The 57,671-nt window shown below is 50.8% G+C and carries 48 protein-coding genes, 7 tRNA genes and 1 other RNA gene (1 of these 56 running past the window's edge); 23 read left to right on the forward strand and 33 right to left on the reverse strand.

Going from position 1 to position 57,671, the window contains the following annotated elements; genetic code table 11:
- A partial coding sequence (locus DDT52_RS18885; RefSeq protein WP_136157734.1) for a retention module-containing protein occupies positions 1-1,858 on the reverse strand: 1,858 nt, incomplete at its 3' end.
- A 397-nt stretch (positions 1,859-2,255) separates the two neighbouring features.
- Here DDT52_RS18885 and DDT52_RS18890 point away from each other — a divergent pair.
- From DDT52_RS18890 to DDT52_RS18900, 3 genes are all read left to right on the forward strand, one after another.
- Positions 2,256-3,578: a TolC family outer membrane protein gene (locus DDT52_RS18890; protein WP_247595597.1), complete on the forward strand. Its 1,323-nt coding sequence runs from the start codon at positions 2,256-2,258 to the stop codon at positions 3,576-3,578.
- A gap of 237 nt (positions 3,579-3,815) precedes the next feature.
- A complete protein-coding gene (locus DDT52_RS18895; protein ID WP_136157736.1) occupies positions 3,816-6,005 on the forward strand; it encodes a type I secretion system permease/ATPase in 2,190 nt (729 codons plus the stop codon).
- Positions 5,992-7,356, forward strand: a complete 1,365-nt coding sequence (locus tag DDT52_RS18900; RefSeq protein ID WP_136157737.1) for an HlyD family type I secretion periplasmic adaptor subunit — start codon at positions 5,992-5,994, stop codon at positions 7,354-7,356. Before DDT52_RS18895 ends, DDT52_RS18900 begins: the two co-directional genes overlap by 14 nt.
- A gap of 63 nt (positions 7,357-7,419) precedes the next feature.
- On the opposite strand, the gene DDT52_RS18905 is transcribed toward DDT52_RS18900, so the two are convergent.
- On the reverse strand, positions 7,420-8,934 hold the full coding sequence (locus tag DDT52_RS18905) for a sensor domain-containing protein (protein ID WP_136157738.1): 1,515 nt from the start codon (positions 8,932-8,934) through the stop codon (positions 7,420-7,422).
- A gap of 783 nt (positions 8,935-9,717) precedes the next feature.
- Entirely contained in the window at positions 9,718-10,509 is a 792-nt protein-coding gene (gene pdeH / locus DDT52_RS18915) for a cyclic-guanylate-specific phosphodiesterase (protein WP_136157739.1), read from the reverse strand.
- 513 nt (positions 10,510-11,022) lie between these two features.
- On the opposite strand from pdeH, the gene DDT52_RS18920 reads away from it, so the two are divergent.
- The gene (locus tag DDT52_RS18920) at positions 11,023-11,283 is read left to right on the forward strand and encodes a YfhL family 4Fe-4S dicluster ferredoxin (RefSeq protein ID WP_136157740.1); all 261 of its coding nucleotides are present in this window, start codon (positions 11,023-11,025) and stop codon (positions 11,281-11,283) included.
- A gap of 3 nt (positions 11,284-11,286) precedes the next feature.
- Here DDT52_RS18920 and acpS read toward each other — a convergent pair whose 3' ends face one another.
- The 11 genes from acpS to rpoE all read right to left on the reverse strand — a co-directional run bounded on the left by acpS (position 11,287) and on the right by rpoE (position 20,774).
- Positions 11,287-11,667, reverse strand: coding sequence for a holo-ACP synthase (acpS, locus tag DDT52_RS18925; protein ID WP_136157741.1), 381 nt, complete (start codon positions 11,665-11,667; stop codon positions 11,287-11,289).
- The gene (pdxJ, locus tag DDT52_RS18930; RefSeq protein WP_136157742.1) at positions 11,667-12,398 is read right to left on the reverse strand and encodes a pyridoxine 5'-phosphate synthase; all 732 of its coding nucleotides are present in this window, start codon (positions 12,396-12,398) and stop codon (positions 11,667-11,669) included. The genes acpS and pdxJ overlap by 1 nt, the downstream gene beginning before the upstream one ends.
- Before the next feature lie 80 nt (positions 12,399-12,478).
- Entirely contained in the window at positions 12,479-13,216 is a 738-nt protein-coding gene (recO, locus tag DDT52_RS18935; protein WP_136157743.1) for a DNA repair protein RecO, read from the reverse strand.
- 11 nt (positions 13,217-13,227) lie between these two features.
- Positions 13,228-14,133: a GTPase Era gene (era, locus tag DDT52_RS18940; protein ID WP_136157744.1), complete on the reverse strand. Its 906-nt coding sequence runs from the start codon at positions 14,131-14,133 to the stop codon at positions 13,228-13,230.
- Complete coding sequence (rnc, locus tag DDT52_RS18945; RefSeq protein WP_009111837.1) at positions 14,130-14,810, reverse strand: ribonuclease III; 681 nt, start codon at positions 14,808-14,810, stop codon at positions 14,130-14,132. The genes era and rnc overlap by 4 nt, the downstream gene beginning before the upstream one ends.
- A gap of 208 nt (positions 14,811-15,018) precedes the next feature.
- Entirely contained in the window at positions 15,019-15,969 is a 951-nt protein-coding gene (gene lepB, locus DDT52_RS18950) for a signal peptidase I (protein ID WP_136157745.1), read from the reverse strand.
- Between the two features lie 16 nt (positions 15,970-15,985).
- Positions 15,986-17,785, reverse strand: a complete 1,800-nt coding sequence (lepA, locus tag DDT52_RS18955; RefSeq protein ID WP_136157746.1) for a translation elongation factor 4 — start codon at positions 17,783-17,785, stop codon at positions 15,986-15,988.
- A gap of 279 nt (positions 17,786-18,064) precedes the next feature.
- Entirely contained in the window at positions 18,065-18,538 is a 474-nt protein-coding gene (rseC, locus tag DDT52_RS18960) for a SoxR-reducing system protein RseC (protein ID WP_136157747.1), read from the reverse strand.
- Positions 18,538-19,491: a sigma-E factor regulatory protein RseB gene (gene rseB, locus DDT52_RS18965; protein WP_136157748.1), complete on the reverse strand. Its 954-nt coding sequence runs from the start codon at positions 19,489-19,491 to the stop codon at positions 18,538-18,540. Before rseB ends, rseC begins: the two co-directional genes overlap by 1 nt.
- A complete protein-coding gene (gene rseA, locus DDT52_RS18970; RefSeq protein WP_136157749.1) occupies positions 19,491-20,141 on the reverse strand; it encodes an anti-sigma-E factor RseA in 651 nt (216 codons plus the stop codon). Before rseA ends, rseB begins: the two co-directional genes overlap by 1 nt.
- Before the next feature lie 57 nt (positions 20,142-20,198).
- The gene (rpoE, locus tag DDT52_RS18975) at positions 20,199-20,774 is read right to left on the reverse strand and encodes an RNA polymerase sigma factor RpoE (protein ID WP_109055806.1); all 576 of its coding nucleotides are present in this window, start codon (positions 20,772-20,774) and stop codon (positions 20,199-20,201) included.
- A gap of 363 nt (positions 20,775-21,137) precedes the next feature.
- Here rpoE and nadB point away from each other — a divergent pair, with 363 nt between their 5' ends.
- A complete protein-coding gene (nadB, locus tag DDT52_RS18980; protein WP_136157750.1) occupies positions 21,138-22,739 on the forward strand; it encodes an L-aspartate oxidase in 1,602 nt (533 codons plus the stop codon).
- A 140-nt stretch (positions 22,740-22,879) separates the two neighbouring features.
- Here nadB and trmN read toward each other — a convergent pair whose 3' ends face one another.
- Complete coding sequence (trmN, locus tag DDT52_RS18985) at positions 22,880-23,620, reverse strand: tRNA(1)(Val) (adenine(37)-N(6))-methyltransferase TrmN (RefSeq protein ID WP_136157751.1); 741 nt, start codon at positions 23,618-23,620, stop codon at positions 22,880-22,882.
- Between the two features lie 133 nt (positions 23,621-23,753).
- Between trmN and srmB the strand changes: the two genes are divergently transcribed.
- Positions 23,754-25,085 (forward strand): ATP-dependent RNA helicase SrmB, encoded by a 1,332-nt coding sequence (gene srmB, locus DDT52_RS18990; RefSeq protein WP_136157752.1) that lies wholly within the window; start codon positions 23,754-23,756, stop codon positions 25,083-25,085.
- 98 nt (positions 25,086-25,183) lie between these two features.
- Here the strand turns inward: srmB and grcA are convergent, their stop codons facing one another.
- A complete protein-coding gene (gene grcA / locus DDT52_RS18995; RefSeq protein WP_136157753.1) occupies positions 25,184-25,567 on the reverse strand; it encodes an autonomous glycyl radical cofactor GrcA in 384 nt (127 codons plus the stop codon).
- Positions 25,568-25,925: 358 nt separating this feature from the next.
- Between grcA and ung the strand changes: the two genes are divergently transcribed.
- Positions 25,926-26,612, forward strand: coding sequence for a uracil-DNA glycosylase (gene ung / locus DDT52_RS19000; RefSeq protein WP_136157754.1), 687 nt, complete (start codon positions 25,926-25,928; stop codon positions 26,610-26,612).
- 133 nt (positions 26,613-26,745) lie between these two features.
- Here ung and DDT52_RS19005 read toward each other — a convergent pair.
- Positions 26,746-26,821, reverse strand: a tRNA-Ala gene (locus tag DDT52_RS19005).
- A gap of 59 nt (positions 26,822-26,880) precedes the next feature.
- Positions 26,881-26,956: transfer RNA gene (locus DDT52_RS19010), tRNA-Ala, on the reverse strand.
- Positions 26,957-27,250: 294 nt separating this feature from the next.
- Between DDT52_RS19010 and DDT52_RS19015 the strand changes: the two genes are divergently transcribed.
- Positions 27,251-28,114, forward strand: coding sequence for an alpha/beta hydrolase (locus DDT52_RS19015; protein WP_247595598.1), 864 nt, complete (start codon positions 27,251-27,253; stop codon positions 28,112-28,114).
- Between the two features lie 146 nt (positions 28,115-28,260).
- Here the strand turns inward: DDT52_RS19015 and gltX are convergent, their stop codons facing one another.
- On the reverse strand, positions 28,261-29,676 hold the full coding sequence (gltX, locus tag DDT52_RS19020; RefSeq protein WP_136157756.1) for a glutamate--tRNA ligase: 1,416 nt from the start codon (positions 29,674-29,676) through the stop codon (positions 28,261-28,263).
- A gap of 291 nt (positions 29,677-29,967) precedes the next feature.
- Here gltX and DDT52_RS19025 point away from each other — a divergent pair.
- The 8 genes from DDT52_RS19025 (at position 29,968) to DDT52_RS21405 (ending at position 32,599) form a co-directional block, all read left to right on the forward strand.
- Positions 29,968-30,043 (forward strand) — tRNA-Val (locus DDT52_RS19025).
- Positions 30,044-30,088: 45 nt separating this feature from the next.
- Positions 30,089-30,164: transfer RNA gene (locus tag DDT52_RS19030), tRNA-Val, on the forward strand.
- Positions 30,165-30,206: 42 nt separating this feature from the next.
- Positions 30,207-30,281: transfer RNA gene (locus DDT52_RS19035), tRNA-OTHER, on the forward strand.
- Between the two features lie 42 nt (positions 30,282-30,323).
- A tRNA-OTHER gene (locus DDT52_RS19040) sits at positions 30,324-30,398 on the forward strand.
- Positions 30,399-30,405: 7 nt separating this feature from the next.
- A tRNA-Lys gene (locus DDT52_RS19045) sits at positions 30,406-30,481 on the forward strand.
- 110 nt (positions 30,482-30,591) lie between these two features.
- Positions 30,592-30,730, forward strand: a non-coding RNA gene (locus DDT52_RS19050) — RtT sRNA.
- A 768-nt stretch (positions 30,731-31,498) separates the two neighbouring features.
- Entirely contained in the window at positions 31,499-32,299 is an 801-nt protein-coding gene (locus DDT52_RS19055) for a hypothetical protein (RefSeq protein WP_136157757.1), read from the forward strand.
- A 36-nt stretch (positions 32,300-32,335) separates the two neighbouring features.
- The gene (locus DDT52_RS21405) at positions 32,336-32,599 is read left to right on the forward strand and encodes an ATP-binding cassette domain-containing protein (RefSeq protein ID WP_136157758.1); all 264 of its coding nucleotides are present in this window, start codon (positions 32,336-32,338) and stop codon (positions 32,597-32,599) included.
- Between the two features lie 228 nt (positions 32,600-32,827).
- Here the strand turns inward: DDT52_RS21405 and DDT52_RS19065 are convergent, their stop codons facing one another.
- From DDT52_RS19065 to dgt, 7 genes are all read right to left on the reverse strand, one after another.
- Positions 32,828-33,820: a sulfate/molybdate ABC transporter ATP-binding protein gene (locus DDT52_RS19065; RefSeq protein WP_136157759.1), complete on the reverse strand. Its 993-nt coding sequence runs from the start codon at positions 33,818-33,820 to the stop codon at positions 32,828-32,830.
- Positions 33,810-34,691: a sulfate ABC transporter permease subunit CysW gene (gene cysW, locus DDT52_RS19070; RefSeq protein WP_136157760.1), complete on the reverse strand. Its 882-nt coding sequence runs from the start codon at positions 34,689-34,691 to the stop codon at positions 33,810-33,812. The genes DDT52_RS19065 and cysW overlap by 11 nt, the downstream gene beginning before the upstream one ends.
- A 12-nt stretch (positions 34,692-34,703) precedes the next feature.
- Positions 34,704-35,516, reverse strand: coding sequence for a sulfate ABC transporter permease subunit CysT (gene cysT / locus DDT52_RS19075; RefSeq protein WP_109055816.1), 813 nt, complete (start codon positions 35,514-35,516; stop codon positions 34,704-34,706).
- A 166-nt stretch (positions 35,517-35,682) separates the two neighbouring features.
- The gene (locus tag DDT52_RS19080) at positions 35,683-36,693 is read right to left on the reverse strand and encodes a sulfate ABC transporter substrate-binding protein (protein ID WP_136157761.1); all 1,011 of its coding nucleotides are present in this window, start codon (positions 36,691-36,693) and stop codon (positions 35,683-35,685) included.
- 332 nt (positions 36,694-37,025) lie between these two features.
- Positions 37,026-38,183, reverse strand: coding sequence for a CdaR family transcriptional regulator (locus DDT52_RS19085; protein ID WP_136157762.1), 1,158 nt, complete (start codon positions 38,181-38,183; stop codon positions 37,026-37,028).
- 174 nt (positions 38,184-38,357) lie between these two features.
- Positions 38,358-39,791 carry a serine endoprotease DegP gene (gene degP, locus DDT52_RS19090; RefSeq protein ID WP_136157763.1) on the reverse strand — a complete coding sequence of 478 codons (1,434 nt, stop codon included), beginning with the start codon at positions 39,789-39,791 and terminating at the stop codon, positions 38,358-38,360.
- A gap of 225 nt (positions 39,792-40,016) precedes the next feature.
- Positions 40,017-41,525 (reverse strand): dGTPase, encoded by a 1,509-nt coding sequence (dgt, locus tag DDT52_RS19095; protein ID WP_136157764.1) that lies wholly within the window; start codon positions 41,523-41,525, stop codon positions 40,017-40,019.
- Positions 41,526-41,645: 120 nt separating this feature from the next.
- Between dgt and mtnN the strand changes: the two genes are divergently transcribed.
- From mtnN to DDT52_RS19110, 3 genes are all read left to right on the forward strand, one after another.
- A complete protein-coding gene (mtnN, locus tag DDT52_RS19100; protein ID WP_136157765.1) occupies positions 41,646-42,344 on the forward strand; it encodes a 5'-methylthioadenosine/S-adenosylhomocysteine nucleosidase in 699 nt (232 codons plus the stop codon).
- A 17-nt stretch (positions 42,345-42,361) separates the two neighbouring features.
- Positions 42,362-43,189, forward strand: a complete 828-nt coding sequence (gene btuF, locus DDT52_RS19105) for a vitamin B12 ABC transporter substrate-binding protein BtuF (RefSeq protein WP_136157766.1) — start codon at positions 42,362-42,364, stop codon at positions 43,187-43,189.
- Between the two features lie 138 nt (positions 43,190-43,327).
- The gene (locus tag DDT52_RS19110; protein WP_136157767.1) at positions 43,328-43,600 is read left to right on the forward strand and encodes a hypothetical protein; all 273 of its coding nucleotides are present in this window, start codon (positions 43,328-43,330) and stop codon (positions 43,598-43,600) included.
- Positions 43,601-43,770: 170 nt separating this feature from the next.
- Here the strand turns inward: DDT52_RS19110 and erpA are convergent, their stop codons facing one another.
- Complete coding sequence (gene erpA, locus DDT52_RS19115; RefSeq protein ID WP_109055822.1) at positions 43,771-44,115, reverse strand: iron-sulfur cluster insertion protein ErpA; 345 nt, start codon at positions 44,113-44,115, stop codon at positions 43,771-43,773.
- Between the two features lie 215 nt (positions 44,116-44,330).
- On the opposite strand from erpA, the gene hemL reads away from it, so the two are divergent.
- From hemL to DDT52_RS19130, 3 genes are all read left to right on the forward strand, one after another.
- Positions 44,331-45,611 (forward strand): glutamate-1-semialdehyde 2,1-aminomutase, encoded by a 1,281-nt coding sequence (hemL, locus tag DDT52_RS19120; RefSeq protein WP_136157768.1) that lies wholly within the window; start codon positions 44,331-44,333, stop codon positions 45,609-45,611.
- 151 nt (positions 45,612-45,762) lie between these two features.
- Positions 45,763-46,059 carry a type II toxin-antitoxin system MqsR family toxin gene (locus tag DDT52_RS19125; protein ID WP_136157769.1) on the forward strand — a complete coding sequence of 99 codons (297 nt, stop codon included), beginning with the start codon at positions 45,763-45,765 and terminating at the stop codon, positions 46,057-46,059.
- A 1-nt stretch (position 46,060) separates the two neighbouring features.
- Entirely contained in the window at positions 46,061-46,459 is a 399-nt protein-coding gene (locus DDT52_RS19130) for a type II TA system antitoxin MqsA family protein (protein ID WP_136157770.1), read from the forward strand.
- A 97-nt stretch (positions 46,460-46,556) separates the two neighbouring features.
- Here the strand turns inward: DDT52_RS19130 and DDT52_RS19135 are convergent, their stop codons facing one another.
- The gene (locus DDT52_RS19135) at positions 46,557-48,014 is read right to left on the reverse strand and encodes an aminotransferase-like domain-containing protein (protein ID WP_136157771.1); all 1,458 of its coding nucleotides are present in this window, start codon (positions 48,012-48,014) and stop codon (positions 46,557-46,559) included.
- 139 nt (positions 48,015-48,153) lie between these two features.
- Between DDT52_RS19135 and DDT52_RS19140 the strand changes: the two genes are divergently transcribed.
- Positions 48,154-48,744: a LysE family translocator gene (locus DDT52_RS19140; protein ID WP_136157772.1), complete on the forward strand. Its 591-nt coding sequence runs from the start codon at positions 48,154-48,156 to the stop codon at positions 48,742-48,744.
- 1 nt (position 48,745) lies between these two features.
- Here the strand turns inward: DDT52_RS19140 and fhuB are convergent, their stop codons facing one another.
- The 5 genes from fhuB to hrpB form a co-directional block, all read right to left on the reverse strand.
- Positions 48,746-50,713, reverse strand: a complete 1,968-nt coding sequence (fhuB, locus tag DDT52_RS19145) for a Fe(3+)-hydroxamate ABC transporter permease FhuB (protein ID WP_425591567.1) — start codon at positions 50,711-50,713, stop codon at positions 48,746-48,748.
- Between the two features lie 139 nt (positions 50,714-50,852).
- On the reverse strand, positions 50,853-51,773 hold the full coding sequence (fhuD, locus tag DDT52_RS19150) for a Fe(3+)-hydroxamate ABC transporter substrate-binding protein FhuD (RefSeq protein ID WP_136157773.1): 921 nt from the start codon (positions 51,771-51,773) through the stop codon (positions 50,853-50,855).
- A 2-nt stretch (positions 51,774-51,775) separates the two neighbouring features.
- A complete protein-coding gene (gene fhuC, locus DDT52_RS19155) occupies positions 51,776-52,573 on the reverse strand; it encodes a Fe3+-hydroxamate ABC transporter ATP-binding protein FhuC (protein WP_136157774.1) in 798 nt (265 codons plus the stop codon).
- Between the two features lie 186 nt (positions 52,574-52,759).
- Entirely contained in the window at positions 52,760-55,234 is a 2,475-nt protein-coding gene (gene mrcB / locus DDT52_RS19160) for a bifunctional glycosyl transferase/transpeptidase (protein ID WP_136157775.1), read from the reverse strand.
- Between the two features lie 102 nt (positions 55,235-55,336).
- Positions 55,337-57,671, reverse strand: partial view of an ATP-dependent helicase HrpB gene (hrpB, locus tag DDT52_RS19165; RefSeq protein ID WP_136157776.1) — the 3' portion only. Its footprint extends 110 nt past the window's final position; 2,335 of the gene's 2,445 nt are visible here — the last part of the coding sequence; its start codon lies off the right edge, out of view — the gene reads right to left on this strand; the stop codon is at positions 55,337-55,339.

Here is a 57,671-nt window from a genome sequence, read left to right on the forward strand (position 1 = left end):
TCACCGCATCATTGGCTTTGACGTCGCCGTCCACCTGACCGGTCACGCTGATGGTCTGACCCGCTTCATCGGCGTTGATGATATCGTCACCGGCGATGGTATCGATGCTAATCGACGCCGCCGGCGCGCTGGTATCCACCGTATATGACCGGGTGGCGTCGGCGGAGGTCTCATTGCCCGCGTCATCGCGGGTGGTGACCGTGGCGCTGATATCGCTGTTTGCCGCCAGCACGCTGCCCGGCACATTCACGCTCCAGGTTTTACCGTCGGTATTGACGGTGGTCTGGTAGGTTTCCGAACCTACCGTCACCGTGACCGCATCACCGGCCTTCACGTCATCACCGACCTGACCGGTCACGCTGATGGTCTGTCCCGCCTCATCCGCATTGACGATATCGTCGCCGGCAATGGTATCGATGGTGATTGACGCTGTCGGGGCATCGGTATCCACCGTATATGACCGCGTGGTATCCGCGCTGGTCTCATTGCCCGCGTCATCACGAGTCGTCACCGTAGCGCTGATATCGGTATTTGCCGCCAGCACGCTGCCCGGCACACTGACGCTCCAACTCTTGCCATCGGCATTCACCGTGGTCTGGTAAATCTCGTTACCCACCGTTACCGTGACCGCATCGCCGGCCTTCACGTCATCGTTCACCTGACCGGTCACGCTGATGGTCTGTCCGGCTTCATCGGCATTGACGATATCGTCGCTGGCGATGATATCGATGCTAATCGACGCCGCCGGCGCGCTGGTATCGACAATATAGGAACGCGAAGTATCTGCTGTGGTCTCATTCCCGGCGTCATCGCGGGTGGTGACCGTGGCGCTGATATCGGTATTCGCCGCCAGCACGCTGCCGGGGACATTGACGCTCCAGGTCTTGCCATCCGCATTGACGGTGGTCTGGTAGATCTCACTGCCCACCTTGACGCTAACCGCATCGCCGGCCTTCACGTCGTCACCCACCTGACCGGTCACGCTGATGGTCTGACCCGCCTCATCGGCATTAACGATATCGTCGCCGGCAATGGTATCGATAGTGATTGAAGCTGTCGGCGGTAATGTATCGACAACGATTGAATCACTTCCGCCAATACCGGAGAGGCCGGTATCATCGGTATAGCTGCCATCCGGTACGGTGACTCTCACCTCTCCTTCAAAATTAGAAGAAGGCGTCAGCACCGCTGTCCAGCGGGTGGGATCGTCAGGATCCTGACTCAAACTCGATAATGTACCGTTTTCAACAGTAATATCGCTTGCATCAAAACCGACAGGTGATTTTGTAAATGTAAAGGTGACTGTACCGTCATCATTAATGACAACGGTCAAAGAAGGAGGTGTGCTATCGACAGTATCGCTACCTGCTGCCGTCAACGTTGTTACTGTACTGCCGCTTTCTTCACGCGTTGCAGTTGTATTAGCGGCTAATCCAGCCGTGTCATAACCAATCGTGGGATCAACAATTTCAGCAGTCAGATCGAGCACCACAGGCGTGTGCCCGCCGCCGCCATCACCGGCTTCGCCAGCGCTATCATTACCCGCTGCCGTAGCTTCAAGCACTTGTGTCGGATCCGCGCCCTGTTCAATGGCGGCCTGCAAAGCGGCAACATCATCCGCGGCGTCCTCCGTCTTCTGCGAAGTTGCACCAGCAACTTCGCTCCAACGGCTGTCACGACCTAAATCCAGAGAGCGCCCATCAGGTAATGTTATAGAGACTGCACCATTGTCACCGGTAACAATTTCTTCACCGCTATAGATACGATCGCCCACAGCCAATAATCGCTGGCTCCCATCTAAAGCGATAACAAAGACCTGTCCAATGACATATTTGATGATACCGATTACGCTATTCATGATAGCTTCTCCATGATATCTATAGTTATTTTATGGTGCAGATAAAAATGATTATATTTCGACATCATCCTAATGAATTAGGTTTGCTGTGTGTCGTCCTGATTTAAATTTGGGGTTAACGTACTAATTTAGTGTTTTCTTATGTGCCAGGCACTTGACTCAATGACTGATATAATAAAAAATTCGGAATATTCTTTCCACAACTTTAATTATTAAGTACGATAAATATCTCTCCAACAATAAAAAGACATCTTCTCAAAAGATAACGCATTGATTTTTAATAAATAAAAACAAAGACAGCACTAATGACCCACACATCCCATTTAATAGGAATAATCACAAAAAAAACATTTGTGAGGAAGATAGTATGATATTGCGTAAATACAATGTTACTTTAATGCTTATTGTAGCCTCTTCCAATGCGGCTTATGCCGACACTATTCAGGAAGCGATTAAACACACGCTCAATACCCATCCGGAAGTCAGCGCCTCAGTGAACAGCCGTTTTTCTGCCGAGCATGATCTGAGTGCCGCCAAAGGAGCCTATTTGCCCTCAGTGACATTAAATGCAGGCATAGGACGTGAGGAAACAGACAGTGTTTCGACGCGCTCTAGCGGTCATCATGGCGTTGAGCTGACGCGAGGTGAATCCGGTATCAACCTAAGCCAGATGGTATTTGATGGTTTTGCCACGTCCAGTGAAGTCGCCCGGCAACGAGCCACCGTAAATTCCCGTGCATACAAAGTATTAAACACCAGTGAATCCACCGCATTAGACGCAGTACAGGTTTATCTCTCTGTCCTGCAACGTCAGGAGTTTGTACGACTTGCTGAAGCCAATCTCTCCAGCCATGAACGTATTTACGATCAAATCAGGTTGCGTAGCGAGCAAGGCGTGGGTCGTCTGGCAGACATGGAACAGGCAGAAGCGCGCCTTGCTCAGGCACGGAATAACGTGTTAACAGAGAAAACCAATCTGGATGACGCCAAAACCAATTATCTGAGCGTAATTGGCAAAGAACCTGGCAGTTTGATACTGCCAGATAGCGCAACGCTCTCAATGCCGGCCTCGCTGGCAGATGCGCGGCGTATCATGATAGCGAACAGCCCGGCATTGAAATCTGCAGAATCTGATGTTGAGGCAACAGAAAAACAATATGAAGCCAGTAAGTCGACATTTTACCCACGGGTCAATGTTGAACTGGCGCGCAGTATGGACAATAACATCGACGGCGCACGCGGCCACAGTAATGAATGGCAGGCCATGCTGAGAATGCAATACAATTTGTATGAAGGCGGTTCCGGCAAAGCCAATATGGAATCAAAGGCCTACCAGATCAAAGAAGCACAGGATATCAGAAACAATGCTCTGCGCATGCTGGACGAGGAGCTGCGTCTTGCCTGGTCTGCGTTGAATAACGCTCGCCAGCAACTTCCTATTGCCGCAGAATATGCCGATCGCAGTATGAAAGTTCGTACGGCCTATCAGAAGCAATTTAGCTTAGGCGAAAGAACTCTTTTGGATTTACTGGATAGTGAAAATGAATTATTCACCGCGCAACGACGTCTGGTTGAAGTTCGTTTTACGTCACTCTTTACCGAGTATCGGATAAAGTCGCGTATGGGAGATCTCCTGAACAGTTTATCAATCCCGGCGCCCACTGCGGGGAAAAGTCTTACTAACGTGACTACTCGCGCAGAGTTACCGAACCTGAATTAATATATTAATAGCCTGGGATTTTTATTTGTCAGTATCATTGATACTGTGGATAAAATAGCGGATGACGACATCCCGCACCGGGCTTATCACAGATAGTCATTCGGGCAAGAGAACGTCGCGAATCATACCGCACCATTAAGTGATAACTGTCTATATTGCTTCCCGGTCTTGCCGGGAAGCATTTGTTTGCATATTGTCAGTTACATGGATCGCCTACGTAAGGGAAAGTTCCGTTAAATGAAGTTGCACTCTGTACAAGATGAAAGTAACAACCCTGACGAATCGGTTGTCCATGAATATAGCGATCCCCGCAATCGCCATGACGATCCATTATTGGATGGTCTGCTGATACTTTGTGCTTTGCAGGGGAAATCCGCCAGCCGAACAACATTGACAGCCGGACTTCCTCTTGCCAATCAGCGTCTATCCATCAAACTGCTTCCCCGTGCCGCGGCTCGCGCTGGTTTACAAGGCAGAGTGCTCAAACGTCCGCTGAACAAAATCCCGGCCATGTCCCTGCCGGCCATGCTGTTACTGCTCGAAGGAAGGGCCGCCATTCTGTTAGGTTGGAATGCCGATGGCAGTGCCCGTATCATGCCCAGTGAAACAGAAGGCGGAGAGATTTCTGTCGACTACAACACGTTACAGCAGAATTACCTTGGGTTAGTGATGTTTGCCCAACCTCGCCATCAATTTGATATTCAAAACAATTCACTGATTCCCCGCACCAAATCCTGGTTCAAGGATACGCTCAAGCTCTCGCGTTTCCTGTATCTGGACGCCGTGTTCGCCAGCCTGCTGATCAATATCATTGCTCTGGCCACTCCGTTATTTGTCATGAATGTTTACGATCGGGTCGTTCCTAATCAGGCAACGGCGACCCTATGGGTGCTGGCTATCGGCATTACGGGCGCGTTTCTTTTTGACCTGGTGTTGAAAACGCTGCGTGGGCTCTGCCTGGATATGGCCGGTAAAAAAACCGACCTGATCATTTCCGCGACGCTGTTTGAACGCATTACTGGCATGTCGATGAAAGCCAGACCGGCGCGAATCGGTAACTTCGCACAAAATATTCATGAATTTCAGTCGCTCAGGGATTTCCTTTCTTCCTTGACGCTGACCACTCTGATTGATTTCCCTTTTACCTTACTGCTATTGCTGGTGATCGGATTCATTGGCGGTCCGCTGGTCTGGATATCGATTCTCGCCTACCCTATCGCCTTGCTCACCAGTTGGGCGCTGCAAAAACCGCTCTCTTCCACGATTGAAAAAACCATGCATCTTGCCAGTGAGCGGCAGGCAACGTTGATTGAAACGCTGGGAGGCCTGGATGCCATAAAAGTCAATAATGCGGAAAGTGAACGACAACACCTGTGGGAACAAACTATCGGTAGCCTCAGCAAACTCGAACTGCGGGCGAAAACGTTGTCATCATTAGCGGTTAACCTGACACTTTGGTTCCAGCAGTTTGCCGGTGTCGCGATGATCGTGGCCGGTGTTTACATGTTGATTAACGGCAACCTCAGTATGGGCGGATTGATTGCCTGCTACATGCTGAACGGCAGAGCGCTAATGCCGCTGGGGCAACTGTCGGGATTGGTAACCCGTTACCAACAAGCCTCCCTGACGATGACCACCACAGAACAAATGATGCAATTGCCGCAGGAACGAAGCGATAATGAGCGTCCTCTTAAACGCGAAAGTATCCGCGGCAGCATTGAGTTTCGTGATGTCACCTTCAATTACCCCGAACAAAAAAACAGTTCGTTGCAAGGCATAAATCTGAGCATTACTCCTGGTGAGAAAGTCGGCATTATCGGCCGAAGCGGCTCCGGTAAAAGTTCGCTGCAAAAGCTGATCGTCAATCTTTACCAACCTTCAACCGGTAACCTGCTGATTGATGACGTCGATGCGCGCCAGTTGGATGTCGGCGACTTAAGACACAATATCGGCTATGTACCACAAGACATTCAACTATTCAGCGGTACGCTGCGCGATAACCTGATCAGCGGTGCACGCTATGTCGAAGATGAAGCAATGCTGCTGGCCGCAGAAATTGCCGGGGTAAATGAATTCGCCCGTCTGCATCCGGATGGTTACAACCTTCAGGTTGGTGAACGTGGCCAGCAACTCTCCGGTGGTCAACGTCAGGCGGTAGCATTAGCCAGAGCGTTACTGCTCGATCCCCCGATTTTGGTTTTTGATGAGCCAACCAGTTCAATGGACAACACCAGTGAAGACCGCTTGAAGCAGGCACTAGTGCCCGTACTCGCCAACAAAACCTTATTGCTGGTGACACATCGTGTATCCATGTTGGCGTTGGTTGATCGTCTGGTTATTGTTGATAAAGGTCGCATTATTGCCGATGGCCCAAAAGCCATCGTACTGGACGCCTTGAAGAAGGGACAAATCAATGCGTCTCGCTAAATATATTAAGCGAATCCACCGCTATTTTTCCGGGGATGATAACCGCGATAATCTTCAGACGATGCCGGAAGTCAGTCGTGCGATGATCGAGGATTCCCCCAGAATTGCCCGCATCACACTCTGGACCATCGGTGCGTTTTTCCTGTTTTTCATCCTGTGGGCGGCGTTCGCCAACATTGATGAAGTCACCCGGGGTGATGGGAAAGCCATTCCCTCATCAAGGTTGCAAAAAATTCAGAACCTGGAGGGCGGCATTGTTACAGAAGTATTCGCTCATGAGGGGCAGGTCGTCAAAGCTGGAGATCCGCTACTGCGTCTGGACGATACCCGGTTTGCCTCAAATGTCGGTGAAACCGAAGCCGATCGGCTGGCGCTGATTTCAAGAATCGAACGCCTGAACGCCGAAATCAACGATCGTGAGTTGGTCTTATCAGAGGAGGTCACCAGGCAAGTACCGGAAGTGGCCAACGGAGAGCGTGAACTTTACAACAGCCGACGCCAGCAATTTCACAACGAGATATCCGGCCTGGAAGAACAATTGGTGCAGCGCCGTCAGGAATTACGGGACTTTTCTGCAAAGCAGATTCAGTTTCGTAATAGCCTGAATTTACTGCAACAGGAAATCAGAATGTCGGAACCACTCATCGCCGAAGGGGCAATTTCCAGAGTGGAAGTGTTGCGTTTAAGACGAGCCGAAGTAGAGACCAAAGGACAGCTCGATTCAGTCACGCTGTCGATACCGAGAGCAGAGTCGGCAATAAAGGAAATTGAAAATAAAATAGAGGAAGCGCGCGGCCGTTATAAGAGTGATGCATTATCACAGTTGAACGAAGCGCAAACCAATCTGAACAAAATTACCGCAACCGGTAAGGCGCTGGAAGATCGGGTCAACCGGACATTGGTTGTTTCTCCGGTACGTGGTGTTGTCCAACAGATTCTGGTTAACACTATTGGTGGTGTTATTCAACCTGGGAGTGATTTGGTCGAAATTGTGCCACTGGATGATAACCTGCTGGTTGAAGCCAGAATTCGACCACAAGATATCGCGTTTTTACACCCCGGTCAGGAAGCTATTATTAAATTAACGGCCTATGACTACACCATCTACGGTGGACTTAAAGGTCAGCTTGAGCAGATTAGTCCCGATACCGTTACCGATAAAGAGGGGAACAGTTTTTATATTATTCGTTTACGCACGGATAAAAACTATTTGGGTTCGGCCGACAAACCGCTTCTTATTATTCCGGGGATGGTGGCATCGGTAGATATAATCACCGGAAAGAAAACGATTCTCAGCTATCTGTTAAAACCCATCATTCGAGCAAGGGCGGAGGCTCTGCGAGAAAGATAATCAAGCAGGAAAAGAACGCTAACTAAAAGAAGAGCGCTCTGTTAGAAGACTTATATGGGGAGATTAAGGATTATTCAGGTCGTGATAGATTTGGGTCTGACTGCGCCCTATGGCTTTTGCCTGATACATTGCTGAATCGGCATTAATTGCCAATGTCAAAGAGTCAGTACCATGCTCAGGGTAAAGAGCAATACCTATACTACAGGATATATCGAGTTTTTTCCCTTCAATTTCAAAGGGCTTATTTAATGCGTTATGGATTTTATCTGCAACATACAATGTATTATCGACTTCTTTAATTCCTTGCAGCAGAATAATAAACTCATCACCGCTGCGCCGATATACCGTATCGGAATCCCTTACTGCGCCACGCATACGCGCCGCGGCTTCTTTTAATAGCAAATCGCCAACGGCATGACCAAAAGAGTCATTGATTTGCTTGAATTTATCCAAATCGAGGAACATGAGCGCAATTTTTCTGCCCGTTTGTTTAGACAGCAATATTGCCTGTTCCATTTGCTCGGCAAAGGTTAAACCATTTGCCAGTGACGTCAGCGAATCATAGTGAGCCAATTGGCGATAGTGCTCCTCACTCCGACGCAACATATCAATTGCCCGATAACGCTCAATTGCGACAGAAATCAGTTGCGCAGACTTTTCGATAGAAAAAATTTCATCTTCAGTGGGAACATAGACTTTCCGGTGATAAACACTTAACACCCCCAGTATTTCTTTATTTTGCCCATAAATTGGCTCAGACCAGCATGAACGCAACCCGGCATATAATGCCAACCCTTTATGGAGAGACCAGTCCGGATGAACAGAAATATCGTCCGTGATCACACGCTTTCCCGTATACGCAGCCGTCCCGAACGACGCAACGCCATCAGCAATCTTGACGTTATGGATAGCATTTTTATAGAAACCAGGCAAACTCGGCGCCGAACCTAAAGTCAGGCATTTTTTATCTTTATCAACCAGCAACACCGAACAGACGATGCGGCCGGGATTTTTCTCTTCCACGCTGAATATAATCGCGTCAAGAATATCTTTTAGTGGTGCGCCACTCGACAACAGCTCCAGTGCTCGATTGTAAGAGTTGTCATGATGTTCCTGTGATTTTCTCTCTGTGATATCCAGTTTTACGCCAACATATTGGGTTGAGTTAGTCGCTTTATTATATATTTTGACGATATTGGCTTTTTCCCAATAGAGTTGACCATCTTTACGACGGTTAACAAACTCACCACTCCATACATTACCTTTATTTATGGTAGCCCACAGATCTTCATAAACACTTGCGTTGGTCATCCCTGACTTTAATATATTCGTTTTTTTGCCAATAACTTCATCCGGCATATAGCCAGACATGGTAATGAATTGACGATTGACGTAAACAATTTCACAATTCTCGTCCGCGATCATAATAGAAGCCGGGCTGTATTCCGCGGCGAAGAAAATCATGTTTAGAAAATCTTGTTTTTTCTGCTCAGAAGTAAACTTTTGTTTAATTTTTCTATTCTTTATAGAAGAAAACAGCAGCAGCAATAACAATATGGTTATTATAATTTCATACACAATAACACTCTCCTCAGGCCCGAGCGGTCCTGATCGTACAAATCACGGCATTGATGACGAAAAATCCCGGTAACAAATCCCTATCCCATCGATTTTCAGGATTGGCACATTTCCGGAGAGCAGAAAGGATGAAAGAAAAAATGCTCCATATGGGTGGAGTGTTCAGATACATAGGAACGTCAGCATAAAGCCCCCGCATGTGACTGTGCGCAAATAAGAATAACAAGATCAAAGAGTATCTTAATTGAATATTAGTAATTGTTTACGTTATAAGTTTTGCTAATGGTATAAAAAAATATTCCACCAAACGCATGGTGATATATTTTGAACATCAATTTTTTGTAAGCAAATCAATTATACCAATAAGTATCATTCTTTTAATCAATAAAATCTATCACAAAATGATTTTCGATCGTTATCGGCGAATACTGTGATTTTTTATCATTATAAATCAGAAGTTTAAAATAAAATCTAAAATCCTTCAACCGTCTATGCAATGAGAATGCCAGCTCACCCTTAAAAAAGTCATAAAACTTATCACCTTCTTTCATAACAAAATAAAACACTATGATTACGAGATTAACAAGAATAAGAAGATGGAATAATTCGATTAACAAGACAATGCGCCACTTTCTGACTGCAAAATGCTGTTATTTTGCAGAATGTGCTTTTATACGATAACCAAATGTTATTGAAGGGAACAAAATCCGGGAGAGCAAGAAAAATGAAAAGTAAGGCATACATCGAAACGGCATGTTAATGACACAACACAACGATCTATCCTTAAAGTTCCAATTTCAACATCTCGAAGTTATCAAACGGCTGAGGACGTGAAAGGTAGTATCCCTGAGCCGCATCCGCACGAGAGGCTTTGACTGTCGCCCACTCTTCTTTTGTTTCAATTCCCTCAATCACAATATAGTTACAAAAACGGGCAAGCAACGCGATTAATGCCGGGAAAACTTCACGTCCTTCGCCACTCTGCTGTAACAAAATAAACAGTTCCCGAGCCACTTTAATACAATCATACTGCGCCAGCATTAATGATGAAAAATTAGCCATCCCACAACCAAAATCATCCAGCCAAAGCGCCTGAGCTTCCGGAAGTTTAGTCAGGATTTCTTTGGGTAATCCGCCTTGGTTTTCCACCATCTCGAAACGAATCCAAGGCATCGAAGAGATCAGCCGCTTTGCTTCATGGCTTTTCTGTAACGCCAGTAGCGTCATGCCATCGATATTCACGGACGCAAGCAGATCTTCACGGATAAAACGCAAGTGCCAATGAGATAAAAGCTGTAGTTGTTCTACAATAATTTGCAGCCGCGCATCGACGTTAATATTGGCAAAGTATTTTTCAGGTGAGATAAATTTTTGCGGCAGGGTAAAAGAGGAGACGGAGGTAAGTAACTCAATGGCCATCAGTTTACCCGACGTTCGGTAAATTGGTTGAAAAGTATACCGTCGTTGGCATTCACGCCAATAATCAACCTCTAATGACTCAGAGTCTCCCTGATGAGAAAACAATGGCCCAAACTGATCCAGATCACCTTCCTGCTGCACTATGAGTTCCGCCATTAGACTGACACTTATTAGTTATAAAAATTATATCATACGGATATATACCGTTATCGACGTTCCTGGTACAAACTTTACCGGTGATAATGATTAAATCCCACACTGGCTAACGGATAAAAATAAGCAGATCAATATCACAACTAAATTAATTTAATTTGTAAATCAGCCAATTGGCTCATGAACTCAGAGGCCGTATTGGCTGACCAATACAGTCTAAAGGATAAATCTGGCGCCAATGTAACGAACAGATGGTTATTTTACCCTGTAACTTGACCATCTATATACCCATGATCTTTCAAGCTGAAGCCAGCCCGACTTCGTTCAATTATTTTCCCGCCATAAACCTCGTCACCGCAGTATTCGTTAGTGCAAATCTGGACCAGGCGTTTTCCGTCATTGGCTTTTCATATCTTGAATATAGGGGGTATATTTACTCATCAGCCATCGTTACGCGTGTTTAAACGCGCTTCAACAGGTATAATCTGCGCCCCGTTTGTAAGACAGAAGGCTATCATGGCATTACTCATCACCCATAAATGTATCAACTGCGATATGTGTGAACCGGAGTGTCCTAATCAGGCCATCTCGATGGGTATGGATATCTACGAAATTGATGCAGATCGATGCACCGAATGTATCGGACATTACGACACGCCGACCTGTCAGAAAGTTTGCCCGATTGATAACACGATCGTTAAAGATCCTGCGCATCCGGAAGGTAACGAGCAGCTATGGGAAAAATTCGTCTTAATGCACCATGCAGATAGACTATAACGACTAACTTTCAATAATGACCGTAGCACAAGCGTAACGGCGTTCATCCGCCAGGGTAAGGTGCACATGCTTCACCCCCATGCGATCTGCAAGCTCCGCCGCTCTGGAGAGAAAGCGCAGGCAGGGTTTGCCCAGTTCATCATTGAATATTTCGAGCTGAGTAAACGCCAATCCATTGCGAATCCCCGTACCAAGCGCTTTAGCCGCCGCTTCTTTGGCTGCAAAACGTTTGGCGAGAAAACGGACCGGTTGCTGATGCTGCTGATATTGAAACCATTCCGCATCCGTTAAGATGCGGCGGGCCAGACGCTCACCAGAGCGCTCAATCACCGCTTCGATACGGGCGACGTCGACAATGTCGGTGCCAAGTCCAAGAATCGGCATTAACGGCGAGCTTCTTTCATCAGACGTTTCATTTCAGAAACGGCTTCACTTAGCCCACTCATGACTGCGCGGCCGATAATGGCATGGCCAATGTTCAACTCATGCATTTCCGGCAAGGCCGCGACAGGTTGGACGTTATGATACGTTAACCCGTGGCCGGCATTCACTTTCAGGCCTTTTCCCGCGGCATAAGTTACCGCATCGCGAATACGCTCAAATTCGTGCTGGCGTTCACTATCGCCGGATGCCTCCGCATACGCACCGGTATGGATTTCAATATAAGGCGCGCCGCTGGCAACGGCGGCATCAATCTGGCGTTTATCAGCGTCAATAAACAGAGAGACCAGAATGCCGGCCTGGGTTAGTCTGGCGACGGCGTCATTCATTTTCTCCTGCTGCCCGGCAACGTCCAGCCCGCCTTCAGTGGTCACTTCCAGACGTTTCTCTGGCACCAGGCAACAAAAGTGGGGTTTCAGTTCACAGGCAATCCCCAGCATTTCTTCCGTCACCGCCATTTCCAGATTCATTCGGGTTTGAATGGTCTCCCGCAAAATACGCACGTCACGATCGGTAATATGACGCCGATCTTCACGCAAATGTACGGTAATGCCATCGGCCCCCGCCTGTTCAGCCATAAATGCGGCCTGAACCGGATCAGGATACGCCGTTCCACGGGCATTACGCAGGGTGGCGATATGATCGATGTTAACGCCCAGCAACAATTCAGCCATGGTAAATCCTCAAAAGGGTAACGCGTAATGTCTGGCAGTTTACACCGATGTATGGGTTGCTGGGTACAGGCGGGCGAGTATTATTTCTCAGAGGATGGTGCTTTGGGAACGTTGGCTCCAGGAACAAACTGGCGGAACAGCTCCCGGCTTTTCAGCGGCTTACCGCCAAGATAGGGCTTTAATGCCATGCGGGTAAAACGTTTTGCCGCCCGCAATGTCGCCGCATCAGGAAATTCCCGGGAAGCCAGCGCGCGCAATTCATAGCCGGTAAAACTATTATTATCAACAATCAGACTGGCTATGAACCCCTTCTCCTCGCGATACCGATATGTCATGGTGTCAGACACCGGTTCTCCGCTCCCCGCACAATGCAGAAAATCCACGCCATAGCCAAGATATCCCAGCAGCGCCAGCTCAAAACGACGCAATGCCGGCTCAGGAGACGCATTCTGAGCTGCAAGCTGTTGTAAACAATGGAGGTAATCAAAAAAGAGAGCGGAATAATTGGTTTCGTGTTCCAGCACCCGCGCCAGTAACTCATTCACGTATAAACCGCTATAAAGCATGATGCCGGAAAGGGGAAGCGCCAGCGATACGGGCTCGGCGTTACGCAGCGTTTTCACTTCTCCCCTGCCGCTCCAGCGCACCAGCAAAGGCGTAAAAGGCTGCAAACATCCTTTCAAACTGGATCGACGCGCCCGGGCGCCTTTTGCCAGTACCCGAATCCGCCCTTCACTTTCGCTGAACAAATCCAGCAATAAACTGGTTTCGCTATAAGGTCGCCCATGCAAGACAAATGCGCGCTGCCAGCCTTCCATCGGCGCGGACCTTACAAGTCTTCGCTATAACCCAGGCTTCTCAGGGCACGTTCATCATCCGCCCAACCTGATTTTACTTTTACCCACAGTTCAAGATGAACTTTGGTTTCAAACATATTTTCCATATCATGGCGAGCTTCAATGCCAATCGTTTTGATCTTGGCGCCTTTGTTTCCAATAACCATTTTCTTTTGACCTTCACGCTCAACAAGGATCAGGCCGTTGATGTCATAGCCGCCGCGCTCATTGGTTGCAAAACGCTCGATCTCAACCGTCACGGAATAAGGTAATTCCTCGCCCAGAAAACGCATCAGTTTTTCACGGATGATTTCTGATGCCATGAAACGCTGTGAACGGTCGGTAATATAATCTTCCGGGAAATGGTGTTCGGCCTGCGGCAAGTGCTTACGCACAATGCTGGCGATTGTGTCGACATTGGTTCCTTTTTCCGCGGAAATCGGCACCACATCCATAAAATTCATCTGCTGGCTGATAAACTGAATATGCGGTAACAGCTTGGTTTTATCCGTTACGTTATCCACTTTATTAATTGCCAACAGGACAGGATGTTTCTGGTCTCTCAGCTTGTTCAATACCATCTCATCGTCGGCGTTCCAGTGCGTACCTTCCACGACGAAAATGATCAGCTCGACATCGCCAATAGAACTGCTGGCCGCCCGGTTCATCAGACGGTTAATCGCCCGCTTTTCCTCAATGTGCAGTCCGGGAGTATCCACATAGATAGCCTGATAGGGACCTTCGGTATGAATGCCCATAATACGGTGACGTGTTGTTTGGGGTTTACGCGACGTAATCGAAATCTTCTGCCCCAGCAGCTGATTCAATAAGGTTGACTTACCGACGTTAGGCCGACCAACAATCGCGATAAAACCGCAGTATGTCTGTTCTTCGCTCATTCAAGCTCCAGTTTTTTCAACGCTTGTTCTGCCGCAGCCTGTTCAGCCTTCCGACGGCTCGAACCGGTACCAATTACCGATTCACTAAAACCACTGACCTGACAGTGGATCGTAAACTCCTGATCGTGCGCCTCACCGCGAACCTGAACAACCAGATAGGTTGGCAGCGGTAAATGACGTCCTTGCAAAAACTCCTGCAACCGCGTCTTGGGATCTTTTTGCTTGTCACCGGGACTGATCTCATCCAACCGGCTTTGATACCAATTAAGGATCAAACGCTCGATAGTCTGGATGTCACTGTCGAGGAAAATACCGCCAATCAATGCTTCTACCGTATCAGCGAGAATGGATTCGCGGCGGAAACCGCCGCTCTTTAATTCACCCGGACCAAGACGCAGGCACTCGCCCAATTCAAATTCACGCGCAATTTCTGCCAGCGTATTACCACGCACCAGCGTCGCACGCATCCGGCTCATGTCTCCTTCATCAACTTTGGGGAAACGATGATACAGCGCGTTGGCAATAACAAAGCTGAGAATGGAATCACCCAGAAATTCAAGTCGCTCGTTATGCTTGCTGCTGGCACTGCGGTGTGTCAGGGCCTGTAACAATAGCTCATACTGCTGGAAAGTATAGCCTAGCTTTCTTTGTAAACGATTTATCAGGATGGGGTTCATGTCTTACCAATAGATCAACGATGCGTCAAAAACAGCAGCATACGGAACAGTCCTGACCCGCTAATTACCCGTCAAAACTGTTTCGTTTGCATTGGCTCCCGACCGGGAGCCTGCATTTTATTCTTTCAAAAAGAACGTTTCGAAAATAGTGTTTCAGGAAATATTCTACAACGGGCGGCATAATAATGCTGCGTGTTTATCAATTTGATTAATGAATACCACCAATGCGACTCAGTCGAACACCGGTAGGCCATTCACCTTCCTGTTTTTCAAAGCTCATCCAGATTGCGGTTGCTTTACCAACAAGATTTCTTTCAGGAACAAAACCCCAATAACGGCTATCAAGACTGTTATCGCGGTTATCTCCCATCATAAAATAATGGCCGGCGGGTACCACCCAAGTCGCAAGCTGCTGCTGGGACTGCTGATAATAGCCGCCCAGCTGATCCTGCACGCCAGGAACAATCAATATATTATGGGTTACATTCCCCAACGACTCTTTACGCGTACCCATGCGAACGCCATTAACGCTATTATCCGTCACCGGGATCTGATAGAAACCGCTGCGTGATTCCAGACCCGGCTGATTAAACGTCTGAACAAAATCACTGGGCTGTACATTATTATAGGTCACAGCCAGGGCTTTATCACAACGTTGCTGCCCATCGCAGTCAGGACTAATGGTCACCTGTTTGCTCATCGGATTATAACTGACGCGATCGCCCGGAACGCCAACCACACGTTTGATAAAATCAACTTTTGGATCGGATGGATATTTAAATACCACCACATCACCGCGTTTCGGATGTCCGGTTTCAATTAACGTTTGCTGAGTAAAGGGCTCTTTAATACCGTAAGCAAATTTCTCTACCAGTATAAAATCACCGATCAGCAACGTTGGCATCATTGAACCCGATGGTATTTGGAAAGGCTCATAAATGAACGAGCGCACCACCAATACCAGCGCCACGACCGGGAATATCGATGCGACCGTTTCAATCCATCCAGGTTGCGCCCCCGATTTTGACAACGCAACCAGCTCACCCGAGGCCGCTGATTTTTTCCGGCGCGCAGGTGCCCACATAAAGCGCTCCAAACACCAGACGATACCTGTGACAAGCGTCACTAATGCCAAAATTACGGCAAACATATTGGCCATGCCAACTCCTCAGGATTTATTTGTTGTCTTTGCCGACGTGCAAAATGGCCAGGAACGCTTCCTGCGGTAACTCAACATTACCCACTTGTTTCATACGTTTCTTACCCTCTTTCTGTTTCTGCAACAGCTTCTTCTTACGGCTGACGTCACCGCCATAGCATTTCGCCAATACGTTCTTACGCAGTTGCTTAACCGTAGAACGGGCAATAATGTGATTGCCAATTGCCGCCTGGATGGCGATATCAAACTGTTGGCGTGGAATGAGGTCTTTCATTTTTTCCACCAGATCGCGACCGCGGTATTGAGAATTGTCCCGGTGCGTAATCAGCGCCAGCGCATCGACACGTTCGCCGTTAATCAACACGTCTACGCGTACCATGTCGGAAGCCTGGAAACGTTTGAAGCTGTAATCCAGCGAAGCATAGCCGCGGGACGTCGATTTCAGACGGTCAAAGAAGTCGAGAACCACTTCCGCCATCGGAATTTCATACGTCAGCGCCACCTGGTTGCCGTGATAAACCATGTTTGTCTGTACGCCACGTTTCTCGATACACAGCGTAATGACGTTACCCAGGAATTCCTGCGGCATCAGCATATGACACTCGGCGATAGGCTCACGCAGCTCCTGAATATTATTCAGCGGCGGCAGCTTAGACGGGCTATCCACATGAACCGTCTCACCGTCGGTCGTTTCTACTTCGTAAACCACCGTAGGCGCTGTCGTAATCAAATCCAGATCGTATTCACGCTCCAGACGTTCCTGAATGATCTCCATGTGCAATAGCCCAAGGAAACCACAGCGGAAACCAAAGCCCAGCGCCGTAGAACTTTCCGGTTCATAAAACAGGGAAGCATCATTCAGGCTCAGTTTACCTAACGCGTCACGGAAAGCTTCATAATCATCGGAACTGATCGGGAAAAGTCCGGCATAAACCTGCGGCTTCACTTTCTTGAAGCCCGGTAGTGCCTTCTCCGCCGGTTGGCGAGCCAGCGTCAGCGTATCGCCAACCGGCGCCCCCAGAATATCTTTGATAGCACAAACCAGCCAGCCCACTTCGCCGCAGTTCAGCACTTCGCGATCCACGCGCTTGGGCGTAAAAATCCCCAGACGATCGGCGTTGTAAACCTGACCGGTACTCATAACCTTAATCTTGTCGCCTTTACGCATGGTGCCATTTTTAATACGCACCAATGAAACAACGCCAAGGTAATTATCAAACCAGGAATCAATAATCAGCGCCTGCAACGGCGCGTCCGCACTGCCTTCAGGCGGCGGAACATCGCGAACCAAACGTTCCAGTACATCAGGCACACCGACACCCGTTTTAGCGGAACAGCGCACCGCATCCGTCGCATCAATACCAACAATATCTTCGATTTCCTGGGCAACCCGATCCGGATCGGCAGCAGGCAAATCGATTTTGTTCAACACCGGCACCACTTCCAGATCCATATCCAACGCGGTATAGCAGTTCGCCAATGTCTGCGCTTCAACCCCCTGACCAGCATCAACCACCAGCAATGCGCCTTCACAGGCAGCCAGTGAACGAGAAACTTCGTAAGAAAAGTCAACGTGTCCGGGAGTATCAATGAAGTTTAACTGATAGGTTTGACCATCCTGCGCTTTATAATCCAGCGTTACGCTCTGTGCTTTGATTGTAATACCGCGTTCACGTTCCAGATCCATGGAATCCAGAACCTGCGCAGCCATTTCACGTTCGGTCAAACCACCGCAAATCTGGATAATACGATCGGATAAGGTCGACTTACCGTGGTCGATATGGGCAATAATGGAGAAATTTCGTATATGCTTCATTATAAAAATTTTTCTACCTTGATATTCCTGAAATTCTTGCCGATGGGCATGCGCATTAGGTGAAAACAGCCGCGATGTTATTCCACCCGAATCGCAGCATTCTACATGTCAGAAGAGCGAAAACCTAGTCATGTCCCGTGCATTACCATTGATTCTGACCGTTTTATTCGGAATGGCGAAGCAGCAGGACAAAAGCAGAGAGTAAACGGATGATAATTGATGAAAATAACACAGGATAATCAAGAGGCACTGGCAGCGGCAAGACGCAAATAAACGCCGCTACGACGACTGGGCGGCGGTCTGAATTTGCAAGAGTTCACCGGGTAGCGCAATTTGCAGGATAATAGGCTCATAACGATTATTTTTGCCCAATCGCTTGGCCCAATGTTTTACCGACACAAAAACCAGACCACCGCCGACAAACGCCCCGACAATGGCGGACAATTCACTGCCAAAAAACATCTGGAACAACGCCGAACCGATAAACAATCCGAGCAAAGGCAAAAAATAGACCATCATCGCCGAACGCAGCAGGCTGCCTTCGGCGATGCCCAATTCAATTTGCTGCCCTGCCTCAAGCGGTTGTGTACAAGGCACCGTCAAGAGATGTTCGGCAGAAGCGCCGAGCTGATTCAGCAACCCGGTGCCGCAGGTCGAGCGGGATTTACAGCCCCCGCATCCGGAACTCTGCTCACAGCGCACAACAGCAATGCCATTCTGCCATGAAACAACCGTTGCCCACTCTTTAATCATTACTGCGCCTTCTGGATAATATTGTCGGCAATACGTTTAGCCGTGGCGGGTGGGATCTCGCCGACAACGGTGATTTCGTTATTATTATGAACTTCCGTATGTATTGAACGTCTTCCGGTACGTATTGCTTGTTCGGGACGGACTTCAGGAGAAGGACTGACATTAATCGAAAAGCTGAACAAACCATCGCTGTATAAACGCGTCTCAATGGGAAGATTCGTCCCCGACAGTATTCTACGACTATGCGAAACCTCTTTCATCCCTGCGGGCAGCCACTCCGCACTCCAGGAAAAACTGACGTTTTCCGGCGTTGGTGCCGGCAATGAAGGAGGCAAATTGATGCCTTCCAGCGGCCGCAGGGCTTCTATAACCTCATTATCGATAATCAGCGAAGTCACCAGAAATTGTTCCAGACGCTCACCATTCCGATCCTGCAGATCTATCCGCAAAGGCAGCTTGGACTGGGCATCGACCCAGACGGTATAACTGTAGCGCGTGGCGTCTCGAGAAATAATCCGGATGCCCACCGCCAGACGATCGGCAATGCGCACTCGCCCATCGGCAGGGACGAAATCGTAGTACATCGCGAGTTTTTTGAAATCCGCATAAACCAGAGCGGGCAACGAATCAACGATGTGATCGCCCGTCAGCGTAAAAGGTTCAAGCCCGGAATCAAAATAGCTGATTTCATTACCACGCTGTACGATTTCACGCCTTGGCCCATCCATCAGCACAAGCTGCGCCAGAGAACGATTATTCAGCATAGCATGCCGGTATCTGACCGACTCGAATCCTTGCTGGGTGATGTTGATAAAAGAAAGTTCGTAACTTAACGAACGACTGGCGCTGTTCATCTGTTGCAACAACGCCCCGGACTCAGTTTGAGCCGGGGCGAGTGTGGAATAGAACAGACTGCCAATCAGCAAACAGGCGGCAAACAAAACACGCTTCATTACCGAGGCTGAGTTCCTAATGATTGAGTTCCAGGGACCTGAATGGCAGCTTGCTGATCATCATGCTGTTGAACCTGTTCAGCATGCAGGCGGCGCTGTAATTCATAATCCTGCAAAATAGCATTGAGGCGGTTACGCTGCGCGTCGTATTTTTGCTGTCCGTTATTATGGGCAGACACACCGTCTTGCGGTGTTCCCAGACTAACCGGAGAAGCGGTGCCCAACGCAGGCAACGTCCGGAACAAAGCAGACTCGGTTACTCCCTCCGAAACGTCCGGGCGATCATAATTCTGAATGCCCACAATCACGGCCAGAGACACACAGGCAGCAACGCCGACCTGAGTCAATTGCCCCGCCCAAGGGCGAACTTTATGCCAGAACGGCATTTGAGACCACTGCGCAGGATGTGGTTGAGACTCGGGTTGCGCTTGAGGAACCAGACGAACAGGCTCTTTTTCAATTGCGGCAGCAACACGGGAAGCGATATCCAGATGAATGACTTTTTCATCGATATCACCACGCAACGTATCGCGAATTAGATGATAACTTTGCCAACGTTGCTGTAGCTTGTCATCCTGTGACAAAGCCTTCAGCAGCTCAGAATCGACTGTCTCACCATCCATTAAAGCGGAAAGCTTCTCTTTCTGCATACCGACACCCTTACCTTGTCAAATCCATCATTAATCATGCGACTAGCTAAAAACGAGCTAACGCCGAATAAGCGGTTGTACTTTATTATCAATTGCTTCCCGTGCCCGGAAGATACGAGAACGAACAGTGCCGACGGGACAATCCATAATCACGGCGATCTCTTCGTAGCTCAATCCATCCAATTCACGCAGCGTAATTGCCAGTCGCAAATCTTCCGGTAAAGACTCTATCGTGCGAAAAACTATGCTTCGTAATTCCTCAGACAACATTAAATTCTCAGGGTTCGAAATTTCTTTCAATGCGCCCGCATTTTCATAGTTTTCAGCATCATTGGCATCAATGTCGCTGGATGGGGGACGGCGGCCCTGCGCTACCAGATAGTTTTTCGCTGTATTCACGGCTATACGATACAGCCACGTATAAAAGGCACTATCACCACGGAATGACTCCAATGCGCGATATGCTTTGATAAACGACTCCTGTACCACGTCAGGCACGTCCCCCTGGGGCACATAGCGCGACACCAGACTCGCCACCTTATGCTGGTAGCGAACGACCAGCAAATTAAACGACTTTTGATCGCCTTTCTGGACTCGCTCGACTAGTACTTGATCTGCCAGCTGCTCACTCATCCGAGGTAATATCTCCTCAAACCGATCTCCACACGTAAAATAGTACTGCCAGCCATATTAAGTTATACCGGAGCAAGCTCTAGCTTAGAGCTAACACCCGGCATAAAGTTCCTGGTAATCATTTTTTCTTCTATAGCGCTATCGTTATCGCCCCGAATACTGATACCGGAACAATCCATTTTTTGGACTTATCAGGGGCATTTGCCGGGGGATCATACGATAAATTCATAGCATTAGCACGATTCTCACCGCTCTGACGCCCGGTATTTATACATCTTTACAGGAGTGAAAAATCAATACATGAATAAATAATTGGGTGCTAACATCAATTCACCTCTTTTTTCTTGCATCAATGGCACTAACATGCAACCGACCGTAGAACACTCCTGTGATGTATTAATCATCGGCAGCGGCGCTGCCGGCCTTTCTCTTGCTCTTCGTCTTGCTTCCCAGGCAAACGTTACCGTTCTCAGTAAAGGCCCACTGAACGAGGGCGCAACGTTTTATGCTCAGGGCGGAATTGCGGCTGTTTTTGATGAAACTGACAGTATCGACTCGCACATTGAAGACACATTGATCGCGGGTGATGGTTTATGTGAACGTGAAGCCGTCGAATTCATCGCCAGCAATGCCAAACACTGTGTACAGTGGTTAATCAAACAAGGCGTACTGTTTGATACTGAAACCAGTACCAGTGGTGAAGAACGTTATCATCTTACCCGCGAAGGCGGACATAGCCACCGCAGGATCCTGCATGCCGCCGATGCCACGGGAAAAGAAGTCGAGAATACGCTGGTCGGCCAGGCGCTGGCGCATCCGAATATCCGGATCATGGAACGCTGCAACGCCGTTGATCTGATTACCTCCAATAAGCTGGGGCTGCCCGGTACGCGGCGTATCGTCGGCGCTTATATATGGAACCGCGAACGGGAAATGGTGGAATCCTGCCGGGCGAAAACCGTGGTTCTGGCCACCGGGGGCGCATCCAAGGTCTATCAGTACACCACCAACCCGGATATTTCATCTGGCGATGGTATTGCCATGGCCTGGCGAGCCGGTTGCCGGGTGGCGAATCTCGAATTCAACCAGTTCCATCCAACCTGTTTATTCCATCCGCAGGCGCGAAACTTCCTGCTGACAGAAGCCTTGCGTGGCGAAGGCGCTTACCTGAAACGCCCTGACGGCTCCCGTTTCATGCCAGACTTTGATTCCCGGGGAGAACTGGCGCCGCGTGACGTGGTTGCAAGAGCAATCGACCACGAGATGAAACGCCTCGGCGCAGACTGCATGTATCTGGATATCAGCCATAAACCTGCCGAATTCATTAAACAGCATTTCCCGACCATCTACGAAAAGCTGTTATCACTGGGCGTTGATTTGACTCTGGAACCGATTCCTATCGTTCCGGCAGCGCACTACACCTGCGGTGGCGTTATGGTCGATCAGCACGGACGTACCGATCTCGACGGGTTATATGCGATTGGCGAGGTCAGCTATACCGGCTTGCATGGTGCAAACCGTATGGCATCGAACTCATTATTGGAATGTCTGGTATACGGCTGGTCGGCAGCAGAAGATATTCTGCAACGTCTGCCGCAGATAAAACCCATCAAGAAACTGCCCGAATGGGATGAAAGCCAGGTCGATAATTCGGACGAACAGGTTGTTATTCAGCATAATTGGCATGAATTACGCCTGTTTATGTGGGACTACGTCGGGATCGTCCGGACCACCAAACGGCTTGAACGCGCACGACGTCGTATCATCATGCTGCAACAGGAAATTGATGAGTATTACTCTCATTTTCGCATCTCCAATAACCTGTTGGAATTGCGTAATCTGGTTCAGGTTGCGGAGCTGATTGTGCGCTGTGCGCTGGAAAGGGAAGAAAGCCGCGGCCTGCACTATACGCTGGATTATCCAGAACAGTTCGATATGCCGCAGCCAACCATCCTGACGCCCTAGCACATCACTTCTATGTAGCCAGATCGCGACATAAATGGGATGTTGACGCAAACACGGCGATGGGGTTTTTCAAACTGACCTCATGCCGTGGTCTTAACTCTCCGCCTCTATCAGTACACACATAACGATTTTCGCCAAGCCTACATAAAGAGGTAAAAACCTTTTGTCAGTTGCTGAAAATCAGAAGAGTATCCCCTGTCCCCGTCACGAATAACCAAACGCTGCGTCAGGCTCTCTCCCGGTTGCCGGGATAACGCTATCAGCACGCGATGCGCGGGCCGGGAATCGGACTCAGTTATTGTCATATGCCGGCGGACAAACCAGCCGCACTGATGCGCCAGCGGCAAAAAATCTTCTGCCACCCGAACAGGCAGCACCACACAAAATAAACCATCAGGGGCAATCAGTCGCCGGGCGCAATCGAGCAGGACGTCATGAGTCAGCGAGGTGGTATAACGGGCCTGGGTGCGTAATTCGCTGGAACAGGCGATACCCGGCGAAAAATAGGGTGGATTACTGACAATCAATGAGTAATCGTTCTCGGCGGTGGCGGCGAAATCTACAATGCCGCCAGCATAAACGCGCATGCGATCGGCCCACGGAGAGGCGGTGATATTATCCAACGCCTGCTGGCTTGCGCCCGCGTCCAATTCAACAGCATCAATATAAACATCGTTATCGGCGCGCTGAGCCAGCATCAATGCAATCAGTCCCGAACCGCAGCCAATATCCAGTATGCGCCGCACGCCAGAGAGCGGCGCCCAGGCCCCCAGCAATATGCCATCGGTACCGACCTTCATGGCGCAGCGATCGTGCGCGACAAAAAATTGCTTGAAGGTAAATCCATCCCGACGCAATGTCGGTTTATTATCATGACTCATTATCGATGGTTCCAGACCAAAACTGCCGTAGCATAAGTTAATCCTCAATACAGGAAAAGTGCCGTTGCCTGTTTAAACAGGTGAAGTACCCGGCTAATGCGTCTATAATCGGCGCCCCAAACAGAGGTAGACCATGACTGCAACAAATTTTTCCGAGCTTGATCTTGATGACAGCCTGCTAGACGCACTGCGTGATATGGGTTATGAACGCCCGACAGCCATCCAGCTGGCAGCAATTCCACCAGCGATGGAAGGCCGCGACGTGCTCGGCTCGGCTCCGACAGGCACTGGCAAAACAGCCGCATACCTGTTGCCGGTCTTGCAGCATCTCTTAGATTTCCCTCGTAAAAAATCCGGGCCACCTCGCATTTTGATCCTGACGCCGACCCGTGAACTTGCCATGCAGGTCGCCGACCAGGCACGGACCATCGCGGCGCATACGCACCTGGATATCGCGACGATCACCGGCGGCGTGGCGTATATGAACCACGCGGAAGTATTCAGTGAAAATCAAGATGTGGTCGTTGCAACAACGGGACGCCTGCTGCAATACATAAAAGAAGAAAACTTTGACTGCCGCGCTGTCGAAACCCTGATTCTGGATGAAGCAGACAGAATGCTGGATATGGGATTCGCACAGGATATCGAACATATTGCAGGCGAAACCCGCTGGCGCAAGCAAACACTGTTATTTTCCGCGACGCTGGAAGGCGAGGCGATTAAAGATTTTGCCGAGCGTCTGTTGAATGATCCTGTCGAGGTAGAAGCCGATCCCTCACGTCGGGAACGCAAAAAAATTCTGCAATGGTATTACCGGGCTGACGACACCAAACACAAAACCGCCCTGCTCTGCCACCAGTTGAAGCAACCGGATGCGACACGTTCGATTATTTTTGTCCGCAAACGCGAGCGTGTGCATGAGCTGGTTGCCTGGCTGCGTGAAGCCGGAATTACCGCCTGCTATCTTGAAGGCGAAATGGTGCAGGCCAAACGTAATGAAGCCATCAAACGCCTGAGTGACGGCCGGGTGAATGTGCTGGTTGCAACCGATGTGGCGGCGCGTGGTATCGACATCAACGATGTCAGCCACGTATTTAACTTTGACCTGCCGCGCACGGCTGACACTTACCTGCATCGTATCGGACGTACCGGTCGCGCAGGACGCAAAGGCTGCGCGATTTCATTCGTCGAAGCACACGATCATCTGTTACTCGGCAAGATCACCCGCTATTTAAATGAACCGCTGAAACCCAGAGTGATTGATGAACTGCGACCGGCAACAAAAGCGCCCAGCGCCAAAATAACCGGAAAACCATCAAAGAAAGCGTTGGCCAAACGAAAAGAGAAGAAAGAGCAGGATAAAGAAAAAGCTAAAGTGAGGGTGAAAGTGCGCCATCGCGATAGCAAAAATGTCGGTAAACGCCGCCAGCCCGCTAAAAAAGCGGATGAGTCAGCCAGTGAATAACATCGGTTGTTTAAAAACGGGCTGACGCCAAACGTGCAAATACAAAAAGGGAGCTGTCGCTCCCTTTGATTTTATTGGGGTAAAGCGAAAAACGCGACTTACAGACTTTCTGTAAAAGTACGAGTAATAACGTCGCGCTGTTGTTCTGGCGTCAGAGAGTTAAAACGTACCGCATAGCCAGAAACACGAATGGTCAACTGCGGGTAATTTTCCGGATGCTTAACCGCGTCTTCCAGCGTTTCACGGCGCAGAACGTTCACGTTCAGGTGTTGACCACCTTCTACACGCACTTCAGGTTTGATTTCCAACGGGATTTCGCGATATTCGATCTGCCCCAGATCGCTGACCGCAACAACCTCATCTTCGCTATAGCCGGACTTTGCACAAACGCAACGTGCCTGGGATTTTTCTTCATCCAGCAGCCAGAAGGAATTGATCAGAGCGCTGTTGTTCGCCTTGGTGATTTGAATACCAGTAACCATTATTGCCTCCGTAAAACGGCGTGTTATTGTCTTAATTGAAAATCGGTATCAGTAACAAACTGCCATTAATATTTAACGATTAAATAAAACCGACTGAATCTGACTCCCTATATACCAGTACAATCACTACGCATCTTTGATTTAAATCAATTTTAAAATCACACCAAAACAGGGATAGAGGGCAATTTATTGTTTTATATCAATTAAACCCACAAACTCAATTACAAATATTTTTGTAAATTTTCAATTTTTTTTCAAAAAATCAGGAGGGCGGTCATTTTTTTGTCGCTACGATTTTACCTCAACACAATTGATCGGTAAGCTATCCTCATGAAAATTCACCTTGAAAGAGTGCATGATGGCGACTTCCCTCACCTGGCACGATGTGCTGGCACAAGAAAAACAGCAACCTTATTTTGTGAATACGCTTGAATTCATTGGTAAAGAGCGCGCCGCCGGAAAAACCATTTATCCTCCCCAGAAGGATGTATTCAACGCGTTCCGGTTTACCGAACTGTATCAGGTCAAAGTTGTCATTCTGGGTCAGGACCCCTATCACGGCCCCAATCAGGCTCACGGATTATCTTTTTCCGTTCGCCCCGGTATTCCGGCGCCGCCATCGCTGGTAAATATCTATAAAGAGCTGGCCAGCGATATTCCAGGGTTTGAGATCCCTCATCATGGATTTCTGCAAAGCTGGGCTGAACAAGGTGTCTTGTTACTCAATACCGTGTTGACGGTTGAGGCGGGACAGGCACACTCACATGCCAATCTGGGATGGGAAACCTTTACCGACCGCGTTATCGCCGCCCTGAATGAAAATTGTGAAGGGATTGTCTTTCTGCTGTGGGGTTCCCATGCACAGAAAAAAGGCAGCATTATTGATCGTCAGCGCCATCATGTATTAAGAGCCCCCCACCCATCCCCTTTATCTGCGCATCGTGGATTTTTGGGATGTAAGCACTTTTCGCAAACCAATCAGATCCTTGAGAAACAAGGTTTGACACCAATCGATTGGACGCCACGTTTACCTGACAACGCATAAATTTCCTCTGCCTTCATAATCGGAGGCAGCAAACAACACGGGAATAAAATCAATCAGTTATTGATGAAAAGTTAGGAAACAGATAGCGTAAATAACAGCGAATATCGGGAAATTGTAAAGCGAAATATCGATTTGGTGGAGCTAAGCGGGATCGAACCGCTGACCTCTTGCATGCCATGCAAGCGCTCTCCCAGCTGAGCTATAGCCCCACATATGTGGAATGTTCGTCACACTCAAAACTAAATCATAGAACCAAACCATCAAGATTTGGTGGAGCTAAGCGGGATCGAACCGCTGACCTCTTGCATGCCATGCAAGCGCTCTCCCAGCTGAGCTATAGCCCCGTCACTTACAGACCCATACTTATAATAGAGTTCCGTGCGAACGGGTCGCATAATATGAAACCCGCTTAACAGTGTCAACGGCTAAATCTTTTTATGCAGTCAACCGCTGAAAAAGCCGCCAAACACCCGTTGCAATAGATAAAATATTGCCATAGGTTTGCAACATCTTATTGAAATATCGACTTGCCGAATCAAGTGCGTTAAAAATAAGCTGCTAATGATAACGTGATTTATTATCATCTTTTTACCTTAGGCTCACACGACCTCATAAGCCACCACATGCGCTATTTTTCTATGATTGCTTTTACACTGATGGTTTCCTCTATTCTTCCCGCTCGGGCACAACCCAGTATTCCGGTGATAATTGAGCAGGCACAACACCATTTCGAGATTCAGCAGTTTGATATGCAAAGCAGTAAGCAGCATGCCTATCGTCTTTTCGTTGCCATACCACGGCAGGAGGCTCCCCAGGAGGGTTATCCCGTTCTCTATATGTTGGACGGCAATGCGCAATTCCCTTTCGCCGTGAACAGCTATAAAGAAGAAAATGGCCCTGCGCCGTTGATCGTCGCCATCGGTTATCAGATAACCCAGGCCTACGATGTTCCGGCCAGAACCCGGGACTATACGCCACCGACGACAATCCGCGAGCCCGATTTTGCGGCAGGCGGGGAAGCCGAAGATTTTTATCAGTTCCTGCAAAACCAGGTGAAACCCTGGGTCGAAGCGCGTTATCCGGTTAATACCCAAAAACAAACGCTCGCCGGACACTCCTTTGGGGGATTGTTTACGCTTTATACGCTGTTTAATCACAGCGAATCTTTCCAGCGCTATGTCGCGGCCAGCCCGTCCATCTGGTGGGGTAACGGCGTTGTTATACCGGCAAGAACGCCATTGCTGAGCACACCGCCACAGTCCATCACGCTGAGTGCCGGTGAATATGAAGATGCGCCAGAAAAGGTTAACGCAGGACAACCCATTGACGCCGAGCGAGAGGAACGGAAAAACCGGAGAAAATTGGTAATGAAAGCGAAAACCCTGGCGGCGCAATTAAAAGAACAAGGAACCAATACAGAATTCATTCTGTTCCCTGGCAAGAATCACGGTAGCGTCATCCCTGATGCGATGGGAAAGGCAGTGGTGATCGCAGGGCAATAATGCGCTATGTTGAGAAGCGATATTCTGTAAGGTAGCCAGCAGGACGCCGCATTCAACGTTGTAGCAACGCCCCAAAACCTTCCCCATAAAAAACCCCGGCTGATTGATTGGCCGGGGTTCGTTTATCCGTTACCTGAAAGCAACCATCATTGCTGAGCTTCACGTTCGGCAATGAACGCCAGCGCTTTATCAATACGCGTCAGAGAACGCTGTTGACCTACCGCTTTCACGGTCACATCAACGCCAGGAGACTGCCCCGCACCCGTGACGGCGACGCGAAGCGGCATCCCGACTTTCCCCATCCCTTGCCCCAGCTCATCGGCCGTTCCCTGAATGGCATGATGAATATTCTCTGCCGTCCAGTCTGTGATAGCGGCTAGCTTCGCTCGTACCAGTTCCAGCGGCTGACGAGCGACAGGGCGCAAATGTTTCTTCGCGGCGTCAGCATCAAACTGATCAAAATCTTCATAGAAATAACGGCAAGAAGCAGCAATTTCTTTCAGCGTCTTACAACGCTCTCCCAATAGCGTCACCAGTTCGCTCAGTTGCGGGCCATTGCGGGTATCAATACCGGCATGCTCAACGTGCCATGATAAATGCGTCGCCACATATTCCGCAGGCAAATGGTTAATATAATAGTGATTCAGCCACTGAAGTTTTTCCGTATTAAAGGCGCTGGCTGATTTGCTGACAGCATCCAGTGAAAACAGCGCCTTCATTTCTTCAATAGAGAAAATCTCCTGATCGCCGGAGGACCACCCCAAACGGACCAGATAGTTAAGTAAGGCCTCTGGCAGGTAACCATCATCACGATACTGCATTACACCGACCGCACCGTGGCGTTTGGATAGCTTCTTGCCATCGTCCCCCAGGATCATGGAAACATGCGCATATTCCGGGACTGGCGCGTTCAATGCCTTCAAGATATTGATTTGGCGCGGCGTATTATTGATATGGTCTTCACCACGGATCACGTGCGTGATTTCCATATCCCAGTCATCAATCACCACACAGAAGTTATAGGTCGGCGAGCCATCGGTACGGCGAATGATCAAATCATCCAGTTCCTGATTGCTGAACTCAATCGGCCCACGGATACGGTCATTAAAAATAACGGAGCCGTCCTGCGGGTTACGGAAACGAACGACATGCGGCTCATCGTCAGTATGGTGTTCGTGAGAATCACGGCAGTGGCCGTCATAACGCGGTTTTTCACCGTTTTCCATCTGCTGTTCACGCAGCGCTTCCAGACGCTCTTTAGAACAGTAGCATTTATAAGCCGTATCGTTTTCCAGCATCTGGTCGATAACCGCGTTATAACGATCGAAACGTTTGGTTTGGTAGTACGGACCTTCATCCCAATCCAGATTCAGCCAGTTCATACCATCCATAATGGCCTCGATCGCTTCCGGTGTAGAACGTTCCAGGTCAGTATCTTCAATACGCAGAACAAACTCACCGCCGTGATGACGGGCAAACAACCAGGAATAAAGTGCGGTACGGGCACCACCGACATGCAGATAGCCAGTTGGACTGGGTGCGAAACGGGTTTTGATTTTCATTTGGGATTAAAGCCTTATTACGCAACGGCTGTCGGCGTATACCGACATGAGTTCAAATAACAAAAGTGGGCAACATTCTATCATTCTGCCCCGATTCCTCAACGCTGTAACTCGCCACACCGGCGTTTATTACCGCCGAAATCTATCGATTACCCGCAGAATTGAATAAAGAAGCGACATCCGCGGCCAGAAATAACGCGCCCTGCCTAATTTTACAACGAACAAGCATTTTACTTTTAAAAAGCGTTGACTCACTTTCAACTATCCCTATAATGCGACTCCACACAGCGAGGGTGATTAGCTCAGCTGGGAGAGCACCTCCCTTACAAGGAGGGGGTCGGCGGTTCGATCCCGTCATCACCCACCACTCTATTAGAGTGCTACGTTGTGTAAAGCAAGAAGATTTGAGATTGGGTGATTAGCTCAGCTGGGAGAGCACCTCCCTTACAAGGAGGGGGTCGGCGGTTCGATCCCGTCATCACCCACCATTCTCATACCAGCCGTCTTCTTGCTTAATGAAGTACAGAAGTGGGTGATTAGCTCAGCTGGGAGAGCACCTCCTTACAAGGAGGGGGTCGGCGCTTCGATCCCGTCATCACCCACCATCCTCATACCAGCCGTCTTCTTGCTGAATGAAGTACAGAAGTGGGTGATTAGCGCAGCTGGGAGAGCACCTCCTTACAAGGAGGGGGTCGGCGGTTCGATCCCGTCATCACCCACCACTTCTGCGGGTCGTTAGCTCAGTTGGTAGAGCAGTTGACTTTTAATCAATTGGTCGCAGGTTCGAATCCTGCACGACCCACCATTATCCGCAAAGTTTTACCCTTCTGAAATGAAATCCACCTTGCTTTTATAGTGCCCCAAGTCGTGTGGGTGAGAAAAAATCGTCTGGAACGATTTTTAACAACGCTTGCGTTGGCCCTGCAAGGGTGAGTCTCAGGATGAGACGAATAGCCCTGCGTTCAGGTTCAAGCCGAGCGAAGCGAGACAGCAACGCGTCAGCGTTGACCCGAAGGGCGAGGCCGGAGGCCGAGTCATCCTGCACGACCCACCAATATCCGCAAAGTTTACCCTTCTGAAATAAATCCACCTTGCTTTTTATACTGCACCGAGTCGTGCGAAACGAGACAGGACTATCCTGGAGATGGGAGTCTTGTAGGCCCATTTTGGGTTTCAGGCTAAAAAAATTATAGAAAACAGAATATTACACCACTCCATCACTGTCATGTTCCGCTGACACATAAGGAGTGATTTTATAGCTGTTCTTACCCGCCCATTATCTGTCTCGGAAATCCAGAAGGCAGAACCCGCCGATAACGACGAACAGGCACCGACCCCTGTTCGTCAGGACGCGCCCGGCGGCGCGTATGAAGATGAAACCTGAGCATCAGGTTCCGCATATCGCGCTTTCTCTGACAAACAGGGAAAACCAGCCCGCTCACTCTATTGAGTATAAAGTCAATAAAGTCATTTAGTTAGCAGAGCCTTCGAAAGAGTCTATCTTGAAGTAACGAGCAAAAGATAATCGTTTTTATAGAGCGGTCAGATCGTATCGACCGGCTTGGCCGATCAGTATCACTTTGTTAGTGATTTATATGATGGTTTAAAAATTAATCAAAAAAATAAATTTTAGAAGAGGCAATCGTGACACTAACTCGATGAACAAGCAGAAGAAAGGAGAAACACGGCGAAAGTATTAACGCAGCAAATAGTAAAGAATCAGTAAAGATTTAAATGATTGTGTCGATATTTAATCAGGCAGATGTTTCCACCTGTTTCTAATGAAATCTACTGACGCTATTGATACCTCAAGGATTGGGACATGGAAATCAACACAGCCTCGACGACCTATGTTTCGAATGAAAGAAGTAATACATCGAGTTCAGCAATTAAAAATCAAGTGAACAGCAATTCCGTACAGAGTGAACAAAATAAATCCACCAATACAACATCCACTAAGGTATCGTCTTTCGCCCAACAATTAAGTGATGCAGCTACTCGAGCAGAAAAACGCGATGCCAGTCTTAGCCGCAGCGAACTCAAGACTAAAGCCGAGTCAGTTCTCAAAGAGATCACCGATGCGAATTATTATACCGATTCGTATAAAAAAATTTATGACGCCGAGGTGCCCGATACAACTGACCCAGATTTGCTGGCTAGGGCAACACAGGCCACTGATTATTTAAATGGTAAGGCAAGCAATCCGTTCAAGGGGATGTCGCGAGAGCAGTTGGCGCTGATTACCTACGATGACAGTGGCACGTTTACTGTTAATGAGCGCAGGGCCGCATGGAATGAATCTAATAACCAATACGAAGCATGGGCACAGAAAGTTGTTGCAAAAGCCATGGCTGAATATAACCGAACTGGAAAAATTACACAGATTTATTCGGACATACTCGAATTTTATAAATCACAGCCCGCGATAGAGCAGGCACAATATCCAGCAAGTTATGAAGCGCAATTACAGGCAAAAATATCATTAAGCTCATCATCGCTTACAACAAATAGCACCTCCCTGTTTAGTACGCTGAATAACTGGAAAAACGAGCTACAGGAGAAAAATTCCCATCTCGCCCCGATGAGCCTTTTCACCCTGCTTGCCAATGACAATAAAAAATAATCCGTTATCGTCTCTGCCCGAAATGCTGGGGGATTGATGGAAAATACGCCGTTGCTCTGCCTGCAAAGCGTCACCCACGCCTACCGTACCGGCGCATCCATACAGTCGGTGCTACATGATGTTTCGCTGTCCATTCCTTCTGGCCAAAGCTGCGCCATCGTCGGCGCGTCCGGTTCGGGCAAAAGCACCCTGCTGAATAACCAGCCCAGCGCCGGACGTCTGTTGCTGAATGGCCGCGAGGTAACGGTACATCGGGTCTACAATGATAGAGTGTTGTGTGATATCTCTTTTTTTTCATGATATTAGAGTCAAAATCAGGATTCTGCACGCCCCACCAATTCCGCCAGAGTTTTATCTTCCTGAAGTCATTCCGCCTTGTTTAACCCATATCGCGAATCCATGCCTTTTCTGTTCCTCATCATGGTTTAAAAACGCTTTACCTATTATTTTACCCGCCGCCTATCATTACTGATGTAAAAAACGCCCTTACCGGGCGTTTTTTATAGCTGAAGCATCACCGCACGATCATTAAATTTCCCAATCATGGTTATAACGTTTGGGTTTGAACTGAATGACATCCCCTTTTTGCAAACCATGCAGGCTCAAATCGTCTTTTGCCACTTCCGCTTCTATCAGTTCCTGCTCATCGCCCAGTTTCAATGACAGACGGGTCAACGCGCCAAGCGGGCGAATATCCCGCACCACAACGGGCTGGTATCCCTCCTGAGCCTGCGTGGACAAAGCGACTTCATGCGGCCGGAACAGAATGGTTTCATCGGTCTGCGCGATCTTCAATCGGTTGCTGTCTCCCAGGAAGTGATAAACGAACTCACTTGCAGGCCGATTATAGACTTCATCCGGGGAACCAATCTGCTCAATGACGCCTTTGTTCATCAGTACGATACGATCGGCAACTTCCATGGCCTCTTCCTGATCGTGCGTTACGAATACCGATGTCAGATTGATGTTTTCATGTAACTGGGATAACCAACGGCGCAACTCTTTACGGACTTTGGCATCCAGCGCGCCAAAAGGCTCATCCAACAACAGAATACTGGGTTCGACAATCAGCGCACGAGCCAGCGCAATGCGCTGGCGCTGTCCGCCGGAAAGCTGTTCAGGATAACGATCCGCCAGCCAGTCCAACTGGACCAGATTCAGTAATTCATGAACTTTTTGTTCAATTTCACGCTTTGAGGGTCGAATGCTTTTTGGTTTCATGCGCAACCCAAACGCCACGTTGTCAAACACGGTCATATGTCGGAACAGCGCATAATGCTGAAAAACAAAACCGACATTACGCTTGCGGACATCGTGAACGGAGACATCTTCGCCATGAAAAATGATGCTGCCGCTGTCCGGCTGTTCCAGACCCGCGATAATACGCAACAGCGTGGTTTTGCCACATCCGGACGGCCCCAGAAGCGCCACCAGTTCGCCGCTCTGAATGGCCAGGTTGATTTCGTTCAGTGCCTGAAACTGACCAAATTGTTTATTAATATTGCGGATCTCAATGCTCATTTTTGGTCAGCTCCTGTTGTTTCTGTATTTGCTTCGTCAACCTGCTTTCGCTCCACTGGCGCAGCAACAGAACCACCAGCGACATCACCAGCAGTAGAATTGCGACGCTGAAAGCAGCGACGATGTTATATTCGTTATAAAGAATCTCGATATGCAGCGGCAGCGTATTAGTCAGCCCGCGGATATGGCCGGAGATAACGGATACCGCACCAAATTCCCCCATTGCTCTGGCGGTGCATAGCACGACGCCGTAAATAAGCGCCCACTTCACATTCGGCAGCGTAATGTGCCAGAACATCTGCCAACCATTGGCGCCCAGCAATCTCGCGGCTTCTTCCTCCTGAGACCCTTGTTGCTCCATCAGCGGGATCAGCTCGCGCGCGACATAGGGCAGCGTGACAAAAATGGTCGCCAGCACAATGCCCGGAACCGCATAAACAATTTCCAGATTATGAGCCGTCAGGAAGGGATAGAGCTTGCTTTGAGCACCAAACAACAGAACATAAACCAACCCGGCGACTACGGGTGAAACGGAAAATGGCAGGTCAATCAGCGCCAGCAGCAGACTCTTGCCACGAAATTCAAATTTGGTTACACACCATGCGGTTGTCAACCCGAAAACCACGTTCAGCGGTACGGAAATCGCCGTTGCCAGTAAGGTCAGTTTCAGTGCCGAAACGGCATCAGGCTCAGAGATTGCATCCCAGAATGCCCCAATGCCTTTATCCAGACCTTGAGTCACTACCATCAGCAAAGGCAACACCAAAATCAGGAAAAACACAATCCACGCCAGCGACACCAAAATGTAATACGCGGCCGATTGTTTTTTGGCTTTCTGCACACGGGATTGAGAGGAAATAACCTGTTCCATGACGATCTTGCCTTACAGTTTCGGTTGAATACGACGCTGCAATAAATTAATCAGCAGCAGCATAATGAAAGAAACCAGCAGCATAAATACGCCAATCCCGGTTGCCCCTTTATAGTCATACTGATCGAGTTTCGAGACGATCAGCAGCGGCAAAATTTCCGTTTTAAACGGAATGTTGCCGGCGATAAATACCACAGATCCGTATTCCCCAACGCCGCGCGCAAAAGCCAGCGCAAAGCCGGTCAACCATGCGGGCAACAGTGTAGGAACCAGAACGTGGCGAAACACCTGCAATGGACGAGCGCCAAGACACGCCGCCGCCTCTTCAATTTCTTTCGGAATATCCGCCAGCACGGGTTGCAGCGTTCGGACCACAAAAGGCAGCGTGACGAAAATCAACGCCAGCGTAATCCCGATGCTGGTATAGGCAATTTTAAAGGGAAACAGCGAACCAATCAGACCATTGGGCGCATACAGCGCCGTCAGGGCGATCCCGGCTACTGCCGTCGGCAGCGCAAACGGCATGTCGATCATCGCATCAATGATTTTACGCCCCGGGAACGTATAACGAACCAAGACCCATGCCAGCAGCGTACCTAAAACACCATTAATAAAGGCAGCCGCCAGCGCAGTACCAAAGGAGAGTTGCAGGGAGAAAAGCACCTGGCGGCTGGTAATCAATTCCCAGAACTGTACCAGCGTCAATTGACTGGCATAAAGAAACATACCGGCCAATGGAATAAGGACAATCAATCCTAAATAACTCAGGCTAAAGCCCAAAGTTAATCCGAAACCGGGAATCACCGAGGAAGAACGCTGCGACATACTGTGCCTTTAATTGTCATGCTCAAAGATCCTGGCCAATTAAATAATTGCCGACGAACTAAGGCCGCTATTTCCCTTATCTTTCAACATGAAACCATACCGGCCTTTTTCACGTTGAAATCCATCAGGAATAAATAGCGGCCTGCGTATATCAGAAAGTCATAGGTTACTTATTGATTTCCTGGAAAATTTTATCGAACACGCCACCATCATTAAAAAAGGTTTCCTGTGCGGCTGTCCAGCCGCCGAAATCTTTATCAATCGTCACCAGCTCCACCGGCGCGAACTGATCTTTAAATTCTTCAGCAATTTTGGCATTACGCGGACGATAGAAGTTTTTACCAATGATGCGCTGTGCTTCATCGCTATAAAGGTATTGCAAATAGGCTTCCGCCTGTTTCTGCGTTCCCTTGCGCTCAACCACTTTGTCTACCACGGCAACAGGCGGTTCTGCCAGAATTGACAAGGATGGCGTGACAATCTCGAGTTGATCGCCGCCCTGTTCTTGCAGAGAAAGATACGCTTCGTTTTCCCATGCCAGCAGAACATCACCTAACTGGCGCTGTACAAAGCTGATCGTTGAGCCGCGGGCCCCCGTATCTAGAACGGGTGCATGACGATACAGTTCTGTTACAAACTTCAGCGCCGTTTCATCATTGCCGCCGGGCTGCGCTTTGGCATAAGCCCAGGCTGCCAGGAAATTCCAGCGCGCTCCGCCAGACGTTTTCGGGTTTGGCGTAATGACTTCCACGCCCGGCTTAACCAGATCGCCCCAGTCTTTAATTTGTTTCGGATTACCTTTTCTCACCAGAAATACAATGGTGGAGGTATAAGGCGTACTGTTATCCGGCAAGCGGGTCTGCCATTTAGGATCGATAATCTGCTGATTCAGGTTGAGTGCATCAATATCGCCGGCCAGCGCCAACGTGACCACATCAGCCTGCAAACCGTCGATAACAGAACGCGCCTGCTTACCTGAACCGCCGTGTGAATTCTTGATGGAGATATCCTCACCCGTTGTCGCTTTCCAGTGCTTGATAAAAGCAGCGTTGTATTGCTGATAAAGCTCACGAGTGGGATCGTAAGAAACATTCAATAATTCCGTCGCCGCAGAGGCGACGCCAGAAAATAAGAGCGCTGCCGTAGCAACAGATAGCCCCAGACGACGTATTGACATTATTATCACTCCCCAAAATTTGAAAGTATTTATCGGCCTGTCCGATTTATTCGTTGCGACTACAAAGAAATGTCGAATCAGGCGAATATAAAAATAACGACGAATGCTCCTGATTTACGTGCTGAACCAACACGGCTATCAGACTGACAACATGGAAGTGACAATAGAGGATATGGGAAAGTGGCAAAAATACTGTTTCGCGATAATTTATGCTATCACGTTATATTGTTAATGGTTATGTAATGGTTTTCAATCTAAGTGAATATTAGTACAGGAATAACGCCCGCCTCCTTTTTAAAGATCGAAGCAGACGCGTCCCCTACTGTGCGGACTTAGTCTTCTTCGTCGAGTTGCAGGGCGACGTACAGCAGCAGGCGATCGTCGAAATTTCCCAGATCCAGTCCGGTGAGTTCGGAAATGCGATTAAGGCGATACTCCAGCGTATTCCTGTGAATAAACAGCGCCTTAGCTGTCGCACCCGGTTGAACATTGTTGCGGAACCAGGCTCCCAGCGTCCGGCGTAACAGTCCATTGCCATCCATTGCTTTCAGTTTGCCCAAAGGACGCACCAGTTCATTTGCCTGCCAACCACCGCGCAAACTATCCAGTAATACCGGCAGCATCAGATCCTGATAGTAATAACAACGCTGCGATGGCATACGCTGCTTGCCGACGCTCATGGTGGTTCGGGCGGTCCGATAAGAGCGGGCAATGCTGCCGGGGCCGGAAAAGTAATTCCCCAAGGCCAGACGAACCCGAAAACGGCTGCTTTCCGCCATGCGGGAGAGCAGATTGTCGACCCGCCGACGATGTTCCTCCGCATCCCAGCGACCGTGACAGTTCAACGCCGGCTTCAGTACCACCATTTCCGTCAGCGACACAATGGCAATCAGGTTGTCGCGCTCTGGCGTCGTCAGCAGCGTTTGCAACTGTTGCAGTTCCTCCATTGCGCTATCTACGCCGAGTTGTCCGCTATCGACTTCCACAACCGCCGCCACTCGCGGCTTATTCAGGTCGATCCCCAAACGCTGCGCCCATTCCATCAGCGCAGGAGATAATTCATCGGTACGAATCAGGTTCAAAACCAGCTCTTCGCGCAAACGACTATCCTGCGCCAACATATGCAGCAGCCTCGCCTGTTCCAGCATCATTTCAGCCGTCATACAAACCAGCTCGCCATACTGCCGCAGCTGGCCGGGATTTCCAGTCAGACCGATGACCCCCACAATTTCTCCATCAATTCGCAACGGCAGATTGATGCCGGGACGGACGCCATGCAAATGACGGGCGACCGCATCATCGATGTCGACAACCCGCCCCTGAGACAGCGCCAGCAGTGCTCCCTCATGCAATTCACCCAATCGTTCCTGATCGCCACTGCCAATGATTTTGCCGCGGGCATCCATCACATTGATATTACTATCAATAATCTGCATGGTTCGTGCAACGATATCCTGAGCCATCCTGGCATTAAGATGATATGACGCCATTTCGACCTCTGCGGGGAACACTGACAATTGCACCAGCATAACGTCACTTGTTACCTCGCACATTGTGCAAATTAACAAAGAATGGTGGATTCGTTTAAAACTGTGGAAGAACTCACAGAATACGGGCAGGGAAATGGAATAGCCGGGCACAGGCGCACCCGGCATAGAGAGAAATTACTGAGTTAACAGATAGATATCGCTATCGCCACGTCGAATATTCAACGCCAGAACCGCCGGTTTACTGTCCAGGATCTTACGCAACTCACCAATGTTCTGCACGGGTTGCTGATTGACGCCAAAAATGATGTCGTCCTTTTTCAAGCCGATTTTCGCCGCGGCCGTTCCCGCTTTGACATTATCAACCTTGACGCCTTTCCGACCATCCAATTCAGTATTACTTAATTCGGCGCCTTCAATACCTGAATAGAGGTTGCCTGACGACACCTGAGTCTGACTGCTTTGTTGAAGCGTCACATCGACCGTCAACGGTTTGCCGTCGCGCAATAATCCCAGCGATACCTTGCTGCCGACCGGCAATGAACCGACCTGGGCACGCAGCGCAGAGAAGCTGCTGATGGCTTTTCCGTTCAACGTTACGATCACATCGCCTGCCTTTATACCCGCTTCAGCCGCCGCAGACTTCGGTTGAACCTGGCTGACAAAGGCGCCGCGCTGGGCATCCACTTTCATGGCCTGAGCCAGTTCGGAATTCAATTCCGTTCCGGTAATCCCCAGTTCGCCCCGTTTCACTTCGCCAAATTCGACTATCTGTCCGACCAGACTTTTCACCATATTACTGGGGATCGCAAAACCGATACCGATATTACCGCCATCCGGCGCCAGAATTGCCGTATTCAGGCCGATCAATTCACCGTTGAGATTTACCAGCGCGCCACCGGAATTCCCCCGGTTGATAGCCGCATCGGTCTGAATAAAGTTTTCATAGTTTTCAATATTCAACCCGCTCCGTCCCAGAGCGGAAACAATGCCGGACGTTGCCGTTTCCCCCAATCCATAAGGGTTACCGATCGCCACGGTATAATCCCCGACGCGTAACTGATCCGAGTCAGCCAATTTGATGGCGGTCAGGTTTTTAAAATCTTTCAACTGCACCAGCGCAATATCCGAACGCGGATCTCTGCCAATAATCTTGGCATCATATTTACGGCCATCGCTGAGTCTGATCTGAATTTTATCTGCGTTTTCTACTACATGGCTATTGGTCACCACATAGCCTTTTTCCGCATTGATCACCACCCCGGCACCTAACACCTGGAAATTCTGCTGTCTGGAGGGTTGTCCATCATCACCGTCTCCCTGACACATCGGTGATGTCTGAAACGGGGAACCTTCCTGACAGAATGGTGAATTCTCTCCGAAGAATGGTTGGAGCTGCTGAGGGATCTTCTCTTTATCGACATTAGTATGTCCTTCCACATAAATACTCACGACGGAAGGCATCACTTTTTCCAGCATGGGAGCCAGACTGGGAAGCTGTCCGCTGGAAGACGAGGACAAAACTGACTCTGCCGCATTAGCAGCGATAGGCCCCATTGCCATCGCCAGGCTTAAGGTCAGCGCGCTTAGAACCAATGATTTTCTTTTCATAAGGGATATATCTCATATTAATCAACACGCAAGTCTTACGGCCTTTTATACCCGGTCGCAGTCAAAAAGCAGGAAAGCGGCAAACAAATGCCGCCGGTACACTGCCGCCTGAAGACAGCGGATACATGCAGTGGTCGTGCTGTATGAGATAAATATGGACTAACAAAGTTCATCCGGAGAAGAAGATGAAGCGTAAGAAAATATTGAACCTCTTTACAAAAGTGCTTATTCCGCCGCCATCAATCTCCGATACTCATCATAAGCATATAAATCAGTCATACCGCTGATATAGTCCTGAATCAAACGGGCACGATAGTAGTACTCGCGAATCTCTTGTTCTTTGAAAGACAATCCTGCAAGTTTCTCCACGGCTTCACGGTAAGCCAGGCAGTGTTTGCTGGATAATTTATGGTACAGCCGGGTTTCGATAGGGTAACGCTTGTGGTGATCTTCTTTTACGAGTTGGCTGAAATCCTGATATGACATCTCAAGCAGCGGACTATAAATATCCAATAGTCCACGGATCACCCGATATCCCTGTAACTCCAGTTGTTCCACTTCGTAGTGATTAAAAACGTGTTTCAGCGCAACATTTTTGAATATTTTCAACAGCCGGTTTTGCGGGCTGCCATCTTCCAGCAGGGCATGATTAAACGATCCGGCATAGATTGCCGGCAAATTATCGATAAACCGCTGTGAAGCATGCGGCACCATTTTGGCCACGGTATTCACCCGAAGGTTCATAAAAAATTGATCGTTCATACTGCGCCACGGCTGACGCTCGCGCCCCTCGTACGCCCGGCCCACCGTTTTGGCAAACAGATCCCCGGTTCGCACTTCTCCCCAGGCGTCACGCAGACGATCGTGGAGTTGTTCAATAGTGAGAATATCTTTTTCTACCGCGTCTTCTAAATCGGCAATGCAGTAAGAGATATCGTCCGCAGCCTCCATAATGTAGGTCAGCGGGTAACGGTGAAATTCACCCATGGATAATTCGTCACGCAACCGGGAAACAAACGCTTCCTCCGCCAGATAATACCCCGGTTTTTTCATCAGATAGTTGTATTCAGCGGGGATTTTTTCGCACCAGTAAGCAGGACGGGTATATTTCAATATGCAGCCAACCTGACCGTAGGTCAGATTCAGTTTAAGTAAGGTATGCACCATGCGAATAGCCTGCGCATTGCCTTCAAAATGACTGAGATCCTGCCGAATCCTGCCGCGTAATTCATTCAACCCGTCATCCTGCATACGCAAGAAATCGACCCGGCACCGATCTTCATGAGTCGCCTCTTCATCAAGAGAGGTAATGTCCATTAACTGGCAGAACCAGTTATTAATTGCGGATTCACCAAAATGTCCAAAAGGCGGGTTGCCGATGTCATGCATCAGACACGCCATTTCCACCATACTTTCAAACGGGGTTTGCATGTTTTCCAATCCCAGCGCTTTAAGTCGGTTTGTTTCTTTCAGGCGATGAAGAATCTCTTTGGCAATGTAACGCCCTACCTGTTGAACCTCCATGGAGTGCGTCAGTCGTGAACGCACGGCGGCATTGCGCTCCAGCGGGAAAACCTGCGTTTTTTGCTGTAGACGGCGGATGGCGGCCGAATTGACGATACGTCCACGATCGCTTTCAAACTGACGAATGACGGCATATTCATCCTCGGCAATAATCTCGGCACTGAAAGGTCGCTGAAAGCTTATCTTCTTCGCAAAATCGATATCAGACATAGGATTCTCCATGTTATACCGCTAACGTCAGTTCACACGCTCCATTTACCCTTGCCAGCCATGATAGACTAGCTTGACGTCATACTCGTGCTATTTATAACAAATTTTGTGGGGATCTTTATGAAAGTCGGCATTATCGGCGCTATGGAACAAGAAGTGATTCTTTTACGCGATCGCATCGAAAACCGTCAGACCTTGCAGCGCGCCGGATGTGAAATCTACCGTGGGCAGTTAAACGGTGTCGATGTCGCATTACTGAAGTCCGGTATCGGCAAAGTCTCCGCCGCGCTGGGCACCACATTGTTGCTGGAACATTGTCAGCCGGACGTGGTGATTAATACCGGTTCCGCAGGCGGACTCGCGTCTACGCTGAAAGTTGGCGACATTGTGGTTTCCGATGAAGTTCGCTATCACGATGCCGATGTTACCGCGTTTGGCTACGAACCGGGTCAGATGGCGGGTTGTCCTGCGGCGTTCATCGCCGATGAAGAGTTAATCACGCTGGCTCAAAATGCGATTACGAAACTCCAGTTGAACGCGGTACGCGGTCTGATCGTCAGCGGTGACGCCTTTATCAACGGCGCCGCGCCGCTGGCTCGCATCCGTCACACCTTCCCGCAGGCCATCGCCGTAGAAATGGAAGCGACCGCCGTGGCGCATGTTTGCCACCAGTTTGGCGTGCCTTTTGTTATCGTGCGTGCCATTTCCGACGTTGCCGATCAGGAATCGCACTTGAGTTTCGATGCGTTCCTGGCCGTGGCCGCCGAACAATCTACCCGTATGGTCGAAACCATGTTGCAAGCGTTGGCTAAGCGCTAATGTTGCTGAAGCGATGGATGCTCCGCCTGCTGGGTATCCTGTTTTTTTCCCTGTTGGCGGCGGCACACGCCGCGCCTCAACGCGTGATCAGTCTGGCGCCTCATGCCACGGAGATCGCTTATGCGGCAGGAATGGGGGAACAATTGGTTGCGGTCAGCACCTGGTCGGACTATCCACCCGAAGCGAAAAAACTGGAGCAGGTGGCTTCCTGGCAGGGGATCAATCTGGAACGGATCCTTGCGCTCAAACCCGATCTCATTCTGGCCTGGCGTGAAGGTAACCCGCAAAGGCCGCTGGAGCAGTTGGCCAATTTTGGTATTCCCATCGTTTACCTTGATCCTAAAACGCTGGAAGATATTCCTGCCGCGCTGCAACAGTTGGCAACATACAGTCGCCACCCGGAGGTGGCAGAAAAAACCGCCGCCGGGCTTCGCCAGCAAATCACGGACTTGCGGCAGCGCTACGCCAGCAGGCTCCCCACGGGTGAACCGCGTCCACCGCTGCGTGTTTTTATGCAGTTTGGTTCCCAGCCGCTTTTTACTTCAGCGAAAGACACGCTGCAAAGTCAGGTTGTGTCACTGTGTGGCGCGCAGAATATTTTTAACGACAGCCCGGTGCCCTGGCCGCAGGTCAGTCGGGAGCAGGTATTGATGCGCTCACCGCAGGTCATTATCATCAGTGGTTCAGCATCTGCGATTGCCAATACGCAAGCTTTCTGGAAACCCCAGCTCAGCGTCCCGGTTATTGCGGTTAATGAAGATTGGTTTAATCGTAGCGGGCCCCGTTTATTGCTGGCGGCGCAGCAAATTTGTCAGCAATTATCCGCTTTGCCAAAAATAGGGTAATGTTGTGCCTATAGCCTGAGCAAAAAAATGGTGGGAAACAAACTAAACCACCCGGCGAAAACGCCAAAAGCAGGGCAAAAACGAATAGCACTATTTTGAACCGTAATCGGTTCTTTTTTAACACCAGGTAATTTGAAAATGAAAAAGGCATTGCTTTACGCAGGCTTGCTTCTGGCAGTCTGTGGTTCTGCTTATGCAGGAAATAATAGTGGGCAAATTAACGCCCGGTTAACCATTCTGCCTTCATGTGGCGTTGAGTTGCAGGACGACCAGTATCAGATGCAATGTAATGTGGCTTCCGTGTCTCAGCCCAGAATAACCGAGTCACGCGTACTGACTGAACGGATAACAACATCGGCGGCGACAACAGCAAACAATGTGGAAATACATCTGATTACGGTTGAATGGTAAACCCCCGGCCCTCCCGCATGACCATACCCACTGATAACCAATATGTGCTTCAATCTTTACCGCTATAGTTTTGCCCTATCTGTCACCGATAAAAATGTCCATTCATATGTAAAAAACCCGTGTGCCTATTCAGGCCACACGGGTTTTATTTTTATCCGTTGAAGGTTTTATCAGATACTGAAAGAAGAACCGCAGCCGCACGTGGTTTTCGCATTCGGGTTAGTGACAACAAAACGCGACCCTTCCAACCCTTCGGTGTAGTCAACCGAACCACCCACCAGATATTGCAGGCTCATCGGATCTACCACCAGTGCCACGCCCTGTTTTTCAATGGTCATGTCGCCTTCATTGATTTGATCATCAAAGGTAAAACCGTATTGGAAGCCGCTGCAACCGCCACCAGTAATATAAACCCGAAGTTTCAGCTCAGGATTTTCTTCATCAGCAATCAGGTTTTTCACTTTGTTTGCTGCCGCATCGGTAAATTGCAGTGGCAATGCTATATCGTCGCTCATCTCTTTTACTCCCAACTCAGGGTCGTCATACACACCCAATCATACGCTTATTATCCAGCAGTAGACTAAAACGTTCAAGATTTGACATCTTTTGTTCAATTAATCGTCACCGGCTGACATTCACCAACGATATCCGTACAAAGATTTCATAACGGCGGTCAGTTTATTAGAATGGCCCTACTTCTCATGCTAAACGCAACGTCAGGACCCACTTAATGAACAAATCTGAAAGTTTGTATGCCGCGGCACAGCAACTCATCCCGGGCGGCGTCAACTCGCCGGTACGTGCATTTAACGGCGTTGGCGGCGTTCCTCTGTTTATCGAACGGGCAGACGGCGCCTATCTTTACGATGCCGATGGCAAATCCTACATTGATTACGTGGGCTCCTGGGGGCCGATGATATTGGGACATAACCACCCGGCCATTCGTCAGGCGGTCATCGCCGCCGCCGAACGTGGATTGAGTTTTGGCGCGCCGACGGAGATGGAAGTCCAGATGGCGCGGCTGGTGACCTCGCTGGTGCCGACCATGGATATGGTGCGCATGGTGAACTCGGGTACAGAAGCGACCATGAGCGCCATTCGTTTAGCGCGCGGCTTTACCGGACGCGATAAAATCATCAAATTCGAAGGCTGCTATCACGGACATGCAGACTGTCTGCTGGTGAAAGCCGGTTCCGGCGCCCTGACGCTGGGCCAGCCGAATTCACCCGGCGTACCGGCGGATTTCGCCCGCCACACGCTGACCTGCACCTACAACGATCTGGCCTCGGTGCGTTCCGCCTTTGAGCAATACCCAGAGGAGATTGCCACCGTTATTGTCGAACCCGTCGCCGGCAATATGAACTGCGTGCCGCCGCTGCCGGAATTCCTGCCGGGGCTGCGCGCGCTGTGCGACGAATTCGGCGCTCTGTTAATCATCGATGAAGTGATGACCGGTTTCCGTGTGGCGCTGGCGGGCGCTCAGGCCCACTATGGCGTTCAGCCTGATTTGACCTGTCTGGGAAAAATCATCGGCGGCGGTATGCCCGTTGGCGCATTCGGCGGCAAACGAGAAGTGATGCAGGCGCTGGCGCCAACCGGCCCGGTTTATCAGGCGGGAACGCTCTCCGGTAATCCGATTGCGATGGCGGCAGGGTTTGCCTGCCTGACGGAAGTGGCCAAACCCGGCGTGCATCAGAAACTGACTGAACTGACGCAACGGCTTGCAGCAGGTCTTCTGTCCGCCGCCAAAGCGGAAAATATTCCACTGGTTATCAATCAGGCGGGCGGCATGTTCGGTCTGTTCTTTACCGATGCAGAAAGCGTGACCTGCTATCAGGATGTGATGCAGTGTGATGTGGAACGCTTTAAGCGATTTTTCCATATGATGCTGGATGAAGGCGTCTATCTGGCGCCGTCCGCCTTCGAAGCGGGTTTTATGTCTCTTGCTCATAGCCATCAGGATATTGACCGCACTATCGAAGCAGCGCAGTTCTGCTTTGCACGGTTGTAAAGCGGCCTGAGTTTTACCCTGTTTTCCAACGGCGTCATCTCTCTGGCGCCGTCTATTAGACTCACCCCCTAACCTATTAGGTGTATCTCTCATTGAAAAATACACCTAATAGGTTAAAATTCGACGATAACATTAAGTATGGATGCGGAATATGGAAAAACGGACTCCCCATACCCGACTGCATATTGTCAAGGCACTGGTAGCTCAGGCAAATGTTAGAGCAACTAATTCAGCGTTGAACGATGCGGATCTGTTGGGGATGGATTTTGACGGCATGTGCAATGTGATATCCGCGTTGACTACTCAGGATTTTTACAAAAGCATGACGACATACCATGATCACACGGTTTGGCATGACGTGTATCGTCCGCTGGTAGATGGTGTCAGGATCTACGTAAAAATCACGGTTATCAATGGGGTACTAATCGTCTCATTTAAGGAGAAATAATATGAAATGCCCTAACTGTGGCGGTGCCGAATTAGTACAGGGTGCAAAAGACGTTCCGTACTCATTTCGTGGGAAAAAGACAGTTTTGCCCGCTATTGATGGTCTGCATTGCACTGTGTGTCATGAAGTCATCATGAACAAAACAGAGTCGGCGGCCTATTTGGCAAAAATCGCTGATTTCAAAAATTCGGTTATCGCCGAAACGGTTGAGCCAGCATATATTGTGAAGGTTCGTAAAAAGTTAGATTTGACACAGCGTGAGGCCAGCGCAATATTTGGCGGTGGTGTGAATGCGTTTTCACGCTATGAAAAAGGAAAAGCGCAACCCCATCCTTCAACGATCAAATTGCTAAAAGTCCTCGATCGCCATCCTGAACTACTCAGTGAGATCCGTAATTAAAATCTGTCCGGCGCCGGGTGTGTAGCCCGGCATAAACATCTCTTCTTGCGATCATCCTGATGTTATTTCGCGCCAACCACGCCCATTGTCAGTGGATCTATTCGTTGCCCGGCGCAATACCGCTCATTTCACAAGCCAGTGCGCCCGCCCGTTTTAACGCATAGGTGTAACGCTCATCAAAAGGGTAACAACAGGAAAGGCGAATCGCATGTTTACAGCGGTCGCTCAACGTGTAGAGCGCACCGGGCGTCACACAGATCTTCTCCTGCAACAGATGATGAAACAGCGCGACACCGTCTACGTTGCCCGGCATCTCCAGCCAGAAGACAAAGCCGCCCTGCGGTTGCGTGGCGCGGGTGCCCTGAGGAAAATGGCGGGCGATCAGCCCGCGGGCTTCATCCAATTGAGTCGCATAGCGACGGCGCAACGTTCGCAGATGGTGATCGTATCCGCCTGATTCCAGAAATTGCGCCAGCGTCTCTGATAGCAGAGCCGACTCCGCCATTGACGACACGGCTTTAAGTCGCGCCACTGCCGCACTGAATCGTCCGGCGGCCACCCAGCCAATTCGAAAATCGGGAGCCAGGGTTTTCGTAAAGCTGGAGCAGTAGATCACCCACCCGTGGCGATCGAACGCCTTGACCGCCGGAGAAAGCGGCCAGTTAAACTGGAGCTCGCCATACAAACCATCCTCTATCAGCGGGACCTGATAATCGTTCACCAGCTTCGCCAGACGCTTTTTATCCTCCAGCGTCATACTGCAACCCAGTGGATTCTGTACATTAGGCATGGCAACGATCGCCTGAAGCCGTTGCTCTGAAAGCAGCATCTCCAGAGCATCCAGTGACAGCCCGCGTTGCGGATCGGTCGGGATCTCCACCGTTTTCAACCCCAGACTAGCGAGCAGCGGGAACAGATAAAAATAGGTTGGCGTCTCCAGACCGACACAATCACCCGGCTGGGTCACGGCTCGCAACGCCAGCTGCAACGCTTCCATGCAGCCGTGGGTCACCGTAATATCATCACTATTCAGCGCCATGCCTGAATCCATCGATCGCCGGGCCACCTCTCGCCGCAGGCGCTCACTGCCCGGCGGCAAGGCATAGCGGCCAATCATGCCGGGATGGCGGCGCAGTAGCGAAGCGGTAATCCGACTGAGCTTCGCAGTAGGATAAAAATCGCTATTCTGCGGGCAGGCAAGCGAGATATTGAGATAATCGGGATGATTTTGCGCGGCAAAGACCGTATCAATCAGGTCCAGTTTTTCACTGCCGGGCGTGATGACCTGCGCACGATGCTGTCGGGTTTTCGTCAGCGATGGCAGACGTCCGCGCACGAAATAGCCTGACTGCGGACGGGCTTCGATCAGACCGCGATCCTCAAGAATGCGCCAGGCATTGAGCACCGTATTCACACTCACCTGATGCGATCCCGCTACGCGGCGGATTGCGGGTAAACGGCTCCCCGGTAACCAGGTTCCCTGATGGATCGCCGTAGCAAAAGTTTCAGCCAGCTGTTGATAAAGCGTACTTTCCTGCGGGTCGACAATGGACACAATCACCTCGCCAATCGATGGGTACAATTAATGATTAATGCTATCTGTACTCATTACAATAGTATTTTTGTGTGTCTGTTACCATAGCCATCATTCCACTTATCATGAGTGCTCTCATTCAGTTTAAAAGGAAAGCACTATGCTCGATCCCTCTTTCTTCAGCTATGTCACCGTCATGTCGATTACCCCCGGTCCCAACAACCTGCTGCTGGCGACCTCCGGCGTCAATTTTGGCATACGGCGCACGGTGCCAATGCTAATGGGCATTCTGATTGGTTGCGGGGTGCAAACGGCGCTGATGGGCGTGGCGCTGGAACTGTTGCTGAGCTGGATGAGCGCGGTAAGACTGCCGCTCACCGTATTGGGGTGTACCTATCTGCTGTGGCTTTCCTGGAAAATTGTACGATCGTCCGCGCCGGAGTTACACGATAAAAACCAGCCGATGACCCTGCTTCAAGGCGCGCTGTTCCAGGCGGTCAACCCCAAAGCCTGGATTATGTCCAGTAACGTGGCGCTGCTCTATACGGCCAGCAGCGGCATTTTCACGATCATGTTCGCTTTTATGGCGCTAAACCTGCCTTGCATTCTGGTGTGGGCGGCACTTGGCGATCGAATCGGCAGGCACCTTCAGCAACCCTGGAAACTGCGGTGGTTCAACGGCGTTATGGCGCTGTCGTTGGTGATCACCACCCTCTGGATGTTGATGGAGGCGATCAATGTCACCAAGTAACCTACGTCACCTGCCTGCGTAGCAGATAAATAAAGTATGGCGCACCAATAAAGGTCGCCAGCAGCCCTGCCGGTATCTGATACGGGAACAGTACCATTCTGCCGCACCAGTCGGCCATGACCATCAGCCCGCCCCCAATCAGTGCGGCGCAACCAAGCTGTGGAATAACGCGACTGAATCCCAACATTCGCGCCAGGTGTGGCGCCATCAGGCCAACAAAGCTCAATGGCCCCACCAACATCGTCGACATCGCGGTGAGTACCGCGGCCAGTAATAGCACCAGCAGGCGCACCGGCGTGACGGCGACCCCCAGCGCACGCGCCGTCGTCGTACCCAATGGCAGAATACGCAGCCAGCGCTGACACAGCGGCACCACCAGCAACAGCACGACGGCGATCGCGGCAGTCCTCACCGCGTCAGCGGCTTCCACGGCATAGGTCGAACCCGACAACCAGGTCAACACATTTCCCATACGCGGATCGCCGCTAGCCAACAGCAGCGTAATCACCGTGGTGAAGGCCATGCTTAAGGCAATCCCCGCCAACAGCATGCGCTGCGTGGAAAACCCGCCTCGTCCCGCGACGATCACCATGATCAGCAGCGTTAACGCCGCTCCCGCGCTACCCGCAGGAAGCAGCCAGATAAATGCATTACCGGGGACAAAAAACAACAAGACAACAACGCCAAATGACGCCCCCGAACTGATCCCCAGCACTTCCGGGCTTCCCATCGGATTGCCGGTCAGCTTCTGTATCAACGTTCCCGCTACCGCCAACATCATTCCCGCCGCCAGCGCCGCCAAAACACGCGGCCAACGCCACGGCAAGAGTTCCATCAACAGCTCACCGTTGCTCCAGTGCCATCCCTGCGCATTTTTCCCCAGCAGCAGCGCCACCAGCGTCACCGCAATCAGCAACGCGCTGCCCAGCAAAAGCCACCATCCCCATTGGCGACGTTCATTAACGGATGCGCCAGCCCTATCCATCATCGCGGGCGACCCATTGTTACGCAGGCGAGGCAGCAGCCACAGCAATAACGGAGCCCCCAGCAACGCCGTGGCGGCCCCCGTGGGCACTTCACGCCATACGTCAGTCAGCCAAATCACCGCCTGATCGGCGACGCTCAACAGCAACGCGCCCAATAGCGGCGCCAGCCAAAGGCGATGCCACAGGCGTCTGGCGCCCAGCATTTTGGCCAGCAGGGGCGCGAACAGCCCGATAAAGCCGATAATCCCCACCGCGTTCACTAATTGCGCACTCAGGAAAATTGCCACGCCCAGCGCACTCAATCGCGCCAGCGACAGACCGAGGCCCAAATTACGCGCCACGCCATCATCCAGCCCTAGCAGAGTCAGTGGCCGCAGCAACAGTAATGTCAGACAGAAACAGACCAGCAGGCGCGGAAGAACAAACTGAACGTTGCTCCAATCCTGCTGATTCAGCGCACCGCTGCTCCATAAAAACAAATTTTGCAGTTGATCATGGTGAAACAGTGCGAATAGCTGGTTCACCGCGCCGCAGTAAAAACTCAACACCAGTCCAGCCAGTATCAACGTAACCGGCGAGAGCCGTTTTCCCCAGGCGACCCCAAAAACCAGAGCGCCCACCGCCAACGCGCCTGCCATTGCGGCAATCTGTTGAACCGCTATGCCACCCGGCACCGCCCACAGCGTCACCACCGTGATGCCAAGCTGCGCGCCTGCCGCAATCCCCAGCGTCGAAGGTTCCGCCAACGGGTTACGCAACACCTGCTGGAACAAGACGCCACACAATCCCAGACCGGCGCCGACCAGCAGGGCAATCGCCATGCGCGGCAGCAACGTATAGTGAAACAGTAATTGACGGATATCGTCGGTATCAGGCCGCCAGAATCCTTGCGGCCACAGCATCATGGGCAACTGACGCTGCAAATTGTAAGCGCCCAGACCCAGCGCTATCGCCAGCAGCACGCCGATCAGCAGGATGGGCAACGCCTGTTTTTTATGACGAGCGTTCGGGCCGCCGCCAGCGACGTTGAAAATCTCTCCCGGAGATTTTTTATGACGGGCGTCCTGCCCGTCACCCTTAGGGCCGCCGCCAGCGGCGTTGAAAATCTCTCCCGGAGATTTTTTAACGGATGTCACGCCGATCCTCCAGTGCCTGCGCCAGAACCTGAGCAAAACGCATTGCCGACAGCGTACCGCCATACAACCAAACCGCAGGCACCTGCTGCCAACGCCGTTCCCGGATAAAGGGCATGGCCTGCCAGAGCGGGCTACGGGCGACCTGCTCGATCAGAGCGCTATCGCCATGCTCAAAACAGAGCACATGCGCATTGTTGATTTCAGCCAGACGCTCAATACCGACCACGGCACTGCCCCAGAAATTGGTTTCGCCCTTCCATGCGTTTTCAATGCCAATATGATCCATGACTTCCTGAAACAGGCTGTTTTTACCGATGACCAGCGCATGATGCGAATCCAGCAGCGATATCAGCAATAGCGGGCGTTGAGTATAGGGGTGTAGTCTGGTCGTCGACTGCTGTATGAATCGTGAGAGCAGCGCTAAATGTCGTTCCGCCGCATCAGGCATCCCCAGCGCATTCGCCAGCTTGATCAGCGATGCCCTGGCCACGCTCAACGGTTTGCCCTGATTGTCACTGAAACCGAACCCCATAATGGGCGCGATACGGGTCATCTTTTCCACCGAGGGACCATAGCCTTCAGAATACAGAATAAGTGACGGTTTCAACTGGGTCAGTTGTTCCAGATTCGGTTCGGTACGCAACCCTACGTCAATCACACGTTCGGGGAGTGCCGGTTCATTCACCCACAGGCGATAGTTCGGTTTATCCGCAATAGCCAGTGGCATCACCCCCAGCGCCATCAGCAACTCCACCGGTAACCATTCGAGTGCGACAATCCGGTTAAGATCGGGATAAGTAGCCGCCTGACCGGCTGAACAATACATCAGGGGGGACAGCAGCAACGCGGTCAATAGACGACGACGCCCGTGATCCGGCAACGTCGCAGAAGGCAGTAAATCAGACATCGTCAGCAAACATAACTTACCGGCGCACCGCCGCCGGGATGAGGCAAGATTCCCATCGGGATGCCGTAGATATTTTCCAGCACGTCGCTTTGCATCAAAGCAGCCGGTTCACCCTGGGCGATCATTTCCCCGCCGCGCAATGCGACGAGATAATCACAGTAGCGAGCCGCCATATTGATATCATGCAAGACAGCTATCACTGTCAATCCACGCTCCCGGCTCATCCGTTGAATCAGCGCCAGCACCTCGACCTGATGGGCAATATCCAGCGCGGAGGTGGGTTCATCCAGTAACAGACAACCACTGTCCTGCGCCACCGTCATCGCCAGCCAGGCGCGCTGCCGTTCACCGCCGGACAAACTGTCGACCAGACGATTGGCGAACGCTTTTAGCCCGACCAGCGTAATCGCTTCGTCAACTTTTTCCCGATCGGCACTACCGAAACGTCCCAGCGCGCCATGCCATGGGTAACGCCCTATCGCCACCAGCTCGCGTACCGTCATACCTTCCGCCGCCGGCAGTTGCTGGGGCAGGTAGGCAACCTGACGGGCAAAGGATTTACTGTCCCAGTTGGCGGCAGCTTGCTCGCCCAACAGCACATTGCCACTGCTGGCGGGCTGGTGGCGCCCCAGAATTTTCAACAGCGTGGATTTCCCTGAACCATTGTGTCCAATCAAACCACAGACTTTACCGACGGGAAAGGTCAGCGACAATGGATGCAGTAACGTACGACCGGTGACGGAAAAACTCACCTCATCCAGTCTGAACGTCGTATCAGGCAATCGATTTTGATTTTGCATAACGTTTTGGTTTTCAATGACAATCAGGGAAAAGATGCAACCGTTATCAGGAAAAAAGTAAACGATAATGATTATTATAAAGGTTGCATAATAGGCTTAACGGAATCGTCCCCGCAAGAAATTTACCGCATGGGAGGATTGAAACAGGCGCCCAAAAACCCCCGGAAAATCCGGGGGAATAAACCGTTACTGACCAAACATTTGCCTGATCCAGTCAGCCACGCCCTCGCCATCCTGCTGCTCTTGCTGCGGAGCCTGCGGTTGGCTGGCCTGGCACAACGCCTGTGGATTATCCGTCCAGACCGGCAGCACGCGTCCGGCGCCGCTGCCGTTACAGATGAAGTTGCCACTGGCGTCGACCGTCATGGTGGTGATCCCTTCCGGCGGAGTCAGCATCAGCGGCAAAGGCGTCTGATTTTCCAGATAGCGACGATAAATCGTCAGCGCACCGTTTGCCCCCGTCAGCTTCGCCGGACCATTGTTATCGCGCCCGACCCAGGTGATCGCCACTTCTTTACCATCGACCCCGGCAAACCAGCTATCACGCAGATCGTTGGTCGTACCGGTTTTGGCCGCCAGATGATAATTCGGGAATTTAACCGCCAGTGAACGCGACGTGCCCCGCGCGACCACCTGTTGCATACCGTACAACGTCAGATAAGCCGCCTGGGCCGGAACCGCACGTTCCGCCTGTGGGAAACTTTGATACAGCACGTTGCCGTCTTCCGCGATCACCGAGCGTAACGCGGACAGCGGTGCGCGATTTCCCCCGCTGGCGATCGTCTGGTATTCCTGCGCGACTTCCATTGGCGTCAGACTGATGGCCCCCAGCAGCATTGCCGGCACCGGTTGAATGACGTTGTCGGGAATGCCCAAACGCTTCAACGTCGCGGTGACCTGATCCAGACCAACGGCCATACCCAGATTCACCGTCGGGACGTTCAGAGAATTCGCCAGCGCGTCAACCAGCATCACCCGGCCGCGGAATTCACGATCGTAGTTTTTCGGCTGCCACAGTTGTCCATTCGGCTGCTTGAGCGACAAGGGTTCATCCGCCAGCCAGGTATTCAGGCGATAAACGTCGGGTTGGCTTAATGCCGTCAGATAGGTTGGCGGCTTCGCCAGAGAACCCACCGGCCGACGGGCCTGCAATGCACGATTAAATCCGGCGTATTGCGTCTGCGAACCGCCGACCATCGCACGGATCTCACCGCTAAAGCGATCCACAATCACCACCGCCGATTCCAGATCGTTGACGTTACGCGCCGCTCTTAACGCCGGGATCCCCTCTTCCACCGCCCTTTCTGCCGCATCCTGAGAGACGGGATCCAGCGTGGTGAAGATTTTTACGCCCGACAGATCGTTAATCTTATCGCCCAGCCGCAGCTGCAATTCCTGACGCACCACCTGCATAAAGGCTGGCTGCGGGCTGATGACCCCGCCTTTAGGCTGCACACCCAGCGGACGGGCGCTCAACATATTGTACAGATCGGCGTCAATCACCTGCTGATTCTGTAGCAAACGCAATACCAGATTGCGTCGCTCCAGCGTGATCTGCGGGTTACGCCACGGGTTATACAACGACGCGCCTTTTACCATGCCCACCAGCAGCGCCTGCTGATCGAGGCTCAGTTCGTTGACCGGACGGCCAAAGTAATAAAGGCTGGCCAGCGGGAAACCGCGGATCTGATCGTTACCACTCTGACCGAGATAGACCTCATTGAGATACAGTTCCAGAATGCGATCTTTGCTGTAACGATAATCCATGATCAACGCCATATAGGCTTCGTTGACTTTGCGCCATAAAGAACGCTCATTGGTCAGAAACAGGTTTTTCACCAATTGCTGCGTCAGGGTACTGCCTCCCTGTACGGCGCGTCCGGCGGTAATATTCGCCAAAAACGCCCGACCGATCGAATACAGGCTGATCCCGTCATGCTCGTAGAAGTGGCGATCTTCGGTAGCGATAAGCGTATCCACCAGCAGATCGGGGAATCCGGACCGCTGCACAAACAGACGTTGCTCGCCGTTCGGCGACTGCATCATGGTGATCAACTTCGGATCGAGGCGGAAGAAGCCGAAATTGCGCTGGTTTTCCAGATTCTGGATCTGCGCCAGACGATCGTTATTAAACGTCAGGCGCGCGCGGATCTGCCCTTCTTTGCCATCCGGAAAATCGAACGGACGCCGCAGCATTTCGATGGTATTGCTCCGAACGCTGAATTCACCCGGTCGGGTGATACGACTGACCTGACGGTACTGCATGCCTTCCAGCAGGCTGATCATCTCTTTCTGGTTATAAGACATGCCTGGTTCAAGGTTAACCATGCGGCCATACACCGCCGCAGGCAATTGCCATACCTTGCCTTCAATACGGCTACGGATCTGGCTGTCAAGGTACACGCCATAAATCGCCAGCACGACCGCAAGCACCAGAGAGAGCTTGATAAAAAGCCCCAGCCAGCGTCGTTTCTTACGCGGTTTCTGCGTCATCTCTTCCTCATCGTCATAGCCATCGTCGTCGTCAAAGTCGTCCTGATAATCTTCATAATCATCATCATAGTCATCGTCCCTACGACGCCTTACGGCCTGCTTACGCGTAGGTTTCCGTCCTGACGCTCTTCCTTTGCGCCCGATAGGTTCGCGATCATCCCGAGACATTACTGTTACTTCTCCGTCAGGTTGTTAACGGCCACCTGCTTTGCGCTCAAGCCGTCTACTCTGTTTCCGCCGCACATTTCAAGGAAGCGGAAACGTCTGAAATTAGTGATGCTGGTATTTCTTCGTACGCCGGGTCGGCATCGCATTTGCCGGGTCGTCCGGCCAGACATGTTTGGGATAACGCCCTTTCATCTCTTTTTGCACTTCACGATAGGCGCCCTGCCAGAACGCGGCCAAATCACGCGTAATCTGTAATGGACGTTGGGCCGGCGATAAAAGTTCCAAAACCAGCGCAACACGCCCTTCCGCCAGCAGCGGACTCTGCCGTTCGCCAAACATTTCCTGTAGCCGTACCGACAGCACCGGCGGTTTATCGTCATAATAGGCGATAGGCAACCGGCTACCGCCTGGCACAGTGTAATGGGTCGGCAACGCACTATCCAGCCGTTGTCGCAGGGGCCAGTCCAGCAAACGCATCAATGCTTCACTGAGATTCACCTGCCGTAACGCGCGCAAATCACGCACGCCGGCCAAAGAAGGCAGCAGCCATGATTCCAGCGTAGCCAGCAACGTTTCATCATCCATCGGCGGCCAGTCAACCTCAGGCAGCCATTGCCGGGCGCACTGCACGCGGGCGCGAAGCTGCACCGCCGCAGGTTCCCAATTCAACAGAGATAGCCCTTGTTCCCGCAGCCAGCACAGCATGGCCTGCTGTAGCTCTTCATCAGAAGGTTTCGTCAGCGGGCGCGTTTGTAATATCAGGTTACCAATCTGACGGCATCTGCTGGCGCGCAGCGTACCTTTTTCCTCATCCCACTGCACGACGTTATGTTCACTCACCAACATGGGTAACTGCTGTACCAGTTGATCTATTTCCAGTGGCAAAGCCAGCAGAATGCGCGCATCCGCCGACTGGTTGTTCTGTAGCAGCGCCGGCGCCAACAGCCACTCGGTGCCGGACAACGCCTCATCTGGCGACATCATGGCCCCGATGCCGCCAGCCAACTGATAGCGACCATCCTGACTGCGCCGCCGGGCGATGCGATCGGGAAAGGCCTGCGCCAGTAGCCAGGCGGCCCACGCCGTATCAATACGACCGGATACCGACGCCAGGCGGCGCGTCAGTTGCTGTCCGCGGCGCTGCCAATGCGGCAGCGGCCGATGCAGCCAATCCATCAGGTTGATCGACCCGCTACGGGGCGGTTCTTCCAGAATCGCCGCCAGACACCCTGCCGTCGCCAGCGCATCGTCGCCTTGCCGGAGGGCGGCAAACAACATGGTTGCCAGCCGCGCATCACACCCCAGCGAGGCGATCTGCCGCCCCTCGGAAGTCAGCCGGTCCTGACTGTCGGTAATCTTCAACTGTCTCAACAAATTGCGGGCAGACTGCAAAGCGGATGACGGCGGCGTATCCAGCCACGTAAGCTGCTCCACGTCCGTACAGCCCCATTGCAACAGGTCCAGCCAGAAACTGCTCAGATCGCTGCTGAGTATCTCGGCATCGCTTTGCGCCGCAGCGCGTTCAGCCTGCTCACGCGAACAGAGATGCCAGCACACCCCCGGGCTTAAGCGCCCGGCACGTCCGGCGCGTTGCACCATGGAAGCCTGACTGATACGCTGCGTAACCAGCCGGGTTAATCCGCTTTTCACGTCGAAACGCGCAACCCGCTCCAGACCACAATCCACAACCAGACGAATACCTTCAATGGTCAGGCTGGTTTCCGCAATATTGGTCGCCAATACCACTTTACGGCGACCGGGGTCAGACGGCAGGATGGCTTTTTGCTGCTCTGCCAGCGTCAACGCGCCGTACAGCGGACAGAGATCCACGTCATCCGTTATATTGCTTTTCAACAATGCCTGAACACGTTTAATTTCGGCGACGCCGGGCAAAAACAGCAACAGCGATCCCGTCTGTTCCGTCATCAGTCGCCTGACCTGACGAGCAACGCCCTCTTCCAGCCGTTCCTGACTGTTCAAGGGAATATAATGACGTTCGACCGGATAGCTTCGACCTTCGGATACCACGCAGGCCGAGGCCGGCAGCAGGGCTGAAAGCCGCGTATTATCCAACGTGGCGGACATAATCAGCAGTTTCAAATCCTCACGCAGCCCTTGTTGCACATCCAACAATAACGCCAGCGCCAGATCGGCCTGCAGGCTGCGCTCATGAAACTCATCCAGAATGACCAGCGCGATATCTTTCAACTCAGCATCCTGCTGCAATAAACGCGTCAACATCCCTTCCGTGACCACTTCCAGACGCGTCGAAGCACCGACCCGACTTTCCGCCCGCATGCGGTAACCTACCGTCTGGCCCGGCTTTTCACCTAATTGCCGGGCCAGCCGCCAGGCGACGCTTTTTGCCGCCAGCCGACGGGGTTCGAGCATGATGATCCGTCCGTGCAGATTGCCCTGTTGAAGCAACTGTAGCGGC

The organism is Brenneria roseae subsp. roseae, assembly GCF_003115845.1.
Classification (GTDB): domain Bacteria; phylum Pseudomonadota; class Gammaproteobacteria; order Enterobacterales; family Enterobacteriaceae; genus Brenneria; species Brenneria roseae.

Excerpts from the sequence above, each read along its gene's own strand:
- DDT52_RS18890 (WP_247595597.1), top strand. The coding sequence starts at position 2,256 with ATGCTTATTGTAGCCTCTTCCAATGCGGCTTATGCCGACACTATTCAG.
- DDT52_RS18895 (WP_136157736.1), top strand. The coding sequence starts at position 3,816 with ATGAAGTTGCACTCTGTACAAGATGAAAGTAACAACCCTGACGAATCG.
- DDT52_RS18900 (WP_136157737.1), top strand. The coding sequence starts at position 5,992 with ATGCGTCTCGCTAAATATATTAAGCGAATCCACCGCTATTTTTCCGGG.
- pdeH (WP_136157739.1), bottom strand. The coding sequence starts at position 10,509 with ATGGCGGAACTCATAGTGCAGCAGGAAGGTGATCTGGATCAGTTTGGG.
- DDT52_RS18920 (WP_136157740.1), top strand. The coding sequence starts at position 11,023 with ATGGCATTACTCATCACCCATAAATGTATCAACTGCGATATGTGTGAA.
- acpS (WP_136157741.1), bottom strand. The coding sequence starts at position 11,667 with ATGCCGATTCTTGGACTTGGCACCGACATTGTCGACGTCGCCCGTATC.
- pdxJ (WP_136157742.1), bottom strand. The coding sequence starts at position 12,398 with ATGGCTGAATTGTTGCTGGGCGTTAACATCGATCATATCGCCACCCTG.
- recO (WP_136157743.1), bottom strand. The coding sequence starts at position 13,216 with ATGGAAGGCTGGCAGCGCGCATTTGTCTTGCATGGGCGACCTTATAGC.
- era (WP_136157744.1), bottom strand. The coding sequence starts at position 14,133 with ATGAGCGAAGAACAGACATACTGCGGTTTTATCGCGATTGTTGGTCGG.
- rnc (WP_009111837.1), bottom strand. The coding sequence starts at position 14,810 with ATGAACCCCATCCTGATAAATCGTTTACAAAGAAAGCTAGGCTATACT.
- lepB (WP_136157745.1), bottom strand. The coding sequence starts at position 15,969 with ATGGCCAATATGTTTGCCGTAATTTTGGCATTAGTGACGCTTGTCACA.
- lepA (WP_136157746.1), bottom strand. The coding sequence starts at position 17,785 with ATGAAGCATATACGAAATTTCTCCATTATTGCCCATATCGACCACGGT.
- rseC (WP_136157747.1), bottom strand. The coding sequence starts at position 18,538 with ATGATTAAAGAGTGGGCAACGGTTGTTTCATGGCAGAATGGCATTGCT.
- rseB (WP_136157748.1), bottom strand. The coding sequence starts at position 19,491 with ATGAAGCGTGTTTTGTTTGCCGCCTGTTTGCTGATTGGCAGTCTGTTC.
- rseA (WP_136157749.1), bottom strand. The coding sequence starts at position 20,141 with ATGCAGAAAGAGAAGCTTTCCGCTTTAATGGATGGTGAGACAGTCGAT.
- rpoE (WP_109055806.1), bottom strand. The coding sequence starts at position 20,774 with ATGAGTGAGCAGCTGGCAGATCAAGTACTAGTCGAGCGAGTCCAGAAA.
- nadB (WP_136157750.1), top strand. The coding sequence starts at position 21,138 with ATGCAACCGACCGTAGAACACTCCTGTGATGTATTAATCATCGGCAGC.
- trmN (WP_136157751.1), bottom strand. The coding sequence starts at position 23,620 with ATGAGTCATGATAATAAACCGACATTGCGTCGGGATGGATTTACCTTC.
- srmB (WP_136157752.1), top strand. The coding sequence starts at position 23,754 with ATGACTGCAACAAATTTTTCCGAGCTTGATCTTGATGACAGCCTGCTA.
- grcA (WP_136157753.1), bottom strand. The coding sequence starts at position 25,567 with ATGGTTACTGGTATTCAAATCACCAAGGCGAACAACAGCGCTCTGATC.
- ung (WP_136157754.1), top strand. The coding sequence starts at position 25,926 with ATGGCGACTTCCCTCACCTGGCACGATGTGCTGGCACAAGAAAAACAG.
- DDT52_RS19015 (WP_247595598.1), top strand. The coding sequence starts at position 27,251 with ATGATTGCTTTTACACTGATGGTTTCCTCTATTCTTCCCGCTCGGGCA.
- gltX (WP_136157756.1), bottom strand. The coding sequence starts at position 29,676 with ATGAAAATCAAAACCCGTTTCGCACCCAGTCCAACTGGCTATCTGCAT.
- DDT52_RS19055 (WP_136157757.1), top strand. The coding sequence starts at position 31,499 with ATGGAAATCAACACAGCCTCGACGACCTATGTTTCGAATGAAAGAAGT.
- DDT52_RS21405 (WP_136157758.1), top strand. The coding sequence starts at position 32,336 with ATGGAAAATACGCCGTTGCTCTGCCTGCAAAGCGTCACCCACGCCTAC.
- DDT52_RS19065 (WP_136157759.1), bottom strand. The coding sequence starts at position 33,820 with ATGAGCATTGAGATCCGCAATATTAATAAACAATTTGGTCAGTTTCAG.
- cysW (WP_136157760.1), bottom strand. The coding sequence starts at position 34,691 with ATGGAACAGGTTATTTCCTCTCAATCCCGTGTGCAGAAAGCCAAAAAA.
- cysT (WP_109055816.1), bottom strand. The coding sequence starts at position 35,516 with ATGTCGCAGCGTTCTTCCTCGGTGATTCCCGGTTTCGGATTAACTTTG.
- DDT52_RS19080 (WP_136157761.1), bottom strand. The coding sequence starts at position 36,693 with ATGTCAATACGTCGTCTGGGGCTATCTGTTGCTACGGCAGCGCTCTTA.
- DDT52_RS19085 (WP_136157762.1), bottom strand. The coding sequence starts at position 38,183 with ATGGCGTCATATCATCTTAATGCCAGGATGGCTCAGGATATCGTTGCA.
- degP (WP_136157763.1), bottom strand. The coding sequence starts at position 39,791 with ATGAAAAGAAAATCATTGGTTCTAAGCGCGCTGACCTTAAGCCTGGCG.
- dgt (WP_136157764.1), bottom strand. The coding sequence starts at position 41,525 with ATGTCTGATATCGATTTTGCGAAGAAGATAAGCTTTCAGCGACCTTTC.
- mtnN (WP_136157765.1), top strand. The coding sequence starts at position 41,646 with ATGAAAGTCGGCATTATCGGCGCTATGGAACAAGAAGTGATTCTTTTA.
- btuF (WP_136157766.1), top strand. The coding sequence starts at position 42,362 with ATGCTCCGCCTGCTGGGTATCCTGTTTTTTTCCCTGTTGGCGGCGGCA.
- DDT52_RS19110 (WP_136157767.1), top strand. The coding sequence starts at position 43,328 with ATGAAAAAGGCATTGCTTTACGCAGGCTTGCTTCTGGCAGTCTGTGGT.
- erpA (WP_109055822.1), bottom strand. The coding sequence starts at position 44,115 with ATGAGCGACGATATAGCATTGCCACTGCAATTTACCGATGCGGCAGCA.
- hemL (WP_136157768.1), top strand. The coding sequence starts at position 44,331 with ATGAACAAATCTGAAAGTTTGTATGCCGCGGCACAGCAACTCATCCCG.
- DDT52_RS19125 (WP_136157769.1), top strand. The coding sequence starts at position 45,763 with ATGGAAAAACGGACTCCCCATACCCGACTGCATATTGTCAAGGCACTG.
- DDT52_RS19130 (WP_136157770.1), top strand. The coding sequence starts at position 46,061 with ATGAAATGCCCTAACTGTGGCGGTGCCGAATTAGTACAGGGTGCAAAA.
- DDT52_RS19140 (WP_136157772.1), top strand. The coding sequence starts at position 48,154 with ATGCTCGATCCCTCTTTCTTCAGCTATGTCACCGTCATGTCGATTACC.
- fhuD (WP_136157773.1), bottom strand. The coding sequence starts at position 51,773 with ATGTCTGATTTACTGCCTTCTGCGACGTTGCCGGATCACGGGCGTCGT.
- fhuC (WP_136157774.1), bottom strand. The coding sequence starts at position 52,573 with ATGCAAAATCAAAATCGATTGCCTGATACGACGTTCAGACTGGATGAG.
- mrcB (WP_136157775.1), bottom strand. The coding sequence starts at position 55,234 with ATGTCTCGGGATGATCGCGAACCTATCGGGCGCAAAGGAAGAGCGTCA.